Source organism: Streptomyces sp. URMC 124, from assembly GCF_051386455.1.
In the GTDB taxonomy this organism is placed as follows: Bacteria; Actinomycetota; Actinomycetes; order Streptomycetales; family Streptomycetaceae; genus Streptomyces.
Genome location: NZ_JBPQTS010000035.1, coordinates 1 through 50193, shown reverse-complemented (window position 1 = coordinate 50193; position 50193 = coordinate 1). Strand labels below are relative to the sequence as shown.

The 50193-nt window shown below is 72.8% G+C and carries 48 protein-coding genes, 1 tRNA gene and 1 pseudogene; 12 read left to right on the top strand and 38 right to left on the bottom strand.

What is annotated here, in order from left to right; all coding sequences use genetic code 11:
* Positions 1 to 370: 370 nt before the first annotated feature.
* From cbiE to ACSNOG_RS10425, 5 genes are all read right to left on the bottom strand, one after another.
* On the bottom strand, positions 371 to 1618 hold the full coding sequence (gene cbiE / locus ACSNOG_RS10445) for a precorrin-6y C5,15-methyltransferase (decarboxylating) subunit CbiE (RefSeq protein WP_436752293.1): 1248 nt from the start codon (positions 1616 to 1618) through the stop codon (positions 371 to 373).
* Positions 1619 to 1771: 153 nt separating this feature from the next.
* Positions 1772 to 2413, bottom strand: coding sequence for a GNAT family N-acetyltransferase (locus tag ACSNOG_RS10440; protein WP_436752292.1), 642 nt, complete (start codon positions 2411 to 2413; stop codon positions 1772 to 1774).
* Positions 2414 to 2588: 175 nt separating this feature from the next.
* Positions 2589 to 3458 (bottom strand): MetQ/NlpA family ABC transporter substrate-binding protein, encoded by an 870-nt coding sequence (locus ACSNOG_RS10435; RefSeq protein WP_436752291.1) that lies wholly within the window; start codon positions 3456 to 3458, stop codon positions 2589 to 2591.
* 139 nt (positions 3459 to 3597) lie between these two features.
* Complete coding sequence (locus ACSNOG_RS10430; RefSeq protein WP_436752290.1) at positions 3598 to 4374, bottom strand: methionine ABC transporter permease; 777 nt, start codon at positions 4372 to 4374, stop codon at positions 3598 to 3600.
* The gene (locus tag ACSNOG_RS10425) at positions 4371 to 5486 is read right to left on the bottom strand and encodes a methionine ABC transporter ATP-binding protein (RefSeq protein ID WP_436752289.1); all 1116 of its coding nucleotides are present in this window, start codon (positions 5484 to 5486) and stop codon (positions 4371 to 4373) included. The genes ACSNOG_RS10430 and ACSNOG_RS10425 overlap by 4 nt, the downstream gene beginning before the upstream one ends.
* 578 nt (positions 5487 to 6064) lie before the next feature.
* On the opposite strand from ACSNOG_RS10425, the gene ACSNOG_RS10420 reads away from it, so the two are divergent.
* Both ACSNOG_RS10420 and ACSNOG_RS10415 read left to right on the top strand, forming a co-directional pair.
* Positions 6065 to 6424, top strand: coding sequence for a hypothetical protein (locus tag ACSNOG_RS10420; protein WP_436752299.1), 360 nt, complete (start codon positions 6065 to 6067; stop codon positions 6422 to 6424).
* A complete protein-coding gene (locus tag ACSNOG_RS10415) occupies positions 6421 to 6855 on the top strand; it encodes a hypothetical protein (protein WP_436752298.1) in 435 nt (144 codons plus the stop codon). The genes ACSNOG_RS10420 and ACSNOG_RS10415 overlap by 4 nt, the downstream gene beginning before the upstream one ends.
* Here the strand turns inward: ACSNOG_RS10415 and ACSNOG_RS10410 are convergent.
* From ACSNOG_RS10410 to ACSNOG_RS10400, 3 genes are all read right to left on the bottom strand, one after another.
* Positions 6852 to 7400, bottom strand: coding sequence for a GNAT family N-acetyltransferase (locus ACSNOG_RS10410; protein WP_436752288.1), 549 nt, complete (start codon positions 7398 to 7400; stop codon positions 6852 to 6854). The genes ACSNOG_RS10415 and ACSNOG_RS10410 overlap by 4 nt on opposite strands.
* Before the next feature lie 82 nt (positions 7401 to 7482).
* Complete coding sequence (locus ACSNOG_RS10405; RefSeq protein ID WP_436752287.1) at positions 7483 to 8001, bottom strand: sigma-70 family RNA polymerase sigma factor; 519 nt, start codon at positions 7999 to 8001, stop codon at positions 7483 to 7485.
* Positions 8002 to 8086: 85 nt separating this feature from the next.
* Positions 8087 to 9268, bottom strand: a complete 1182-nt coding sequence (locus ACSNOG_RS10400) for a glycerophosphodiester phosphodiesterase (RefSeq protein ID WP_436752286.1) — start codon at positions 9266 to 9268, stop codon at positions 8087 to 8089.
* Between the two features lie 233 nt (positions 9269 to 9501).
* Between ACSNOG_RS10400 and ACSNOG_RS10395 the strand changes: the two genes are divergently transcribed.
* On the top strand, positions 9502 to 10179 hold the full coding sequence (locus tag ACSNOG_RS10395) for a lysophospholipid acyltransferase family protein (RefSeq protein WP_436752285.1): 678 nt from the start codon (positions 9502 to 9504) through the stop codon (positions 10177 to 10179).
* A 21-nt stretch (positions 10180 to 10200) separates the two neighbouring features.
* On the opposite strand, the gene ACSNOG_RS10390 is transcribed toward ACSNOG_RS10395, so the two are convergent.
* From ACSNOG_RS10390 to ACSNOG_RS10370, 5 genes are all read right to left on the bottom strand, one after another.
* The gene (locus ACSNOG_RS10390) at positions 10201 to 11031 is read right to left on the bottom strand and encodes an alpha/beta fold hydrolase (protein ID WP_436752284.1); all 831 of its coding nucleotides are present in this window, start codon (positions 11029 to 11031) and stop codon (positions 10201 to 10203) included.
* Positions 11032 to 11305: 274 nt separating this feature from the next.
* Positions 11306 to 12829 (bottom strand): MFS transporter, encoded by a 1524-nt coding sequence (locus tag ACSNOG_RS10385; protein ID WP_436752297.1) that lies wholly within the window; start codon positions 12827 to 12829, stop codon positions 11306 to 11308.
* 23 nt (positions 12830 to 12852) lie between these two features.
* Complete coding sequence (locus tag ACSNOG_RS10380) at positions 12853 to 13419, bottom strand: TetR/AcrR family transcriptional regulator (RefSeq protein ID WP_168094556.1); 567 nt, start codon at positions 13417 to 13419, stop codon at positions 12853 to 12855.
* A gap of 100 nt (positions 13420 to 13519) precedes the next feature.
* Complete coding sequence (gene argH, locus ACSNOG_RS10375; protein ID WP_436752283.1) at positions 13520 to 14953, bottom strand: argininosuccinate lyase; 1434 nt, start codon at positions 14951 to 14953, stop codon at positions 13520 to 13522.
* Positions 14954 to 15062: 109 nt separating this feature from the next.
* Positions 15063 to 16256 (bottom strand): argininosuccinate synthase, encoded by a 1194-nt coding sequence (locus ACSNOG_RS10370; RefSeq protein WP_436752282.1) that lies wholly within the window; start codon positions 16254 to 16256, stop codon positions 15063 to 15065.
* Positions 16257 to 16458: 202 nt separating this feature from the next.
* Between ACSNOG_RS10370 and ACSNOG_RS10365 the strand changes: the two genes are divergently transcribed.
* A tRNA-Pro gene (locus ACSNOG_RS10365) sits at positions 16459 to 16535 on the top strand.
* A gap of 64 nt (positions 16536 to 16599) precedes the next feature.
* Here the strand turns inward: ACSNOG_RS10365 and ACSNOG_RS10360 are convergent.
* The 6 genes from ACSNOG_RS10360 to argC form a co-directional block, all read right to left on the bottom strand.
* Positions 16600 to 17808, bottom strand: coding sequence for an amidohydrolase family protein (locus ACSNOG_RS10360; protein ID WP_436752281.1), 1209 nt, complete (start codon positions 17806 to 17808; stop codon positions 16600 to 16602).
* A gap of 188 nt (positions 17809 to 17996) precedes the next feature.
* Entirely contained in the window at positions 17997 to 18539 is a 543-nt protein-coding gene (locus ACSNOG_RS10355; RefSeq protein WP_058045220.1) for an arginine repressor, read from the bottom strand.
* Positions 18540 to 18633: 94 nt separating this feature from the next.
* Positions 18634 to 19827 carry an acetylornithine transaminase gene (locus tag ACSNOG_RS10350; protein ID WP_436752280.1) on the bottom strand — a complete coding sequence of 398 codons (1194 nt, stop codon included), beginning with the start codon at positions 19825 to 19827 and terminating at the stop codon, positions 18634 to 18636.
* Entirely contained in the window at positions 19824 to 20810 is a 987-nt protein-coding gene (gene argB, locus ACSNOG_RS10345; protein ID WP_436752279.1) for an acetylglutamate kinase, read from the bottom strand. The genes ACSNOG_RS10350 and argB overlap by 4 nt, the downstream gene beginning before the upstream one ends.
* On the bottom strand, positions 20807 to 21958 hold the full coding sequence (gene argJ / locus ACSNOG_RS10340; RefSeq protein ID WP_436752278.1) for a bifunctional glutamate N-acetyltransferase/amino-acid acetyltransferase ArgJ: 1152 nt from the start codon (positions 21956 to 21958) through the stop codon (positions 20807 to 20809). Before argJ ends, argB begins: the two co-directional genes overlap by 4 nt.
* A 94-nt stretch (positions 21959 to 22052) precedes the next feature.
* Positions 22053 to 23081 (bottom strand): N-acetyl-gamma-glutamyl-phosphate reductase, encoded by a 1029-nt coding sequence (argC, locus tag ACSNOG_RS10335; RefSeq protein ID WP_436752277.1) that lies wholly within the window; start codon positions 23079 to 23081, stop codon positions 22053 to 22055.
* Positions 23082 to 23350: 269 nt separating this feature from the next.
* On the opposite strand from argC, the gene ACSNOG_RS10330 reads away from it, so the two are divergent.
* The gene (locus ACSNOG_RS10330; protein ID WP_436752276.1) at positions 23351 to 23878 is read left to right on the top strand and encodes a hypothetical protein; all 528 of its coding nucleotides are present in this window, start codon (positions 23351 to 23353) and stop codon (positions 23876 to 23878) included.
* A gap of 92 nt (positions 23879 to 23970) precedes the next feature.
* On the opposite strand, the gene ACSNOG_RS10325 is transcribed toward ACSNOG_RS10330, so the two are convergent.
* Together ACSNOG_RS10325 and ACSNOG_RS10320 are read right to left on the bottom strand one after the other, a co-directional pair.
* Entirely contained in the window at positions 23971 to 26190 is a 2220-nt protein-coding gene (locus ACSNOG_RS10325; protein ID WP_436752275.1) for an NADP-dependent isocitrate dehydrogenase, read from the bottom strand.
* A gap of 145 nt (positions 26191 to 26335) precedes the next feature.
* Complete coding sequence (locus ACSNOG_RS10320; protein ID WP_436752274.1) at positions 26336 to 26833, bottom strand: MarR family winged helix-turn-helix transcriptional regulator; 498 nt, start codon at positions 26831 to 26833, stop codon at positions 26336 to 26338.
* 109 nt (positions 26834 to 26942) lie between these two features.
* On the opposite strand from ACSNOG_RS10320, the gene ACSNOG_RS10315 reads away from it, so the two are divergent.
* Both ACSNOG_RS10315 and ACSNOG_RS10310 read left to right on the top strand, forming a co-directional pair.
* Positions 26943 to 27866: an EamA family transporter gene (locus tag ACSNOG_RS10315; protein WP_436752273.1), complete on the top strand. Its 924-nt coding sequence runs from the start codon at positions 26943 to 26945 to the stop codon at positions 27864 to 27866.
* Between the two features lie 59 nt (positions 27867 to 27925).
* Entirely contained in the window at positions 27926 to 28564 is a 639-nt protein-coding gene (locus tag ACSNOG_RS10310) for an NAD(P)-dependent oxidoreductase (RefSeq protein ID WP_436752272.1), read from the top strand.
* 301 nt (positions 28565 to 28865) lie between these two features.
* Here ACSNOG_RS10310 and ACSNOG_RS10305 read toward each other — a convergent pair whose 3' ends face one another.
* Positions 28866 to 29258, bottom strand: a complete 393-nt coding sequence (locus ACSNOG_RS10305; protein WP_436752271.1) for an RNA-binding S4 domain-containing protein — start codon at positions 29256 to 29258, stop codon at positions 28866 to 28868.
* 41 nt (positions 29259 to 29299) lie between these two features.
* Positions 29300 to 30745, bottom strand: coding sequence for a PLP-dependent aminotransferase family protein (locus ACSNOG_RS10300; RefSeq protein WP_436752270.1), 1446 nt, complete (start codon positions 30743 to 30745; stop codon positions 29300 to 29302).
* Between ACSNOG_RS10300 and ACSNOG_RS10295 the strand changes: the two genes are divergently transcribed.
* A complete protein-coding gene (locus ACSNOG_RS10295) occupies positions 30744 to 31712 on the top strand; it encodes a DMT family transporter (RefSeq protein ID WP_436752269.1) in 969 nt (322 codons plus the stop codon). The two genes, ACSNOG_RS10300 and ACSNOG_RS10295, sit on opposite strands and share 2 nt — an antisense overlap.
* 123 nt (positions 31713 to 31835) lie before the next feature.
* Positions 31836 to 32036 (top strand): DUF1918 domain-containing protein, encoded by a 201-nt coding sequence (locus ACSNOG_RS10290; RefSeq protein ID WP_436752268.1) that lies wholly within the window; start codon positions 31836 to 31838, stop codon positions 32034 to 32036.
* A gap of 85 nt (positions 32037 to 32121) precedes the next feature.
* Here the strand turns inward: ACSNOG_RS10290 and ACSNOG_RS10285 are convergent, their stop codons facing one another.
* Positions 32122 to 33399, bottom strand: a complete 1278-nt coding sequence (locus ACSNOG_RS10285; RefSeq protein ID WP_436752267.1) for a glycoside hydrolase family 10 protein — start codon at positions 33397 to 33399, stop codon at positions 32122 to 32124.
* Positions 33400 to 33582: 183 nt separating this feature from the next.
* Here ACSNOG_RS10285 and ACSNOG_RS10280 point away from each other — a divergent pair, with 183 nt between their 5' ends.
* Together ACSNOG_RS10280 and ACSNOG_RS10275 are read left to right on the top strand one after the other, a co-directional pair.
* Positions 33583 to 34440 carry a 3-hydroxybutyryl-CoA dehydrogenase gene (locus ACSNOG_RS10280; RefSeq protein WP_436752266.1) on the top strand — a complete coding sequence of 286 codons (858 nt, stop codon included), beginning with the start codon at positions 33583 to 33585 and terminating at the stop codon, positions 34438 to 34440.
* A 190-nt stretch (positions 34441 to 34630) separates the two neighbouring features.
* Positions 34631 to 34882, top strand: coding sequence for a hypothetical protein (locus tag ACSNOG_RS10275; RefSeq protein ID WP_436752296.1), 252 nt, complete (start codon positions 34631 to 34633; stop codon positions 34880 to 34882).
* A 37-nt stretch (positions 34883 to 34919) separates the two neighbouring features.
* On the opposite strand, the gene ACSNOG_RS10270 is transcribed toward ACSNOG_RS10275, so the two are convergent.
* The 10 genes from ACSNOG_RS10270 to infC form a co-directional block, all read right to left on the bottom strand.
* Positions 34920 to 35450, bottom strand: coding sequence for an NUDIX hydrolase (locus ACSNOG_RS10270; protein WP_436752265.1), 531 nt, complete (start codon positions 35448 to 35450; stop codon positions 34920 to 34922).
* A 46-nt stretch (positions 35451 to 35496) separates the two neighbouring features.
* On the bottom strand, positions 35497 to 36834 hold the full coding sequence (locus ACSNOG_RS10265) for a tetratricopeptide repeat protein (protein ID WP_436752264.1): 1338 nt from the start codon (positions 36832 to 36834) through the stop codon (positions 35497 to 35499).
* Positions 36835 to 36914: 80 nt separating this feature from the next.
* A complete protein-coding gene (locus ACSNOG_RS10260; RefSeq protein ID WP_436752263.1) occupies positions 36915 to 37973 on the bottom strand; it encodes a PP2C family protein-serine/threonine phosphatase in 1059 nt (352 codons plus the stop codon).
* A gap of 268 nt (positions 37974 to 38241) precedes the next feature.
* Complete coding sequence (pheT, locus tag ACSNOG_RS10255; protein ID WP_436752262.1) at positions 38242 to 40752, bottom strand: phenylalanine--tRNA ligase subunit beta; 2511 nt, start codon at positions 40750 to 40752, stop codon at positions 38242 to 38244.
* Complete coding sequence (gene pheS / locus ACSNOG_RS10250) at positions 40752 to 41882, bottom strand: phenylalanine--tRNA ligase subunit alpha (RefSeq protein ID WP_436752261.1); 1131 nt, start codon at positions 41880 to 41882, stop codon at positions 40752 to 40754. Before pheS ends, pheT begins: the two co-directional genes overlap by 1 nt.
* Before the next feature lie 167 nt (positions 41883 to 42049).
* Positions 42050 to 43222 carry an ATP-binding protein gene (locus ACSNOG_RS10245; RefSeq protein ID WP_436752295.1) on the bottom strand — a complete coding sequence of 391 codons (1173 nt, stop codon included), beginning with the start codon at positions 43220 to 43222 and terminating at the stop codon, positions 42050 to 42052.
* 41 nt (positions 43223 to 43263) lie between these two features.
* Complete coding sequence (locus ACSNOG_RS10240; protein ID WP_436752260.1) at positions 43264 to 44097, bottom strand: TrmH family RNA methyltransferase; 834 nt, start codon at positions 44095 to 44097, stop codon at positions 43264 to 43266.
* Between the two features lie 149 nt (positions 44098 to 44246).
* Positions 44247 to 44633 carry a 50S ribosomal protein L20 gene (gene rplT / locus ACSNOG_RS10235; RefSeq protein ID WP_030369869.1) on the bottom strand — a complete coding sequence of 129 codons (387 nt, stop codon included), beginning with the start codon at positions 44631 to 44633 and terminating at the stop codon, positions 44247 to 44249.
* Positions 44634 to 44725: 92 nt separating this feature from the next.
* Positions 44726 to 44920, bottom strand: a complete 195-nt coding sequence (gene rpmI, locus ACSNOG_RS10230; protein ID WP_030369870.1) for a 50S ribosomal protein L35 — start codon at positions 44918 to 44920, stop codon at positions 44726 to 44728.
* A gap of 126 nt (positions 44921 to 45046) precedes the next feature.
* Complete coding sequence (gene infC, locus ACSNOG_RS10225; protein WP_106675931.1) at positions 45047 to 45706, bottom strand: translation initiation factor IF-3; 660 nt, start codon at positions 45704 to 45706, stop codon at positions 45047 to 45049.
* 320 nt (positions 45707 to 46026) lie between these two features.
* Here infC and ACSNOG_RS10220 point away from each other — a divergent pair, with 320 nt between their 5' ends.
* Complete coding sequence (locus tag ACSNOG_RS10220; protein WP_436752259.1) at positions 46027 to 46389, top strand: DUF1844 domain-containing protein; 363 nt, start codon at positions 46027 to 46029, stop codon at positions 46387 to 46389.
* Between the two features lie 46 nt (positions 46390 to 46435).
* On the opposite strand, the gene ACSNOG_RS10215 is transcribed toward ACSNOG_RS10220, so the two are convergent.
* From ACSNOG_RS10215 to ACSNOG_RS10200, 4 genes and pseudogenes are all read right to left on the bottom strand, one after another.
* Positions 46436 to 47278, bottom strand: a complete 843-nt coding sequence (locus ACSNOG_RS10215) for an MIP family channel protein (RefSeq protein WP_436752294.1) — start codon at positions 47276 to 47278, stop codon at positions 46436 to 46438.
* Between the two features lie 116 nt (positions 47279 to 47394).
* Positions 47395 to 48129 carry an SseB family protein gene (locus ACSNOG_RS10210; RefSeq protein WP_436752258.1) on the bottom strand — a complete coding sequence of 245 codons (735 nt, stop codon included), beginning with the start codon at positions 48127 to 48129 and terminating at the stop codon, positions 47395 to 47397.
* A 106-nt stretch (positions 48130 to 48235) separates the two neighbouring features.
* Positions 48236 to 49426: a type VII secretion-associated serine protease mycosin gene (mycP, locus tag ACSNOG_RS10205; protein ID WP_436752257.1), complete on the bottom strand. Its 1191-nt coding sequence runs from the start codon at positions 49424 to 49426 to the stop codon at positions 48236 to 48238.
* Positions 49423 to 50193: pseudogene (locus tag ACSNOG_RS10200) on the bottom strand (hypothetical protein); the annotation flags it as partial. The pseudogene ACSNOG_RS10200 and the gene mycP, both read right to left, overlap by 4 nt.

Below are 50193 nucleotides of genomic sequence, written 5' to 3'. Positions count from 1 at the left end.
CTGCTGTCCGACGTCGCCGGGGAACTGGCCGGATACGCCTCCGACCTCGACGCCGACCCGCTGCGGCTGGCGTCCGTGGGGAACGGGTGGCCGGGCAGCGCGCCTGCGTTCTCCGGCTGTCCCTCGCCCGGGAACTGGCCGGTGTCGGTCATGCGTACCCCTCGCCCATCGGTAGTGCTCCTTCCAACCGCTCACGCCCATAGTCAAGAACGAGCGTCCGTGCCTCGCGGCACGTTGTACGTCGCCCGCCCCTACCTTGCCGTGCCCCCGCCAAAAGGAGGGTGCGTTCGGGACATTGACGACTGTGGTGTCGGACACCGAGGGGCGGTACAACGATCCGCCAGCCTACCCTCCGCCCGGCGGGCCGGGGTCACAGGTGGGTACGGCGTCCGCTCAGCAGGAAGGCGACGGACCGTTCGCGCTCGGCCCAGGCGGCGGGGTCCAGCTCCACGGCCTGGAGCAGGGCGCATTCGACGGCGTACCCGCCCTCGGCGAGGGCGCGGCCGACGGCCTCGGCCTCGTCGCGGGTGGCGGCGTGGGCGACGATGCGCTCGGGGCGGCGGGCGGCGCAGGCGGCGACGACGGGGGCGCCGCCGCCGCCGACGCGGACGACGTCGGGTTCGGGGAGGTCCTCCAGGACGTGGGGGGCGGCGCCGTGGACGACCTGGAGCTGGACGCCGTAGCGGCGGGCGACGGCCATGGTGCGGGCGCAGGCGTCGGCGTCGCGGTCGACGGCGATGACGGCGGCGCCGAAGCGGGCGGCCTCGACGGCGGCGGCGCCGCTGCCGGAGCCGATGTCCCAGACGAGGTCGCCGACGCGGGGGCCGAGGCGGGCGAGTTGGGCGGCGCGCAGTTCGGTGGCCTCGCCCTCGCCGAGGTCGCTGCCGTAGGCGTCGGCGGGCAGGGCCCAGCCGCGGACGGCCGGGGGGTAGCCGGGGTCGCGGCCCGCGATCCAGCCGCCGCCGGCGCGGGGGCGGGTGGCTCCCCAGCCGGGGACGGTGGCGGGCGCGGCGCCGGCTCCGCCGATGACGATGACGACGTTGGGGTCGCGCCAGTGGTGGTCGGGGGCCTTGTCGGAGGTGATGACGGTGACCTGTTCGCGCTCGCTGCCGAGCTCCTCGCAGATGACGAAGGTGCGGTGGACGTCGCCGAGGAGGAGGGCGAGTTCGGCGGGTCCGGCGCCGGGCGAGGTGAGGACGGCGACCTTGGTGTGGGCGCGGCAGACGTTGACGGCGCGGCGCAGGTCGCGGCTGTGGGCGACGACGATCTGGGCGTCGTCCCAGGGCATGCCGGCGCGGGCGAAGGCGGTGGCGACGGAGGAGACGGCGGGCACGACTTCGACCTCGAGGCCGTGCTGGGGGGCGCGCAGGGTGCGGACGACGCCGAAGAAGCCGGGGTCGCCGTCGGCGAGGACGACGGCGGAGCCGCGGTGGCCGGCGATGCGGCGGGCGGCGAGGTCGACGCTGCCGAGGCGGATGCGTTCGGCTGCGGGCGGGACTTCGGGCAGGTCCAGGTGGTGGGCGGCGCCGGCCACGAGGGTGGCGGCGGCCAGGGCGGAGCGGGCCGCGTCCGTGAGTGGTGAGCCGTCCCACCCGATCACCGTGACCCGGTCGGCCATCGTCGTCATTCTCCTGGGCTCGTCCGCGCGTCTGTCCGCGCGTGTGTCGGCGGGTCCGCCGGCGGCAGTGTCGTGGCTGGGGGCGGGGCAGGGTGAGCGTACCCCCTCATGGTCCGGACCTTCCCGGGTCCGGGGCCGGGAACCGGCGGGTGTTCAGGACCAGTCGCGGAAGGCCGCAGCGTAGCCGGGATCCCCCACGGGCTGCTCGCGCATTTCGTCGAGGTCTTCGGGGAGGAGGCTCCAGATGATCAGGTCGGTGCGCAGCTCGGTCCAGCCGCCGTCCGCGGTGCGGCCGCGTCCTATCCAGGCGTTGCGCAGCACGCCCTCGCTGATGCAGCCGATCTTCTGGGCGACCTGCTGGGAGGCGGTGTTGTCGGCGGCGGTGCGCAGCTCCAGGCGCTCGAACTTCTGGTCGCGGAAGAGCCACTCGGCGACGGCGAGCACCGATTCGCAGGCGTAGCCCTCGCCGCGGGCCCAGGGGGCGACGACGTAGCCGACCTCGGCGGACAGGGCCCGCCAGTCGGTGTGGTGGAGGTGGACGCAGCCGACGAGGCGGTGGGTGAGGAACTCGGTGACCGCAAAGACGATTCCGCGCCCCTCGGTGCGCTCGGCAGGGGCCTCGCGCAGCGCCCAGTCACGGGCGTGGGCGGTGGTGTAGGGGTGGGGCACCGTGGTCCATGCGGTGACGAGTTCGTCGCTCATCATCTCCGCGAGCGCGGGCACGTCCTCGGCTTCGAAGGGGCGCAGCACGAGCCGGTCCGTACTGATGGAGATGTCCGGGAAGGTGGATGTCATGTGCTGCTCCAACGCCGGGGAAGTGGGCTCGGGACGGGGGCGCTCCGGGCCTGAGTGCACCAGCATGCAGCATCGATGCGTGCGTGCGCCAAGCGCGTCGGCCCCGCGCACGCCGAGGGGTGCGCGGGGCCTGGGGCCACAGGGGCGGCTGTGGTTACGGAAGCGACAGCTGGGGTCAGCCCTTCGCCGCGCCGAAGGCGGGGAGGACGGCACCGTTGCTGAACTTCTGCTCGATGAACTTCTTCACCTCGTCGGAGTTGAGGAGCTTCGCGAGCTTCTGGACGCGCGGGTCGTCCTCGTTGCCCTTCTTCACGGCGAGGAAGTTGGCGTAGGGGTTGCCGTCGGCCTTCTCCAGGGCGATGGCGTCCTTGGCCGGGTTGAGCTTGTGCCCGATGGCGAAGTTGCCGTTGATGACGGCGGCGTCGACGTCGGCGAGGCGCGTGGGGATCTGGGCGGCCTCGAGCTCGGTGAACTTGATGCCCTTGTCGTCCTTGATGTCCGAGAGTTTGGCCTCGGCGCCGACGCCGTCCTTGAGGACGATGACGCCGTTGTCGGCCAGCAGCTTCAGGGCGCGGCCCTCGTTGGTGGCGTCGTTGGGCACCGCGATGGTGGCGCCGCTGCCGAGGTCGCCGGCCTTCTTTACCTTTTCGGAGTACAGGCCGAGCGGCTCGATCTCGACGTTGACGACCGGGACGATGTCGGTCTTCTGCTTCTTGTTGAAGTCGTCGAGGTACGGCTTGTGCTGGAAGAAGTTGGCGTCGACCTCGCCGTTCTGCGTGGCGGTGTTCGGGAGGACGTAGTCGTTGAACTCCTTCACCTCCAGCTTCAGGCCGGCCTTCTCCGCGAGGTTGTCGCGGACGAAGTTGAGGATGTCGCCGTGCGGGGTCGGGCTGGCGGCGACGACGAGCTTGGCGGCCGGGTCGGCGTCCTTGCCCTTCTTCGAGCTGCTGGTGGAGGTGTCGGACGGAGCGCTGCACGCACTCAGGCCGAGGGTGAGTGCGGCGGCTGCCGCGACGGCGGCGGTGAGCTTGACGGTGGTACGCACGAAGAGTGCCCCTCTTTCTGGTTTTCCTGGGTTCACGAGGTGTTGCGCCCGGCAAAGGGTCCGGGCTCGTGGATCTGCGGTGAGGGGCGAAATGCCCCTCGTGCCAGGCCTGATCAGCTCCGATCAGGAAGTCTTGCGGTCAGGAGGCCTTGGCGGACTCCGGTGCCTCGGCCTGCGCCGGGACGGTCGCCACGGGCTTGGGCGCCACGCGCGCGGGGGCCCACAGGCGGCGCAGCCCCACGGGGGCCGCCTGCCGTCCGCCGCGCCGGGCGAGGGCCCGTACGGCGAGGTCTCCGGCGAGCTGGACGACGGTGACGATGACGATGAGCAGCACGATGGTGATGTTCATCAGGCCGGTCTCGGAGCGCTGGTAGCCGTAGACGATGGCCAGGTTGCCGAGGCCGCCGCCGCCGACCGCGCCGGCCATCGCGGAGTAGCCGATGAGGGCGATGACGGTCGTGGTCAGGCCCGCGATGACCGAGGGCAGGGCCTGCGGGAGCAGCACCTTGAAGATCACGGTCCAGGTGCCGCCGCCCATGGACTGGACGGCCTCGACGAGGCCGTGGTCGACCTCGCGGAGCGCGGTCTCCACCAGCCGGGCGAAGAACGGGATCGCGCCGATGGCCAGGGCCACCACGGCCGCGCTGGGCCCGATGGAGGTGCCGACCACGAAGCGGCTGAAGGGGATCAGCCACACCATGAGAACGATGAAGGGCAGCGAGCGGCCGAGGTTGACGACCACGCCGACGGCCTTGTTGACCACGACGTTCTGCAGGAGGCCGCCGCGGTCGGTCAGGACGAGCAGGATGCCGAGCGGCAGTCCGCCGAGGACCGTGTAGACGGTGGACCACCACACCATGAAGAGGGTGTCCAGACAGGCGTTGTGCAGCAGGGGCTGCATCTCGGTCCAGGTCACTTGGCACCATCCTTCAGGAGCGCACCGGCGGGGACGGCACTTTCATCGGTCCGCACGTCGGCCACGTCCACCTGGAGCCCCTGCTCGCGCAGGAAGCCGATCGGGACGACGTTCTCCTCGAAGCGGCCGGGCAGCTCGATGCGCATCCGGCCGACCTGCTTGCCGCAGACGGTGTCCATCGCGGCGCCCAGGATCGAGATGTCGATGTTGTACGTACGGGAGAGCTGGGAGATGACCGGCTGGGTCGCGGCGTCGCCGTGGAAGGTGACGTCCACGACGGTGGTGTCCGGGCCGGACGGCTCGCCGCCGACCGGGAACAGCTCGGCCGCGAGCTCGGAGCCGGGGGTGGCGAGGAGTTCGGAGACGGTGCCGGACTCCACGACGCGGCCGCCCTTCATCAGGGCCGCGGAGTCGCAGATGGTCTTGACGACCTCCATCTCGTGGGTGATGAGGAGGACGGTCAGGCCGAGCTGCTGGTTGAGGTCGCGCAGCAGCTGCAGGATGGAGCGGGTGGTCTCGGGGTCGAGCGCGGACGTCGACTCGTCGGAGAGCAGCACCTTGGGGTCGCCGGCCAGGGCGCGGGCGATGCCGACGCGCTGCTTCTGGCCGCCGGAGAGCTGGCCGGGGTAGGCCTTGGCCTTGTCGGCGAGGCCGACGAGGTCGAGGAGTTCGAGGGCCTTGCGCTCGCGCTCCTTGCCGGAGACGCCGAGGATCTCCAGCGGCAGCTCGATGTTGGACTGCACGGTCCGCGAGGACAGCAGGTTGAAGTGCTGGAAGACCATGCCGATGCGGCTGCGCGCCTTGCGCAGCTCGGCCCCGGCGCGGTTGCCGCGCCCGGCGAGGGCGGTCAGGTCCTGGCCCGCCACCGTGACCGTGCCGGAGCTCGGGCGCTCCAGGAGGTTGACGCAGCGGATCAGGGTCGATTTGCCGGCGCCGCTCTGACCGACGACGCCGTACACCTCGCCCTCCCGCACGTGGAGGTCGACGCCGTCGAGGGCGGTGACCTCGCGGCCGCGTGAGCGGTAGACCTTTGTCAGGCCCTTGGTGGTGATCACAGGGGATTCCGTCACTGTCGAGTGCGCGGCGGTGAGGGCGCCGGCACGGGCATTCATTGCGGAGCGCGGCATAGGTGGCCCGGCGTGCGCGAAGGCGCGGCTTCGGGGTCCTGGTGACGCGGGGCGGAGGATCCGGTCCGGTCCCGGAAGGGGACGCGTGACGCGGGCTCTACGGGTCTCGCTTCGGGGCGCGAGGCACGGAACGGGGGCCCTCAGCGGTCACACATTCGACACATGCGACGAGCAGCGCCGGGCGTCGTCATCGCCTCGGTCGCAAAGCTGCGGCTGCTCGTCGTGGTCATGCGGGAAAGTAAAACAGACGCACGTGCGAGTCGGCCAAGCCTGTCCGAATAGCGGACATGGATGGCCGGTCCGTGGACATGGCCCGGCCCCTGCAAGTGATCTTCCAGGCCCTCGGAACCCGCCCACGACCTGCGCGGACACCGGCCGCGGCCCCCGTCCGCCCGCCGCTCGCCCAGGGCGCCCGGAGGCGCCGTGTGGTCAAGGCCACGGGCTGGTGGGGCCCGGCGCGGAGGCGCGCGCGGGGCCGGGCGCGGGGCATTTAGGGCAGACCATTAAAGTCGTCCCATGCTTGTCCAGCCCCCTCCGCACGCGCCCGCAGCCCGGTGGCCACGGTGATCGGCGCGCTGACGCTCGCGGTCGGACTGACCGCCCTCGCGCTGGCCGCCTGGTGCGGCATCGCCTTCTCCCGCGACCAGTCCACCAAGGACTGGCACTTCATCGGCATGGCCGTGGTGAGCGTGCTCGCGGTCGCCCAGCTCGTGATCGGCGTCGTGAAGCTGGCCGGGGGCGGCGAGCCCGAGCAGGGCACCGCCATCTTCCTGGCCTACCTGATCGGATCGGCGGCGGCCGTCCCCGCCGCGGGCTTCATGTCGCTCGCGGAGCGGACCCGCTGGGGCTCGGCCACCGTGGCGGCGGGCGCCGTGATCCTGGCCGTGCTCGAAGTGCGGCTGTACGACATCTGGGGAGGCTGACCGTGACCGAACCGACCACCCCCGCCAAGGCGGGCTTCAACCTCGGCGAGGGCCCGGGACGGCTGCTGGTGTGGCTCTACGGCGTCTTCACCGTCGCCGCGGCCTCCCGCTCGATCGTCCAGATGATCCTGGACTTCGGCCGCGCCCCGCTCGCCTACGTGCTGTCGGCGATCGCCGCGGTCGTGTACGCCTTCATCACGTACTCGCTGGTCCGCGGCGGCCCCACGGCCCGCCGGGCGGCGCTCGTGTGCTGCGCCGCCGAGCTGGCCGGCGTCCTCGTCGTCGGCACGTGGACGCTCGCCGCGCCGTCGGCCTTCCCCGACGCCACGGTCTGGTCGGACTACGGCATGGGCTACCTCTTCATCCCGGTGATCCTGCCCGTCACCGCGATGGTGTGGCTGCGCCGGGCGGCGCGGCCGCAGGCCGGCTAGCGGCTCGTCGCGAGCGCCGCCCCGGCGGCGTCCTCGCGGTCGCCCGACGGCGCCGCCCGCTCCGGCTCCCTCTCCGACTCCTTCTCCAGCGTCACCAGCGTGAGCTTGCGCGTGACCTGCTCGGTGGCGACCTGCGCGTACCCCCACTTGCGGTACAGCCGCAGGTTCCCCTCGTTGCGGTGGCCGGTGGCCAGGCGGTAGCGGGTGGCCCCCTCCTCCGCCAGGCGGGCCTCGACCGCGGCGAGCAGCCGGCCGCCCAGACCGTGCCGCTGCATCCGGGGGTGGACGATCATCCCGGAGATCACCGCCGTGCCCCCGGGGCCGGCCGCGCCGCGCACCGAGCCCACGACCTCGTCCCCGAGCCGGGCCACCAGGACGCAGCCCGCTCCCAGTTCGGCGCGCAGCTCGGCGAGGGTCTGGGTGAGCGGCGCGATGGAGTAGTCGCCGTAGAGCTCGGCCTCGCCCTGGTAGCAGAGGTACTGCAGTTTCAGGATCTGTTCGGCGTCGAGATCGGTCGCCGCAGAGATGGTCACGCTCATGCCCATGTGCCCACGCCTCCCCTTTTCGGTTCGGTCCGCCCTGACAGGAGCCGTCGTGGGTGCACGTCGCCTCCGTGGCGCCGGTTGTCTATCGCTCCTTTCCCCAGGGTTCAGGAGCGGCAACCTCCGCCGTCAGCATTCTGCGCAGGCATCCCAGGCAACGGGAACGTACCGGCCCCAAAGATCCTTGTGACATTCCCAACTCGCCTGCGATTTCGCGGTAGGTCGGATCCTTCCGGGAGAGGAGGGCCGCCAGCAGCCGGGGGCACCGGCCGGGCAGCCGGCGCACCGCGGCGCGCAGCGCCCGGCCCTCCTCGGCGGCGAGCACCTGCTGTTCGACACCCGCGTCGTGGCCGCCCGGCGGCTCGCAGTGGGTGGGGTCGTAGAGCACCTCGCGCCGCGCGCGGCGGCGCGCGGCGCGGGCCTCGGCCCTGACGGTCGCCCGCAGCCGGGCGGCCGAGACGATGGTGCGGCTGTCACTGAGCAGCCGCACCCAGACGCCCTGTTCGAGGTCGGCGGCGTCGGTCCCGGCGACCGCGGCCGCCTCGGCGGCGCACTCCGCTTTGAGCAGGGGGCTCAGCCGAGTCAGGAGATCGCTCTGCGTCATGCGGTGCGGGACGTACGGCCGGCTCGCACCGGTTGCCCCCGCCAGGCGTTATCACCCGTCCGGGTGGCGGACGGGCCCCGGCGGGTCAGCCCTTCAAGAACGCCTTGCGAGCGAGGTCCGCGGTGTCGCAGTTGTCCGAGAAGATGCCGTCGATCCCGGTCGCGAAGTACGTCTTGAACGCCGCGAGCGCGTCGCCGTAGCCGTTGGGGTCGGTGCCCCGGCGGAAGTCCGCCGGCAGGAAGCTGTTCTCGTTGCGCATGGTGTACGGGTGCAGGATCAGCCCGGCGGCGTGCGCGTCGCGCACCAGCGTGGTGGGCTTGGTCAGCTTGTCGTTCTTGTCCCGCGGGATGATCAGGTTCAGCCACGGGCCGATGCCCTGGGCGAAGCCGGAGACCCACTTCAGGCCCTTGGGCGTGATCAGGTCGGCGACGGTCCGCGGGTCCTTGGCCTCGACGAAGTCCCACGGCTGCGTCGTGAGGTCGTCCAGCAGGAGCACCTTCGGGCAGTCGACGCCCAGCCGGTTCAGCCGCTGCAGGCTGCTCGGCTCGAAGGACTGCAGGAAGGTGTGCGCGTTGCGACCCGAGCGGTTGTAGCGGCGCAGCAGCTTGGCGAGCCGCTCCTCCAGGCCGAGGCCGGCCTTGCGGAAGTAGGTGGGGTGCTTGGTCTCGATGTGCAGCCATATGCGCTTGCCGCGCTTGCGGCCCTGCTCGTCGGCCCACTTCAGGACCTCTTCGAAGGTGGGCACCTGCCAGACGCCGTCGTAGAGGGTGTTGTGCTGCCGGGTGCCGGGGATGCGCTCCTTGGCGCGCAGCGTCTTGAGCTCCGCGAGCGTGAAGTCCTCGGTGAACCAGCCGGTGTGGGCCTCGCCGTCGACGGTCTTCGTCGTCTTGCGGGAGGCGAACTCCGGGCGGGAGGCGACGTCGGTGGTGCCGGTGATGTCGTTCTCGTGACGGCACACGAGGTGCCCGTCCTTGGTGGGGACGAGGTCCTGCTCGATGACGTCCGCGCCGTTGTCGAGGGCGAACTGGTAGGAGCCGAGGGTGTGCTCGGGCCGGTAGCCGCTGCCGCCGCGGTGGCCGATGACGGTCGGCTTCGGCAGGTCCTTGTACGAGCCGCCGGCGCCGCCTGCGTGGGCGCGCTCCGCGGTCTGCCCGCGCTGCGCGGCGAAGGCGGTGCCCGCTCCGCCGCCGAGGACGGCCGCTCCCGCGCCGAGGGCCGCCGCGGCCCCCAGAAGGGTGCGCCTGCCGGGCCGCTGCTCCTGATCCATGAACGCTCCTTGCTTTCGCGTCCCGGCGCCTCTGCGGCACCCGTCGGACGCGCCGATCGTAAACATGTACGACTTCCGTCTGTGAAGACGAAGGTCAAACGGCGTGCAAACTCCCGTCAACACTCCGTATCGCGTCCCCCTACCCGGGGTGCGCAAGGGCCATACCGGCGAGTATGGTCACTCCCCTGCGCAGGCGTGCGCCGCACCCGACCATCACGACCGGAGGCCCTCCGTTGTCCCGCATCTTGCTCAAGGCGTTCCTCGGATTGCTCATGCGCGTCCTGTACCGCCCCAAGGTGGAGGGCACGGAGCACATCCCCGGCAGCGGGCCGGTCATCCTGGCGGGCAGCCACGTGACGTTCGTCGACTCGCTGTTCCTCGCGCTGGTCGTCAAGCGGCAGGTCTTCTTCATCGGCAAGGACGAGTACGTCACGGGCAAGGGGATCAAGGGCCGGCTCATGGCCTGGTTCTTCCGCAGCTCCGGCATGATCCCGGTGGACCGCGACGGCGGCCGCGGCGGTGTCGCGGCGCTGATGACCGGCCGCCGCGTCCTCGACGAGGGCAAGGTCTTCGGCATCTACCCCGAGGGCACCCGCTCCCCCGACGGCCGCCTCTACCGCGGCCGCACCGGCATCGCCCGCCTCGCGCTGATGACGGGCGCGCCGGTGGTGCCGTTCGCGATGGTCGGCATGGACAAGGTCCAGCCGGGCGGCAAGGGCATGCTGCACCTCGCCCCGGTGACCGTGCGCTTCGGCGAGCCGCTGGACTTCTCCCGCTACGAGGGCATGGACCGCGACCGCTACATCCTGCGCGCCGTCACCGACGAGGTGATGAGCGAGGTCATGAGCCTGTCGGGCCAGGAGTACGTGGACGTCTACGCGACCAAGGCCCGGGAGACCAAGGCCGCCTGACGTCCCGTCACCTGGTGGCGGCTAGCCCAGGCCGATGCACTGGGGGTGGAAGGCCGGGTCGGCCGGACCCTTGCGCCCCAGCGCGTTGAGGACCCACTGGGCGACGACCGGGTCCTTGGTGGCCTGGTCGTGCATGAAGAAGTCGAGCTTGCACTTGTCCTGCAGCAGAACGTTGGTGACGCGCTCGGCCGGGCCGCTGAGCAGCGCGCTGGTGTAGGGGATGACGACCTCGTCGTAGCGCGTGGTGATGACGGTGTAGTCGGGGCCGGCGGGCGTCTCCTCGCCCTCGTTGAGCTTCTTCATGAAGTCCGAGCCCCAGCGCTGGTCGCTGCAGGACGGGCAGAACGTCCAGCCGGCGGGGATGGCCAGGGGGTTCTTCGTGCCGTGGTTGGACGGGACGATGCCCACGAGGTCGTCGACCTTGTCCGCGCCGCCCAGGAACTTCACGTAGTAGCGCGGCATCATGCCGCCCTGGCTGTGGCCGACGAGGTCGACCTTCTTCGCGCCCGTCGCGCCCCGCACGGCCTCCACGAAGTCCCGCAGCTCCTCGGCCGCCTGCGGGATGGCGACGGTCTCCATGTTCCCGTAGTTGAAGGCGAAGACGCAGTAGCCCGCCTCCTTCAGCTTCGGGGAGAGCGCGGACCAGTTCTCGCCCATGAGCTTGAAGGTGCCGTTGACCAGCACGACGGGCTCGGGGTGGGCCGAATCCGGCTTGCAGGACCAGTCGTTGGCGCCCTTCGGCGGGATGTCGAGGACGGAGGCGGAGGCCGGGGAGGCGGCGAGACCGGTGAGGCCGAGGGCCGCGGTGGCCGCGGCGGCGAGCAGCAGTCTGACCGTTCTGCGGAGGCGCATGAGGGGGGTTTCCTTTGGCAACGGGACGGCGAAGAACCGCCGTGGGAACCGAACCGCGTTCGACAATGTCGACCAGTGGTCGTGATCGTTGCCCGGGCGTAAGCGTTGCGTCAAGAGGATGTGTTTCCGGCATATGTCACACGGGCCGGGGCTTGCCGCCCCGGCCCGTGTGCGCTTTGCTCATGTGAGCCATGCCCGGCTCACTCCGGCGAGCAAGGCTCCGTTTGCCGTACCCGCCTTGCCGTACCCGGCCTTGTCGTACCCGCGCGACGGCTCAGCCGCCGTACCCCTCCTCCAGCTTCTGGCCGCGCAGCAGGAACCACGCGGCCACGGCCGTGGCCAGCAGCACCACCGCACCGACGCCCGAGGCGATCCGCAGCCCCTCGACGAAGGAGTCCTGCGCGGAGGCGAGCAGGCTCGTGGCCTGCCCGGACGGCAGCGCGGAGGACGCCTCCACGGCCCCGCCGAGGGATTCCTGCGCCTGTGCGGCGGTCGCCTCCGGCACGCCCGCGGGGACGGCGAAGTCACGGTAGACGCCGGTGACGATCGAGCCGAGCAGCGCGATGCCGAGGGCGGCGCCGAGCTCGTAGGCCGTCTCCGAGACCGCCGAGGCGGCACCCGCCTGCTCCTTGGGCACGCTGGAGAGGATCACGTCGGCGGTGACGGTGAAGGAGAAGCCCGCACCCACGCCCACGACCAGCAGCGTCGCGCCGAGCACCGGGTAGGACGTGTCGGACGAGAGCCCGACGAGGACCGCGAGGGCGACGCCGATGGCCGCGAGCCCGCCGGTCACCACCGACCGCACCGAGAACCGCCGCGCGGCCCGTCCCGCGAGCAGCCCTGCGGTGACCGCGCCGATCGCGGCCGGCAGCTCGGCCAGACCCGCCTCCAGGGGGCTGCGCCCCTGGACGAGCTGGAGGAACTGCGACAGGAAGAAGACCATGCCGGACAGGCCGAGGACGGTCAGCAGGTCGGCCAGCACCGCGCCCGAGAAGCCCCGGTGATGGAACAGGCGCATGTTCAGCAGCGGCGAGGACAGCGTGAGCTGCCGGCGCACGAACCACACCAGCGCGAGCGCGCCCACGGCGGCCGCCACGGCGACCTCCCAGCGCAGGCCGTGCGTCGCGCCCTCCTTGATCGCGTAGACGACGGCGATGACGCCGGTCATCGACAGCACCACGCTGAGCAGGTCCCACGGACCCGGCGAGGGGTCGCGCGACTCGGGCAGCAGCTTGGCACCGACGAGCACCAGCACGGCCATCACCGGCAGGTTGATCAGGAAGACCGAACCCCACCAGAAGTGCCCCAGCAGGAAGCCGCCCACCACCGGGCCGACGGCGGCACCGGCGGAGGCCATGGCACCCCAGATGCCGATGGCCAGGCTGCGCTCCTTGGGGTCGTGGAAGATGTTGCGGATGAGCGCGAGCGTGGACGGCATCAGCGTCGCGCCCGCGACGCCCAGCAGGGCCCGGGCGGCGATCATCATCTCGGGCGAGGTCGCGTAGGCGTTCAGCACCGACACCCCGCCGAACGCCACGGCGCCGCACAGCAGGAGCTTCTTGCGGCCGATGCGGTCGCCGAGGCTGCCCATGGAGACCAGGAGTCCGGCGATGACGAACGAGTAGACGTCGCCGATCCACAGCAGCTGGGTGCCCGACGGCTGCAGGTCCTCGCTGAGGAAGGGCGTGGCCAGGCCGAGGACGGTGGCGTCGACGGCCACGAGGAGCACGGCCAGGGCGAGGACGGCGAGGGCGAGCCAGCGCCCGGGACGGGGGGTCTCGGCGGGGGCCGCGAGCATCTGCGGGCCGCCGGCGGTTCCGGTCACCGTTTCATCCTCCGCTCCGTGCCGGTCCTTCGCTCGGCGCCGCCGAGCAGCAGCTCGGCGACCATCCGGGGCATGTCCTTGGCGGCCACGCGCCGGTCCTGCACGGCCCAGGCGCCGGTGCCGATCAGCCCGTAGAGGGCCTCGGTGAGCCAGGCGGGGGTGAGGTCGAGCCGGAAGGCGCCCTCTTCCTGCCCGCGGCGGAAGAGCTCCTGGACGCGGGCGTCGAGGCGGTTCCAGCCCTCGTTGGTGCCGTTCTCGTAGAGCTGGTTCTCGGTGAAGAGGAAGGCGAGCATCCCGGCGACGGGCTCGGCCTCGTCGATCAGGCGGCGCACGGCGCCGGCCGCGTCGCCCTCCTCGATCCGGGCGGCGTCCAGGGCCTGCCCGAACTGCTGGATGCCGAGGTCCTCCAGGGCGCGGACGAGCGCGTCGCGCCCCGCGAAGTGGCGGTGGAGGGTGGCGCGACCGATCCCGGCGGCCTTGGCGATCTCGTCCATGGAGGCGGTCGCCCTGCGGGTGAGCAGGGCGGCGGCCTCCCTCAGCACATGGTCTCGGTCAACACTCATGAGACGACGATAACCCGTATGAGACGCAAATGTCTCATACGGGTGGCCGTCGTCTCACTCGGACGCAATCTTCAGGAGTCCGGGGGGCCGTCCGGGGCGGTCAGGGGCGCTTGGCGTCCGCCCACTCCCGCTGGACCGCCAGGTCCGCCTTGACCTCGCCGAGCTGGACCGCGACCGCGGACGGCGCGGTGCCGCCCCGCCCGCTGCGCGAGGCGAGCGCGCCCGGCACGTTCAGGACCGAGCGGACCTCGGGCGTCAGGTGCGGCGAGATGGCGGCGAACTGCTCGTCGGTCAGGCCGTCCAGCTCGATGCCCCGCGCCTCGCACTCCTTGACGCACTCCCCCGCCACCTCGTGCGCCACACGGAACGGCACGCCCTGCTTGACGAGCCACTCGGCGATGTCGGTGGCCAGGGAGAAACCGGCGGGGGCCAGCTCCTCCATCCGGGCGCGGTTGACCGTGAGGGTCGCCATCATCCCGGTGAAGGCCGGCAGGAGGACCTCCAGCTGGTCGCAGGAGTCGAAGACGGGCTCCTTGTCCTCCTGCAGGTCCCGGTTGTAGGCCAGCGGCAGGGCCTTGAGGGTGGCGAGCAGGCCGGTGAGGTTGCCGATCAGCCGCCCGGACTTGCCCCGCGCGAGCTCGGCGATGTCCGGGTTCTTCTTCTGCGGCATGATCGACGAGCCGGTGGAGAAGGCGTCGTGCAGGGTCACGAAGGAGAACTCCTTCGTGTTCCAGATGATGACCTCCTCGGCGATCCGCGACAGGTCGACGCCGATCATCGCCGTGATGAAGGCGAACTCGGCGACGAAGTCCCGCGAGGCCGTGCCGTCGATGGAATTGCCCGCCGAGCCGCGCTCGAAGCCCAGGTCGGCCGCGACCGCCTCGGGGTCGAGCCCGAGGGAGGACCCGGCCAGGGCCCCCGACCCGTAGGGCGAGACGGCCGTGCGCTCGTCCCACTGCCGCAGCCGCTCGGCGTCCCGCGAGAGCGCCTGGACGTGCGCGAGCACGTGGTGGGCGAAGAGCACCGGCTGGGCGTGCTGCAGGTGCGTCCGCCCCGGCATGGCGACGTCGGCGTGGGCCTCGGCAAGCCCCACGAGCGCCTCCTGCAGATCGGCGATCAGCCCGCCGATGATCCGGGCGTGGTCGCGCAGGTACATCCGGAAGAGCGTGGCGACCTGGTCGTTGCGGGACCGCCCGGCGCGCAGCTTCCCGCCGAGGTCCGGGCCGAGCCGCTCCAGCAGGCCGCGCTCCAGCGCGGTGTGCACGTCCTCGTCGGCGACGGTGCCGGTGAACGTGCCCGCGGCGACATCCTGCTCCAGCCGGTCGAGGCCGTCGAGCATCCGCTCCAGCTCGTCGGCCGTCAGCAGGCCGGCCGTGTGGAGCACGCGGGCGTGGGCGCGGGAACCGGCGATGTCGTAGGGGGCCAGCCGCCAGTCGAAGTGGACCGAAGCGGACAGCTTGGCCAGCGCCTCGGCGGGGCCGTCGGCGAAACGGCCGCCCCAGAGCCGGACGTCGTCGGTGGTGCCGTTGCTCACTTGCGTGCTCCTCGTGCGTGGATGGAAGGCGGCCGGCCGCCGCGGGCGGGGCCGCCGCGGGCGCCCGTGCCGCCCTCGCGGCACGACCGCCCACGGCGGCAGCTGTCGGTCAGGCCAGGTCGCGCTTCGCGGCGATCTTCGAGGACAGGCCGAAGATCTCGATGAAGCCCTTCGACATGGACTGGTCGAACGTGTCGCCCGTGTCGTACGTGGCGAGGTTGAAGTCGTAGAGCGACTTCTGGGACCGCCGGCCGTTGACGACGGCCCGGCCGCCGTGCAGCGTCATCCGGATGTCGCCCGAGACGTGCTCGTTGGCCTCGGCGATGAAGCCGTCCAGGGCCCGCTTGAGCGGGGAGAACCACAGGCCGTCGTAGACGAGCTCGGCCCACCGCTGCTCGACCTGCCGCTTGTACCGGGCGAGCTCGCGCTCGACCGTGACGGCCTCCAGCTCCTGGTGCGCGGTGATCAGCGCGATGGCGCCGGGCGCCTCGTAGATCTCCCGGGACTTGATGCCCACGAGCCGGTCCTCGACCATGTCGAGCCGGCCGACGCCCTGTGCGCCGGCCCGCTCGTTGAGCTGCTGGATCGCCTGCAGCACCGAGACGGGCTTGCCGTCGATCGCGACCGGGACGCCCTGCTCGAAGGTGATGATCACCTCGTCGGCCTCGCGGGGGGTGGCCGGATTGGCGGTGTAGTCGTAGACGTCCTCGATCGGGGCGTTCCAGATGTCCTCCAGGAAGCCCGTCTCGACCGCCCGCCCGAAGACGTTCTGGTCGATGGAGTACGGGGACTTCTTGGTGGTGGCGATCGGCAGGCCCTTGGCCTCGCAGAAGGCGATGGCCTTGTCCCGCGTCATCGTGTAGTCCCGGACGGGGGCGATGCACTTGAGCTCCGGGGCCAGCGAGGAGATGCCGGCCTCGAACCGCACCTGGTCGTTGCCCTTGCCGGTGCAGCCGTGGGCGACGGTGGTCGCGCCGTGCTTCTTCGCCGCGGCGACGAGGTGCTTGACGATCGTGGGCCGGGAGAGGGCGGAGACCAGCGGGTACCGGTCCATGTAGAGGGCGTTGGCCTTGATCGCCGGGAGGCAGTACTCCTCGGCGAACTCGTCCTTGGCGTCGGCGACCTCCGCCTCCACCGCACCGCAGGCGAGCGCGCGCTTGCGGATGACGTCCAGGTCCTCGCCGCCCTGGCCGACGTCCACGGCAACGGCGATGACCTCGGCGCCCGTCTCCTCGGCGATCCAGCCGATGGCGACGGAGGTGTCCAGGCCGCCGGAGTAGGCGAGTACGACGCGCTCGGTCACGGGTTTCTCCTTACGATGCATACGCTGATGGGCATAAGTATGCACTCCACCGTATGGTTCGTCAATGAGCGCCACTCGATCGCAGTAAGTAGTCGGATCATGACACAGCGGGGGTCCCCGGCCCCGAATTTGGATCACGCCGCCAAACAGGATATTTTCTTGTTGCACGCCCGACCGGGGAGAAACCCGGGAGGACGAGCACCGGGACGTGGCGCAGCTTGGTAGCGCACTTGACTGGGGGTCAAGGGGTCGTGGGTTCAAATCCCGCCGTCCCGACCAGCGAACATCGCAGGTCGGAGGCCGTTTCCTCGTAAGAGGAAGCGGCCTTCTCCGTTTTCCGGGTTCAGCTCTGCAGGAGCTTTCCGGGGCCGACCCGCCGGCCCTCCCGCAGGACGGCCGTCACGGCGTGGACGGCCGTGATGTCGGCGAGGGGGTCCCCGGCCACCGCCACGACGTCCGCGTCGAAGCCGGGCGCGATGCACCCCTTGCGGCAGGCCACGCCGCACGCCCGGGCCGCGGCCGAGGTCGCGGCGCGGAGCGCCTCCAGCGCGCCGAAGCCCCGCTCCGCCATGGCCACGATGCTGTACGGATGGCTGCCGTGGGCCTTGAACGGGAAGATCCCCGAGTCGCTGCCGCACACCACGCTCACGCCGGCCTCCCGCATCGCGGCCATCCCGGCGGCCAGGCCGGGCAGGCGGCGGGCGACCGGGGGCGGGGGCGGCGGGCCGCCGGGCAGCGATCCCAGGGTGAGGGAGGCGACCACGCCGAGGCGGACCATGTCGTCGAGGATCCGCCGGTCGTAGTCCACGCCGGTGTCGCTCTCGTCGGCGATCTCGGTGACGAAGAAGCAGTGCTCCACCATGTCGAACCCGGCGGCCACGGCGTCGGCGATACCGGCCGCCGAGTGCGCGTGCGCGGTCACCGGCAGCCCGTGCCGGTGCGCCTCGCGCACGGCGGCCAGCAGCTCGGCGTGGCCGTACTGCACGTGGAACGGATCCGAGCCGGGGGTCAGATGACCGCCGGTCACCATCACCTTCACCACGTCGACGCCCCGCTCGGCGCGCTCGCGCACGGCCGCCCGGATCGCGTCGACGCCCTCGGCCTGCCCGCCGAGGAACCAGCAGTGGCCGCGCGCGGTGGTGATCGGCGGCCCGGAGGCGAGCACGGTGGGACCGGCCGTGGGGTCCGCGGCGGTCTCCTCGCGCAGCCGCAGCGCCAGATAGCCCCGGTCCCCCAGGTCCCGTACGGTCGTCACGCCCGCGGCGAGCGTGGCGCGGCCCGACTCCCGCATGCGCTCCAGCAGCTCCTCGTCGCCGGCGCGGCACAGGCGGCCCACGACGTCGTCGCTCGCGTCGAAGGCGAGGTGGACGTGGGTGTCCACGAAGCCCGGGAGCAGCGTCGCGTCCCCCAGGTCCAGCAGTTCGGCGCCCGCGGGCACGCTCCCGCCGGGGAGCACGGCGACGACCCGCCCGCCCTCGGCCAGCACCACGGGCCGCTCGACGAGCTCCGGCCCTATCCCGTCGAAGAGCTTCGCCGCGCGGATCGCGAGCATGTGTCCTCCCTCGCCCAATGCCTGCCGTTGGGCTGGTGTTTACGGCGCCGTCGCCCCGGGCCCCCCGTCATCCTGCCCATTCCGGCGCCGCGGACACGACCGATGGCGCCCCGCAAGTGCGGGACGCCATCGGCACGTTCGGTCGGGGTGCGGGGCGCGGCCGGGGTCTCCCGGGCCGCGCCCCGCCCTCATCGCTCCTTCTGGGCCAGTCTCAGCAGGTGGTCCGCGAGGGCCTGGCCGCCCTTCGGGTCGCGGCTGATGAGCATCACCGTGTCGTCACCGGCGATGGTGCCGATGATCTCGTGCACGCCCGCCTGGTCGATCGCCGAGGCGAAGAACTGCGCGGCGCCCGGCGGCGTGCGCAGCACGACCAGGTTGGCGGAGGCCTCCGCCGAGATCAGCAGCTCGCCCGCGAGGCGGCCCATGCGGGCCTCGGTCGCGGATTCGCCGAGCGGGGCCCGGGGGGTGCGGTCGCCGCCCTCCGACGGGACCGCGTAGATCAGCTCGCCTCCGGTGTTGCGGATCTTGACCGCGCCCAGTTCGTCGAGGTCGCGGGAGAGGGTCGCCTGGGTGACGGACAGGCCGTCGTCGGCGAGCAGCTTGGCGAGCTGGCTCTGCGACCGGACCGCCTGCCGGCCGAGGATGTCCACGATCCGGCGGTGGCGGGCGGTACGGGTCTGCGGTACGGCCTGTCCGCCGTGGAACGGCTCCGGCTCCTGCGCCTGGGTCATCGTCTCGTCAGTCTCCGCTTCGTCGTTCCCCGAGGGCCCCGAGCGGCCGCCCGGCCCCTCCGGCCCCGTCGGCCTCGTCGGCCGCTCCGGCCGCTCACGCCCCCTGGCCGACGGCGGCAGCAGCGGCGTCCAGGACACCCGGCAGCGCCCGGAGGAACGTTTCCACCTCATCTTCGGTGATGATCAGCGGCGGGGCCAGCCGCACCACGTCGGGTGCGACCGCGTTCACCAGGAGGCCGGCGTCCTGTGCTGCCTGCTGCACCTTCGGTGCAAGGGGCTCGGAAAGGACAATACCCAGCAGCAGGCCCGCGCCACGGACGCGGTCGACCAGCGGGTGGCCGAGCGCAGCGATCCCGTCACGCAGCCGTTGCCCCGTCACCGCCACGCGGGCGAGGATTCCTTCGTCCTCCAGCGTGTCGAGGACCGCCAGGGCGGCGGCGCACGCGACGGGGTTCCCGCCGAACGTGGAGCCGTGCTGACCGGGCGTCAGCAGATCGGCCGCGGCGCCGAAGGCGAGGGTCGCCCCGATCGGCAGGCCGCCGCCGAGGCCCTTGGCGAGCGTGACGACGTCGGCCTCGACGCCCTGTGCTTGATGCTCGAACCAGTGGCCGGTGCGGCCGATACCTGTCTGAATCTCGTCCAGTACGAGGAGGGTGCCGGTGGCGCGGGTGATCTCCCGGGCGGCGGCCAGGTAGCCGGGCGGCGGTACGACGACGCCGGCCTCGCCCTGGACGGGCTCCAGCACCACGAGCGCGGTGTCGGTGGTCACGGCGGCCCGCAGCGCGTCGGCGTCGCCGTAGGGGACGTGCGTGACGCCGGCGGGCAGCGGCAGGAACGGATCCTGCTTGGCGGGCTGGCCGGTGAGCGCGAGGGCTCCCATCGTGCGGCCGTGGAAGCCGCCAGTGGTGGCGACCATGTGCGTCCGGCCGGTCCGGCGTCCGATCTTGAACGCGGCCTCGACGGCCTCCGCCCCCGAGTTGGCGAAGTACACGCGGCCCGGCCGGCCCGCGAGGGCGAGCAGCCGCTCGGCGAGGGCGACCGTCGGCTCGGCGGTGAAGAGGTTGGAGACGTGGCCGATCGTGGCGATCTGGTCCGACACCGCCCGCACGACCGCCGGGTGGGCGTGCCCGAGGGCGTTGACGGCGATCCCGCCGACGAGGTCGAGGTACGGCGTGCCGTCCGCGTCCCAGACGGTGCTCCCCTCCCCGCGGACGAGGGGGATGCGCGGGGTGCCGTAGTTGTCCATCAGCGCGCCCTGCCAGCGCTGGGTGAGTCCGGCGTTGCTCACTGCTGCTTCCCCTCCGGCTCGCTCGCCGCTTCGTCGGGCACGACCATCGTGCCGATGCCCTCGTCCGTGAAGATCTCCAGGAGGATGGAGTGCTGGACCCGGCCGTCTATGACGCGGGCCGTGGTGACGCCGTTGCGCACGGCGTGCAGGCACCCCTCCATCTTGGGGACCATCCCGCTGGCCAGGTCGGGCAGCAGGGCCTCCAGCTCGCTCGCCGTGAGCCGGCTGATGACCTCGTCGCTGTGCGGCCAGTCCTCGTAGAGGCCCTCGACGTCGGTGAGGACCATCAGCGTCTCGGCGCCGAGTGCCGCGGCGAGCGCGGCCGCCGCGGTGTCGGCGTTGACGTTGTAGACGTGTCCGTCGTCGGCGCTGCGGGCGATGGAGGAGACGACGGGGATGCGCCCGTTGTCGAGCAGGGCCTGGACGGCGCCGGTGTCGATGGCGATGACCTCGCCGACGCGGCCGATGTCGACGCGCTCGCCGTCGATGTCGGCGTAGCGCTTGGTGGCGGTCATGGTGTGGGCGTCCTCGCCCGTCAGGCCCACGGCGAGCGGGCCGTGCTGGTTGAGCAGGCCGACGAGCTCGCGCTGCACCTGGCCCGCGAGCACCATGCGGACGACGTCCATGGCCTCCGGCGTGGTCACCCGCAGGCCGGCCTTGAACTCCGACTCCAGGCCCAGCCGGTCGAGCTGGGCGCTGATCTGCGGGCCGCCGCCGTGCACGACGACCGGGCGCAGCCCCGCGTGGTGGAGGAAGACGACGTCCTGGGCGAAGGCGGCCTTCAGCTCCTCGTCGACCATGGCGTTGCCGCCGAACTTGATGACGACGGTCTTGCCGTGATGCCGCGTCAGCCAGGGCAGCGCCTCAATGAGGATGCGCGCCTTGGGGAGGGCGGTGTGCTTGCGGGTCGTCGTGCCCGCGGTGTCGGCGGCTTCCGCGGTGTCTGTGCTGCCTGTGCTGTCCGTGCTGTCCGTGGTCGTCATGAGGAGTACGCGCTGTTCTCGTGAACGTAGTCGGCGGTGAGGTCATTGGCCCAGATCACGGCGGACTCGCCGCCCTCGGCCAGGTCGGCGGTGATGCGCACCTCGCGGTAGCGCATGTCGACGAGGTCGCGGTCGTCGCCGACCGAGCCGTTCCGGCACACCCACACGTCATTGATGGCCACGTTCAGCTTGTCCGGGTCGAAGGCAGCCGACGTGGTGCCGATCGCGGACAGCACCCGGCCCCAGTTCGGGTCCTCACCATGAAGGGCGCACTTGAGGAGGTTGTTCCGGGCGATGGAGCGCCCGACCTCGACGGCGTCGTCCTCGGTGGCGGCGTTGATGACCTCGATGCGGATGTCCTTGCTCGCCCCCTCGGCGTCACCGATCAGCTGACGCGCCAAGTCATCGCACACCGCCCGGACCGCCTCGGCGAACTCCTCCTGCGCGGGAGTGACCCCGGCGGCACCCGAGGCCAGCAGCAGCACCGTGTCGTTGGTCGACATGCAGCCGTCGGAATCCACCCGGTCGAAGGTCTTACGGGTCGCGGCGCGCAGCGCGTCATCCAGCCCGGCAGCGTCCACGTCGGCGTCGGTGGTCAGGACCACGAGCATGGTGGCCAGGCCCGGCGCGAGCATGCCCGCACCCTTGGCCATGCCGCCCACCGTCCAGCCCTCCCCCTGCACCACCGCGGTTTTGTGCACCGTATCCGTGGTCTTGATCGCGATGGCGGCCTTCTCACCACCGTGCGCGGAGAGCACGACGGCCGCCTTCTCGATGCCCGGCAGCAGCTTGTCCATCGGCAGCCGCACCCCGATCAGGCCCGTGGACGCCACGGCAACCTCACCCGCGCTGTGCCCCAGCACCTCGGCGGCCTTCTCAGCCGTGGCATGGGTGTCCTGGAAACCCCCCGGACCGGTGCAGGCATTGGCGCCACCGGAGTTGAGGACCACAGCGGAGACCCGGCCGCCCTTGAGAACCTGCTGCGACCACAGCACCGGCGCAGCCTTCACGCGGTTCGAGGTGAACACACCCGCAGCCGCCAGACGAGGCCCCTCATTGACCACCAGCGCCAGATCGGGACTGCCGCTCTCCTTGATCCCGGCAGCGATACCCGCCGCCGTGAACCCCTTCGCTGCCGTGACGCTCACTGCATCTCCTCGTCGGCCCGGTTGCTCGTCATGTTCTTGGTCGTGTCGCACGGCACCAGCCGCGCCAGGAGGGTCGCGATGACCCGGCGGACGCTCAAGGCGCCACCCCGGTGACCGGCAGGCCCAGCTCCTCAGGGAGACCGAGGGCGATGTTCATGCTCTGCACCGCACCGCCCGCGGTGCCCTTGGTCAGGTTGTCGATCGCGCTCACCACGACGATCCGCCCCGCCGCCTCGTCGAGCGCCACCTGCACCAGCGCGGTGTTGGAGCCGTAGACGGCGGCGGTGGCGGGCCACTGCCCCTCGGGCAGCAGGTGGACGAACGGCTCGTCCGCGAACGCCTTCTCGTACGCGGCCCGCAGGCTTGCGGCCGTCACACCGGGACGGGCCTTGGCGCTGCAGGTGGCGAGGATGCCCCGCGACATCGGCGCCAGGGTGGGCGTGAAGGAGACCGTGACGGGCTCTCCCGCGGCGGCGGAGAGGTTCTGGACGATCTCCGGGGTGTGCCGGTGTGAGCCGCCCACGCCGTAGGGGCTCATGGACCCCATGACCTCGGAGCCCAGCAGGTGCGGCTTGGCCGCCTTCCCCGCACCCGACGTCCCCGACGCGGCCACGACCACCGCCTCCGGGCCCGCCAGCCCCGCCGCGTACGCCGGGAACAGCGCCAGCGACACCGCCGTCGGATAGCAGCCGGGAACGGCAATACGCCGCGCACCCTTGAGCGCCTCCCGCCCGCCCGGCAGCTCCGGCAACCCGTACGGCCACGTCCCCGCATGCGCGGAGCCGTAGAACCGCTCCCACTCCCCCGCGTCCTTCAACCGGAAGTCCGCACCGCAGTCGATCACCAGGGCCGCGTCGCCGAGCTCCGCGGCGACGGCCGCCGACTGCCCGTGCGGCAGGGCGAGGAAGACGACGTCGTGTCCGGCGAGGACGCCGGCGGACGTCGGCTCCAGCACGCGCGCGGCCAGGGGCAGCAGGTGCGGCTGCACGGCGCCGAGCGGCTGGCCGGCGTTGGAGTTCGCGGTGAGGGCGCCGATCCGTACGCCGGGGTGTGCGAGGAGCAGGCGCAGCACTTCGCCGCCTGCGTATCCGCTCGCTCCTGCCACTGCCACACGTACTGCCATCGGGCCCCTCCTGGTTGATGGCATGACTATACGAATAAGCGAAGATTTATGCAATGCCGCCTGCCGGAGGTTCGCGGCACACGACTCTGACCTGCATCTTTACGGGACGCCGCCGGACTCCGAGCCTCGCGATGCCACCTATGGCGCCATGTCGGCTCGCAATGGCGCCATCGATGCGTCATGATGGCACTCGTGGGGGTAGCGCGCCCCACGGCCTCGCAAGGCCGGGGGCCCGCGTTTCGCGGGTGAGTCACCAAAAGGGGCGGGGCATGGAGACAGCAGAGAGCCGGCAGCAGGCAGCACCCGGCGCCTTCGGCGCCTTCTTCCGCTTCGTCCTCTTCGGCGGCGGGGTGGGGCTCGCCTCCGGCTTCGCCGTGGCCGGCCTCGGCGCCCGGGTTCCCTGGGTCCTGGCCAACGCCCTGGTCACCGTGGTCTCCACGCTCCTCGCCACCGAGCTGCACGCCCGCTTCACCTTCGGTGCGGGCGGGCGGGCGACCCTGCGCCAGCATGCGCAGTCGGCCGGGTCAGCGGCGGCCGCGTACGTGGTGACCTGCGTGGCGATGCTCGCGCTGCAGCAGCTGGTGGCGGCACCCGGTGCAGTGCTGGAGCAGGTCGTCTACCTGTCGGCGTCCGCACTCGCCGGTGTCGCGCGGTTCGCGGTGCTGCGCCTCGTGGTCTTCGCGCGGAACCGCTCGCAGGCCGCGGCCCCCGCCCGGGCCGCCCACCGCTCCCTGCCCGCGACCGTGGCCCGTACCTCGGCCCCGGTCGGCCCCGCGGCGCTCTGCCGCGCCGCCTGAACCGGCACGCGCGGCTGGGGCCGGGACAAACGGAACCGCCCCGGCCGGGCGCAGTGCCGGCCGGGGCGGAACGGTTTTCCGTCGCGGGCGCGTCAGCCCAGGATCGCCAGAGCCTGGTTGAGCGTCGCCGAGGGGCGCATGACGGCCGAGGCCTTCGTCACGTCGGGCTGGTAGTAGCCGCCGATCTCGGCCGGGGAGCCCTGCACCGCGATCAACTCGTCGACGATCGTCTGCTCCTGCTCGGTGAGCGTCTTGGCCAGGGGCGCGAACGCCTCCGCGAGCCGGGCGTCGTCGGTCTGCTTGGCGAGCTCCTGGGCCCAGTAGAGCGCCAGGTAGAAGTGGCTGCCGCGGTTGTCGATGCCGCCCAGGCGGCGGCTCGGCGACTTGTCCTCGTTGAGGAAGGTGCCGGTCGCGCGGTCGAGCGTGTCGGCGAGCACCTTGGCGCGGGCGTTGCCGGTGGTGGCCGCGAGGTGCTCGAAGCTGGCCGCGAGGGCGAAGAACTCGCCGAGGCTGTCCCAGCGGAGGTAGTTCTCCTTGACGAGCTGCTGCACGTGCTTGGGAGCGGAGCCGCCGGCGCCGGTCTCGAACAGGCCGCCGCCGTTCATCAGCGGGACGACCGACAGCATCTTCGCGCTCGTGCCGAGCTCGAGGATCGGGAACAGGTCGGTCAGGTAGTCGCGCAGGACGTTGCCGGTGACGGAGATCGTGTCCTCGCCGCGGCGGATGCGCTCCAGCGAGAACTTCGTCGCCTCGACGGGCGACATGATCTCGATCTGCAGGCCCTCGGTGTCGTGCTCCGGCAGGTACGCCTTGACCTTCTCGATGAGCTGCGCGTCGTGCGCGCGGTTCTCATCGAGCCAGAAGACGGCCGGGACGCCGGTCGCGCGGGCGCGGGTGACGGCGAGCTTGACCCAGTCGCGGATCGGCGCGTCCTTGGTCTGGCACATGCGGAAGATGTCGCCGGCGCCGACGACCTGCTCCAGCACGACGTTCCCGGCGGCGTCGACGACGCGCACGGTGCCCGTGGTGGCGATCTCGAAGGTCTTGTCGTGGCTGCCGTACTCCTCGGCCTTCTGCGCCATGAGGCCGACGTTGGGCACCGAGCCCATGGTCGACGGGTCGAAGGCGCCGTGGGCGCGGCAGTCGTCGAGGACGACCTGGTAGACGCCCGCGTAGCTGCTGTCCGGGAGGACGGCGAGGGTGTCGGCCTCCTGGCCGTCCGGGCCCCACATGTGGCCGGAGGTGCGGATCATGGCCGGCATGGAGGCGTCGACGATGACGTCGCTGGGGACGTGCAGGTTGGTGATGCCCTTGTCGGAGTCGACCATCGCCAGGGCCGGGCCCTCGGCGAGCTCGGCGTCGAAGGAGGCCTTGATCGCGGCGCCCTCGGGCAGGGCCTCCAGGCCCTTGAAGATGCCGCCGAGGCCGTCGTTCGGGGTCAGGCCCGCGGCGGCGAGCTGCTCGCCGTACTGCGCGAACGTCTTCGGGAAGAAGGCGCGGACCACGTGGCCGAAGATGATCGGGTCGGAGACCTTCATCATCGTGGCCTTCAGGTGCACGGAGAACAGCACGCCCTCGGCCTTGGCGCGGGCGACCTGCGCCGCGAGGAACTCGCGCAGCGCGGCGACGCGCATGACGGAGGCGTCGACGACCTCGCCGGCGAGCACGGGGACCGACTCGCGCAGGACCGTGGTGGAGCCGTCGTCACCCGAGAGCTCGATGCGGAGCGTGCCGTCCTCGGCGATGACCGCGGACTTCTCGGTGGAGCGGAAGTCGTCGACGCCCATGGTGGCGACGTTCGTCTTCGAGTCGGCCGTCCAGGCGCCCATGCGGTGCGGGTGCGTCTTGGCGTAGTTCTTGACCGACGCGGGGGCGCGGCGGTCGGAGTTGCCCTCGCGCAGGACGGGGTTGACCGCGCTGCCCTTGACCTTGTCGTAGCGGGCGCGGACGTCGCGCTCCTCGTCGGTCTTCGGGTCGTCCGGGTAGTCCGGCAGCGCGTAGCCCTGCGCCTGCAGCTCGGCGACCGCGGCCTTCAGCTGCGGGATCGAGGCCGAGATGTTGGGCAGCTTGATGATGTTGGCACCCGGCGTCTTGGCCAGCCGGCCGAGCTCGGCGAGGGCGTCGTCGATGCGCTGGCCCTCTTCGAGGTACTCGGGGAACTGCGAGATGATCCGGCCGGCCAGCGAGATGTCGCGGGTCTCCACAGTGACCCCGGCCGTCGAGGCGTAGGCCTGGACCACGGGCAGGAACGAGTGCGTGGCCAGGGCCGGCGCCTCGTCGGTGTGCGTGTAAATGATGGTCGAGTCAGTCACCGGGTGCTCCGCTCCACGTCTGTAACATTGCTCGACATCAAGATATCTCGTACCGGACCCCCTCTCGACAGGACCCTGGCCACATCTGCGGAACGGGCCCGCGCCCGCGTTCCGGCCAGGGGTCCGGGGCTGCGGGGCTCCCGGGTCAGCCCGTTCCGCCGCCCAGGGACTCCAGCAGCTTCCTGAGGCCCGTCGCGAGCGCGTCGCGCTCCTCCTTCGACAGGGCGGCGAGCAGGCCCTCCGAGGTGGCGAGGTGGTCGGGCAGGGTCTCGTCCACGAGGGCGCGGCCCTCGTCGGTGAGCTCGACGACGACGCTGCGGCCGTCCGAGGCACTGGGCCTGCGGCTCACCAGACCGCGGGTCTCCAGCCGGTCGAGCCGCTGGGTGATCGCCCCTGACGTGACCATCGAGGACCGCATCAGTTCGGCGGGGGTCAGCCGGTGCGGCGCGGCGCTGCGGCGCAGCGTGGCGAGGACGTCGAAGGACGCGTGGTCGAGGCCGTGGGCGTTGAAGGTGCGGCCCGTCTCGACGTCGACGAGCCGGGCCAGCCGCTTGAGCCGCCCGAGCACCGCCATCGGGGACACATCCAGGTCAGGGCGTTGCACAGCCCACTGTTCGAGTACGCGGTCGACGTGATCTGCCATCGGGCCAGGGTAGTGGGTCGAAGGCAACTGTCTTAGCAGTGAGGTACCTCACGACGCTTCCTTCACCTCTCGACCCCCACATAGCTTAGCGCTGAGATACATTGCTTTAGTGCTAAGCAATCGAGTCGGAAACCTGCTGCTGACCGCCCTCGCGCCTGCCGTCTGGGGCACCACCTACCTCGTGACCACCGAGCTCCTCCCGCCGGGCCGCCCGCTCCTCGCGGCGGTCGTCCGGGCCCTGCCCGCCGGGCTGGTGCTCGTGGCCGTGACGCGGCGCCTGCCGCAGGGCGTGTGGTGGTGGCGGGCGCTCGTGCTCGGCGCCCTGAACATCGGCGGGTTCTTCGCTCTGCTGTTCGTCGCCGCGTACCGCCTGCCCGGCGGGGTCGCAGCCACCGTCGGCGCGATACAGCCGCTGCTGGTCGCCCTGCTCTCCGCCGGCCTGCTGGGCGAACGGCTCTCCCCTCGTACGCTGATCACCGCCGTCGCGGGAGTCGCCGGAGTCAGCCTGCTCGTGCTCCGGGCCGAGGCGCGGCTCGACGCCCTCGGGGTCGCCGCCGCGGTCGGCGGAGCGGTCGTCATGGCCACCGGCATCGTTCTCAGCAAGCGCTGGGTCTCGCCCGCGCCCCTCCTCGCGACCACCGGCTGGCAGCTCGTCGCGGGCGGCCTGCTGCTGCTCCCCGTCGCCCTCTTCGCCGAAGGCCTGCCGCCCGCCGCGCCCACCGCCGCGAACCTGGCCGGATACGCCTACCTCGCCGTCATCGGGTCCGCCCTCTCCTACAGCCTGTGGTTCCGCGGAATCCGGCTGCTCTCCCCCACCGACGCGACCTTCCTCGGCCTGCTCAGCCCGCTCGTCGCCACCGCGCTGGGATGGCTGATACTCAATCAGGAACTCAGCGCCGTCCAGGGCTTCGGCGCGCTCGTCGTCCTGGCCTCGCTCGTGGTGGCCCAGCGCAAGCGCGGCGGCGCGGCGGGCCCGGCGCGCACGGAGCGCCCGGCGCCGGCGGCGCCGGACGCCGAGCCCGCCACCCGGTGACGTCACCGCTCGTCCAGTCAAGACCCCGCGATCCCTTCCGACCAAGGAGCCGAACAGCAATGCGCATCACCGTCTTCGGAGCAGCAGGCAACGTGGGCAGCCGCGTCGTGACCGAGGCCCTGTCCCGCGGCCACGAAGTCACCGCCGTCGTAAGGAACTCCGCCCGCTTCGGCGAGCTGCCGGAGGGCGCCGTCGCCCGCACCGGCGACGCCTCCGACCCGGCCGACGTCGAACGGCTCAGCGCCGGGCAGGACCTCGTGATCGGCGCCACCCGCCCGCCGGCCGGCAGCGAGCACCAGCTCCTCGCCGCCACCCAGGGCCTGCTGGCCGGGCTCGCCCGGACCGGCGTCCGGCTGCTGCTCGTGGGCGGCGCCGGCAGCCTGACCCTCCCCGGCACCGAGGGCCTCACCGTCATCGACGGGCCCGGCTTCCCCGCCGACTGGCGGCCCATCGCCCTGGCCTGCAACGACCAGCTGGCCGCCTGCCGCGCCGTGCAGGACGTGGACTGGGCCTACCTGAGCCCGGCCGCCGTACTGGAGCCGGGCGTGCGCACCGGCACCTACCGCCTGGGCAAGGACGAGCTCATCGTGGACGCCGAGGGCAACTCGGCGATATCCATGGAGGACCTGGCCGTGGCCCTCCTCGACGAGGCCGAGAAGCCGGTCCACCACCGGGCGCGGTTCACGGTCGGCTACTGAGCGGACAACGGGGCGCCGACCGCGAACGGTCGGCGCCCCGGGCGTCGTGCGGCCCGCCTCGACCGTCCGGCATCCCGCGTGCGGGCGGCCCGCCGTCCCCGTCCCGCCGCGGCGCGCTACCGCCACGGCGGAGACCGGCGGCGCCGGACCGGCCGACGCGACCTGGCCCGGCACCGCCGGTACGGCCCGTCGCGGCTGATCACCGCTGCGGCGGAAGGGTGTCGCGCGGTCGGCAGCTCGCAGTGGGCGTCGCGCCCACACCGCCGCAGCGCGGCGCGCTACCGCCGCGGCGAGGGGGAGGTCATCGGCCCCGTTGTGTGCCCTGCAGGCGTTCCAACTCTCGGCGGTCGCGTTTGGTGGGGCGGCCCGTGCCGCGGTCGCGGACCGCTGCCGCGGCCACGTGTTCGCGCGGCGGCTCGGGCGGGGTGTTGTCGACGTAGCACTCGGCGGCGACGGGCGCGCCGACGCGCTTGCTGATGAGCCGCGACACCACCACGACCCGCTCCCGCCCCGCGAGACGCACCCGTACCTCGTCGCCGGTGCGCACCGGCTGGGACGGCTTGGCGCGCTCGCCGTTGACGCGGACGTGGCCCGCGCGGCAGGCGGTGCCCGCCGCGGAGCGGGTCTTCGTGAGCCGTACGGACCAGATCCAGCTGTCGACCCGGACCGGGCCGCTCCCCTCGTCTGAAGCCATGCTCCGACTCTAGCGGGGCGGCCCGGGAACCCCCGCGCTCCTCAGCCCGCGACTTCGCCGAACGCCGCCCGCAGCCTGCTGACGCCCTCCGCCAGCTCGGCCGTCCCCGCGACCGCCGCGAAGCTCAGCCGCAGGTGCGGGGCCACGGACTCCGCGGGGTGGTACGGGCCGCCCGAGGCCACGGCGACACCGGCCCGCAGCGCGGCCGCGGACAGCGCGGCGTCGTCGGTGCCGTCCGGCAGCCGCGCCCACACGTGGAAGCCGCCGGGCGGGACGAAGTCCACGCAGACGGCGGGCAGTTCGCGGTGCAGGGCGGTGAGCAGCGCCTCGCGGCGCACGCGCAGCTCGGCGGCGGTCGTGCGCCGGTGCCGGGTCCAGGCGGGCGAGCCGACGAGTTCGAGGGCGGCCTCCTGCAACGGGCGGGGCACGAAGAAGCTGTCCACGACCTGGATGGCCCGCAGGCGTTCGAGGACCGGCCCGCGCGCGGCGAGGGCCCCCACGCGCAGGCTCGGCGAGGTGGCCTTGGTGAGGGAGCAGACGTGGACGACGATGCCGTCGGGGTCGTCCGCGGCGAGCGTGGGCGGCAGCGGCGGGGCGTCCTCGTGGGCGAGGCGCCGGGCGAAGTCGTCCTCGATGACGAAGGCCCCGGCCTCGCGGGCCACGCGGATCACCTCGGGCCGCCGGTCGTCGGCCAGGACGGCGCCGGTCGGGTTCTGGAACAGCGGCTGGCAGACGAAGACGCGGGCGCCGCTCGTGCGGAAGGCTTCCGCGAGCAGGTCGGTGCGCACGCCGCGGGCGTCGGCCGGGACGGGTACGGGCCGCAGTCCGGAGGCGCGCGCGGCGGCGAGCATGCCGGGGTAGGTCGGGGATTCGACGAGGACGGGCGCGCCGGGCGGGGCCAGCGCGCGCAGGGCCGCGGTCAGGGCGCTCTGACCGCCGGCGGTGATCAGCACCTCGGAGGCGGCGACGGTGCCCGCCGGGCCGCCGATCTCGCGCGCGAACCAGGCGCGCAGCTCCGTCACGCCCTCGATGGGCGGGCGGCCCCAGGCGCCGGGGCGCCGCCCGGCCCGGCCGAGGGCGGCGGCGAGGGCGCGCTCGGGCTGCAGGGCCGGGTGGAGGTAGCCGCCGCTGAGCTCGATGACGCCGGGCGGGGGTTCGGCGAGCGTGGTGAGCACGCCGGAGGCGTCGACGGAGCGGGGAACGGCCTCCGCGGTGCTCTCCACGCTGAGGGCGACCTGCTGCCACGAGGTGTCGCCGAGGTGGACGGGCGCGCTGTGCGGGGCCGCGCGGAAGGCGCCGGCGCCGGGCCGGGTGGTCACGAGGCCCTCCGCGGCGAGGGCGGCGATGGCCCGCGAGACGGTGACCGGGCTGACGCGGAAGCGCTCGACGAGGGCCCTGCTCGACGGCAGCTTCTCACCCACAGAGTAGCGGTTGAGCTCTCCCTTGAGGGCTCGTACCAGTTCAGCGACGCTGCTACGCTCATGCATGAGAGTGAAAGATAGCGCTATCGGCCCGACAGCGGTAGCAGTGCAGAGCCCCGGGCGGCCCGCCGCGGCGGACGGCGCAGGGGCCGGCGGGGCAGGAGCCGACGCCGCCCGTACGGGAAGCGGCGTCCTCTTGGCCGCCCTCGGCGTGGCGGCCTTCTCGCTGACGTTCCCCGGCACGGCCTGGGCCCTGGAAGGGCTCGGCCCCTGGTCCGTGACCTCCTGCCGGATGCTGCTGGCGGGCCTGATCGCGGCCGGCTGCCTGCTGGCGCTGCGGATACGGGTGCCCGCCCGCCGGCACTGGCCGGCGCTGTGCGCGGTGGCCGGCGGCACGGTGGTCGGCTTCCCCCTGCTGACCACGCTCGCGCTGCGGACCTCCTCGACCTCGCACGCCGCGGTCGTCGTGGGCCTGCTGCCACTGACGACCGCCGCCTACTCGGCCGTGCGCAACCGGACCCGGCACTCGCGCACGTTCTGGGGCGCGGCGGTCACGGGTGCGGCCGTGGTCATCGCCTTCGCCCTGCAGCAGAGCGGCGGCAGCCCCACCACCGGCGACCTGTACCTGTTCGCCGCGCTCCTGGTCTGCGCGGCGGGCTACGCGGAGGGCGGGCGGCTGGCGCGCGAGATGCCCGGCTGGCAGGTCATCGGCTGGGCGCTGGTGATGTGCCTGCCGGTGGCGGCCGTGGGCGCCGCGCTGGCGCTGCCGGCCGAGCCCGTACGGCTGACGGGCCACACGATCGCCGGGCTGCTGTGGCTCGCCGCAGGGTCGCAGTTCCTGGGCATGTGGGTGTGGTACCGCGGCATGAGTGCGATCGGGGTCGCCCGGGCGAGCCAGCTGCAGCTGGCGCAGCCGCTGCTCACGCTCGTCTGGTCGGTGCTGCTGCTCGGCGAGCACCTGACGCCCGCGGCGCCGGTGGCCGCCGTGGCCGTGCTGGTGTGCATCGGGGTGACGCAGCGGGCGCGCGGCTGACCGGGCGCGCGTTGCTCCACTTGGCCGAGGGGCGGGCCATATACCGCCGGTCACCGTAGACTTGGGAGCATCCCAGCACACACTCGAATCTCGAACGGAACTCGAACAGAAGGGGCACCGTCGATGCATGCGAGCAAGGGTGACCGCCTGGTGGTGCACGGCCGGACCGTCGGCAAGGAGGACCACGTCGTGGAGATCGTGGAGGTGCTGGGGCCCGACGGCACGCCGCCGTACCGGGTCCGCGCCGAGAACGGCCACGAGACGATCATGTCGCCGGGCCCCGACTCCGTGGTCGACCACCGCAAGGCCTCCGGCCAGGGTTAGCGGACGCCTTCGACCCCGCCGCGGCGGAAGCCGGCCCGCGGCGGGGTCCGTGGGTGCCGCGCGCACCGCACGACGGAGCCCGCGGTCAGCGAGGCGGGCGCACCCGCGCCGGATAGTGGTCCTTGACCACCCGCGCCATCGCCCCTATCGGGTCCGCCACCACCTGCTTGGCGGAGAAGTACACGTTCCCCAGCACCTCCGGGTACTCGCGGCACAGCGTGAGGTGGCGCGAGAGCTCGGCCGGGTCCTGCCAGGGCGCGGGCTGTGCGGGGTCGCCCGCCCGGTACAGCGCCTCGCCGATGTACAGCTGCACGTCCGTGTCCCGGACGGTCTCCGCCCACCACGGCACGAGCTTGGCGTAGTCGGCGGCGGCGAAGCCGATGTGCCAGTACACCTGCGGCACGATGTAGTCGATCCACTCCTCGCGGACCCACTTGCGCGTGTCCGCGCCGAGGTCGTCGTACGTCTGCACGCCCGCGCGGGTATCGGAGCCGAGCGGGTCGGCGGAGCGGTTGCGCCACACCGCGAACGGGCTGATCCCGAACTGCACGTGCCGCTTGCGCCGTTTGACGCGCTGCCCCATCTCCCGCACCAGCGAGTCGATGTTGTCGCGCCGCCAGGCGGCCCGGTCCGGGAAGCCGGAACCGTAGCGGGCGTAGGCGGCGTCGTCGTCGAAGCGCTGGCCGGCCACCGGGTACGGGTAGAAGTAGTCGTCGAAGTGCACGCCGTCCAGGTCGTAGCGGGAGACGGCGTCGAGCATGGCGTCCTGGACGAAGCGGCGCACCTCGGGCAGGCCGGGGTTGTAGTAGAGCTTGCCGCCGTAGGGCACGACCCACTCGGGGTGGATGCGCGCGGGGTGGGTGGCGACGAGCCGGCCGGGGTCGGTGTGGTTGGCGATGCGGTAGGGGTTGAACCAGCCGTGCAGTTCGATCCTGCGCCGGTGGGCCTCGCGCACGGCGAACGCCAGCGGATCCCAGCCCGGGTAGCGTCCTTGAGTTCCCGTCAGGTACTCCGACCACGGCTCGAACGGGGAGGGCCAGAAGGCGTCCGCGGTCGGCCGGATCTGCAGCATGACGGCGTTGAGCCGGCGTTCGACGGCCGCGTCGAGGAGGGTGATCAGCTCCTCGCGCTGCCGCTCGGGGGGCAGGCCCGGCTTGGACGGCCAGTCGACGTTGACGACGGTGGCGATCCACATCCCCCGGAACTCGCGCTTGCGCCGGCGCTCGGCCGGGCCGCCGGCCCCCGCCGTCCGCGCGGCCGCCGACGACCGCCCCACCGCGGCTCCCGCCTCGCCGGTCGCCAGCATGGCGGACATCATCCCTGCGGCGGCCACGGTGAACCCTCTTCGGGTCATACGCCCCATATGCGGGACCTCTCTTCGCCGTCTCGTCGGATCGGTCACACCGTTCGAGGCCAGCATGCCCGCCCCAGCACCATCGGGACCGCACGGCGCGGAGTAACGTCTGGAACGAGGCGGGCACCGCGGCGAGGACGCGGCGGCCGCCGGACGACCGAGATCAGCGAAAGGCACGATGTGACGGACACTGTGGCAGACGTAGCGCGGGTCGGGGTGGTGGGCTGCGGCCAGATGGGCGCGGGGATCGCGGAGGTGTGTGCCCGGGCCGGCCTGGACGTCATGGTCGCCGAGACCACCGGGGAGGCCCTGGAGATCGGCCGCACCCGCCTGACCAACTCCCTCGGCAAGGCCGCCGAGCGCGGCAAGATCTCCGAGGAGGAGCGCGACGCGACGCTCGCCCGGCTGAGCTTCACCACCGATCTCGGCGAGTTCGCCGACCGCGACCTGGTCATCGAGGCCGTCGTCGAGAACGAGCAGGTCAAGACCGAGATCTTCCAGGTCCTCGACCAGGTGGTCACCCGCCCCGACGCGATCCTGGCCTCCAACACCTCCTCGATCCCGCTGGTGAAGCTGGCCGTGGCCACCTCCCGGCCGGACCGTGTCATCGGCATCCACTTCTTCAACCCGGCCCCGGTGCAGAAGCTCGTCGAGCTCATCCCGGCGCTCACCACCAGCGAGGAAACGATCAAGCGCGCCGATGCGCTGGTCGCCAACGTGCTGGGCAAGCACGCCATCCGGGCCCAGGACCGCTCCGGCTTCGTCGTCAACGCCCTGCTGATCCCGTACCTGCTCTCGGCCATCCGGATGTTCGAGTCCGGCATCGCCAGCCGCGAGGACATCGACAACGGCATGGAGCTCGGCTGCGCCCACCCCATGGGCCCGCTCAAGCTCTCCGACCTGATCGGCCTGGACACGGTCGCCTCGGTCGCCGACAGCATGTACCAGGAGTACAAGGAGCCGCTGTACGCCGCTCCGCCGCTGCTGCAGCGCATGGTCGACGCCGGCCGGCTCGGCCGCAAGACCGGCTCGGGCTTCTACTCGTACTGACCTTTCGTACGGAAGCCCGTGGCCCTACGGACGTCACGCACCGTCACCGCCGCACACCCGTGTTCGCACGGGGTGTGCGGCGGTGACTCGCATATACCCCCCGCACACGCTCCCGTTCCGCGCCGCCACGCGATTGACTCGGCTCGTCGGACACACAGGAGTCATTCCGGAAGGGGTACGGACCGTGACCATGCATCCCGAGCAGGCCACCAGAACGGCTGAGCTCGCGGAGCTCCGTCGTAGCCTCGACGTCGGCGTCGTCCGCATCGACGGCCACCTCGCCCTCCTCACCCAGCGCAGCGACCAGTCGGAACGCGATCTCACGGAGATGGCGGACCGGGTGCGGGCCCTTGAGCACGGCAGGTGGCCCCTGCCTTCGCTGGCCGCGCTCACCGGGGTCGCCGCCCTGGCACTCGCCGTCTGGCAGGCGACCGGCCGGTGAACGCGGGACGTGCCGCGGCCGGGTGCGCGGCCGCGCGCTAGCCGAGCCTGATGTGGTGGAGCAGGAGCAGCGCCGCCGCCATGTTGGCGGCCGGCACCTCACCACGGCCGATCATGTCGGGCACCAGCTTCAGCGGCACCCACTCGCGCCGGTCGGACTCGAAGTCGTCCTCCGGGTCGCCGATGTACTCGGCCTCGTCCGACCAGTAGATGTGGTGCCGGGCGTCGGTGAGGCCGTTGGACGGCTCGACGGACATCAGGTGCCGCAGCGGGCCGGGCCGCCACCCGGTCTCCTCCTCCATTTCCCGGGCCGCCGCGCCGGCGAGGTCCTCGCCGTCCTCGACGACGCCGGCGGCCAGTTCCCAGCCCCAGTTGTCGGTGATGAAGCGGTGCCGCCACAGCAGCAGGACCTCATTGGCCTCGTTGACCACCGTGGCCACGGCGACGGGCCGCAGCCGGATGACGAAGTGGTCGAGGTGGCGGCCGTCGGGGAGTTGAACGTCTGCGAGATTGACCCGGAACCAGCGGTTCGCATAGACCGTCCGCTCCCTGAGATTCTTCCAACGCACGTGTTGCCACCTTCCGCCGAGGTGGCCACCTCCCCGGGCGCTGTCCTCACAGGGGCACGCGCAGCGCCCCGTCGATCATCTCGGCGGCCTCGGCAGTGGCCGCACACCCGCTTTCGATCAGATGCTCGCGCACCGCCCGGAGTCTGTCCCGTAAGCGCTGCGATTCCATGCCTCTCGCCTGCTCGGTCATCTCCCGTGCGGTGGCCACCGCCTTGTCCGCGTCTCCTTGACGCAGCTCGATGTGCGTGAGCATGGCGAGCCGGTGGACACGTCCCCGGTCGTGGGCGGGGGTGTCGACGGCCCGGTCCGCGTGCTCACGGGCGGGTCCGAGGTCACCGAGGCTGAGCAGCGCCTCGGCCACCTGCACGTTCACCAGACCGGGCTGGACGTAGCCGGTCTCGGCGGGCTCCTGGCCGCGGCGGATGCGGTCGGCGGCGGTCTCGGCGCGGCGGATGCAGGCGAGCGCGCCGGCACCGTCGCCGAGCCGCGCGTACGCCTTGGCCTGCATGGCGTAGAGATCGGCGGCGAGGGCCGGGGTCAGCTCCGTCCCCGCGGCCCGCAGCGCGGACTCGGCGAACGCCACGGCCTGCCGGTACTCGCGCATGAACAGCGACTGGTTGACGAGCAGCGCGATGACGTAGCCGCCGAGGCCGCGGTCGCCGCTGGCCTTGGCCAGCCGCAGCGCCTGGTGGAAGTAGCGCTGCGCCAGGCCGTGGGCGTCGGAGTCGTAGGCGCAGATGCCGGCGACGGCGACCAGCCCGCCGGTGGCCCGGTGCAGCTGACGGCCCGTCTCGTCGGTGTAGCTGCCGCGCAGCAGGGGGGCCGCCTCGGCGTTGAGGAAGCCGACGACGCGGGCGCGCGTCGCGATCCCGCCCGCCTTGCGGTACATCTGCTCGTAGTGGGTGCGGGCCGCGCGCAGCATCTCGATGTCGTCCATGGAGACGCGGGTGAGGCCGCGCCGGGAGACGTCGGCGTCCTCGGGAGGGTTCTCCCACTCCCAGACCGGGATGACGGCGGGGGTCCCGGTGACGGCGGGGGCGGTGACGACGTGCTCGCGCTGCTGCTCGTCGGAGCGCCAGAGGGCGGTGGCCCGTTCGACGAAGCCGGACAGCGGGGTGTTGGGCAGGCGGGGACTGCCCGGGGTGCCGAGGCCGATGTCGTCCAGGGTCAGCGCGCGGTGCAGCCGCTCGCCGAGCACCTCGCAGATCAGATCCGGCACCTGGCCGCGGGGCCGCTGGCCCTTCAGCCAGCGGGCGACCGCCGTGTGCTCGTAACGCAGCGCCAGACCCCGGACCCGGCCCGCCGCGTTGACGTGGGCGGCCAGGCCGGCGTGGGATATGCCTGCTTCGTCGAGGATGGCGTCAAGGAGAGTGTTGGGCTCCATCCTGCCCTCCGCATACGCTCGGTGGAGCCAGCGTAAGGGAGATCGCTTCGCACGGGGTGTGAACCGGCCGTGGCTGTGCGTCAGCGGCGGGGGCGTCCGGAACGGGCCAGACAGGGGCGGGGGGCGCGCTCCTGCGCCCGGCAGCGGTCGTTGCTCAGCACCAGCAGGGCGATGTCGTCGGAGAGGCGGCCTCCGGTGTGGCGCAGCAGCGCCGACTGGACGTGCTCGATGACCGCGGCGGGGACGACAGGCGTGCGGTCGGCGACGGCGTCGAGGACTGCCGCGAGCGGGAAGAAGGATCCGGCCGCATCGCGCGCGTCCTCCGCGCCGTCCGTGTGGAGGACCAGGGCGTCTCCCGGCAGGAGCCGGGTCAGGGGGGCGACGGGCAGCTCGGGCGGCAGCGGGAAGAGGCCGAGCGGCGGCAGCGGATCGCCCCGCCCCACGGAAGCGACGCGGGCGCCCTCACCGGCGGTGCGGGAGAGGCGGTACGGCCAGGGGTGGCCGCAGTTGACCGCGGTGACCAGGCCGTCGGGACGGATCTCCAGCAGCAGGACGGTCACGAACTCCTCGCCCAGCCCGCGCTCCTGCTCCGCCCCGGGCCTGGACTGGGCCTCGGCGCGGGCGCGCTCGCACGACAGATGGCGCTGCAGGGCGCGGTCCAGGCGGCGCAGCACACCGGCCAGGGCGGGCTCGTCGTGGGCGGCCTCGCGGAAGCTGCCGAGGACGGCGGCGACGGTGCCGATGGCGGTCAGGCCATGGCCGCGGACGTCTCCCATGACGATCCGCACCCCGTACGGCGTGGCCAGCGCTTCGTAGAGATCGCCGCCGACCAGGGCGCCCTCGCTGACCGACAGGTGGCCGCCGGCGAGGGTGATGCCGTCGAGCCGGGGCGGCAGGGGGCGGAGCAGCACGCGCTGGGCGGTGACGGCGACCTCCCGGGCGCGCTCCAGCTCGCGCAGGAGCCGGCGCCGGCGGCCGGCGACGGCGCATCCCGCGGCGGCGACGGCAATGATCGCGAGCAGCTGCACGGCCTCGCCGCGGGGGCCCACGAGCTCCCACGCGACCACTCCGAGTGCCCACAGGCCGGGGAGAGCGAACACCACCCCCCGCCGCCAGCGCACCGCTCTTGTCCGAATCATGCCGTTGGCCCCCCTAGCAGCAATGACGTCCTCGATTCTCGCGAGCGATCAGCGCTAAGTAACGACCTGACCCTTCGACTCCACCCTATTGAGTGATATTCGGACACTCCTGAGTGAGGAAACGCGAGAGGGGCGCATCCGGTGAACCGGATGCGCCCCTCCTTCAGGCCACCATGACCTGCACTTTCCTCGGCTTACGTCAGCTGCTTCCAGCTGTTTTCAGCCGCCGTCCGCCGCCGGGCAGGCGATCAGACGGCATCACACAGCGTCACGCGCCGCGCAGCACCGCGCTCGTGCGCTCGACGGCCGCGGCCACGGCGGCGTCGCGCGCGGCGGTGGCCTCCTCGGCCGTCAGCGTGCGGTCGGTCGCGCGGAAGCGCAGAGCGTACGCGAGCGACTTCCTGCCCGCGCCGATCTGCTCGCCGGTGAAGACGTCGAACAGGCGCAGCGACTCCAGCAGCTCGCCCGCGCCGGAGCGCAGCGCGCCCTCGACGTCGGCCGCCGGGACCGAGGCGTCCACGACGAGCGCGACGTCCTGCGTGGCCACCGGGAAGGAGGACACGTGCGGGGCCTCGACGGCACCGGTGCCGGCCTGCTGCAGGACATCGAGGTCGATCTCCATGGCGCAGGTGCGCTCCGGCAGGCCGAAGGCCTTGACGACGCGCGGGTGCAGCTCGCCGGCGGAGCCGGCGAACACCTCGGCGCCGTCGACCACGGCGAAGAGCGCGGCGCAGCGGCCGGGGTGGAACGGCGCCCGCTGGTCCTGACGGACGATCAGTTCGACGCCCGCCTCGCGCGCGACGGCACGGCCGGCCTCGACGGCGTCCGCCCAGCCGGACGGACGGCCCTTGCCCCAGTAGCCGGCGAGCTCGCGGGCCCCGGCGAGGACGACGGCGGCACGGCGCGGCTGCCGGGGCAGCGCGGCGTTCAGGCCGGCGATCTCCTCGTCGGTGGGACGGCGGTCGACGGGCAGCCGGACCGGGGTGGTCTCCTCGCCGGTGGGCAGGAAGACCAGACCGGTCTCGAAGAGGGCCAGGTCGTGCTCGCCGCGGCTGTCGTTGCGGCGCAGGGCCGTGAACAGGCCCGGCAGCAGCGTGGTGCGCAGCGCCGGCTCGGCCTCGGAGAGCGGGTTGACCAGGCGCACCGTGGTGCGGCGCGGGTCGTCGGCCTCCAGGCCCAGGTGGTCGAGCGCCCAGTCACCGACGAAGGGGTAGTTGAGCACCTCGACGTAGCCCGCGCCGGCCAGCGCCCGGCCGACGCGGCGGTGCAGCCGCTGGCGGTGGGTCAGGCCGCGGCCGGCGGGGGGCGCCGGCAGGGTGGCGGGCAGGTTCTCGTAGCCCTCGAGCCGGATGACCTCTTCGGCGAGGTCGTTCGGGTCGGTGAGGTCGGGGCGCCAGCTCGGGACGGTGACGATGAGCTCGTCCTGCCCGTAGACGTCGCAGCCGACCTCCTGGAGGTGGCGGACGACGGTCTCGCGGCCGTACTCCACACCGGCCACGCCGTCCGGGTGGTCGGCGCGCATGGTGATCGTGCGCGGACCGCTCGGGGCGGCGAACTCCGTCACGCCGGCCTCGGCGGTGCCGCCCGCGAGCAGCACCAGCAGGTCGACGGTGCGCTGGGCGGCCGCGGAGGCCGCCTGCGGGTCGACGCCGCGCTCGAAGCGCTTGGACGCCTCGGAGGGCAGCTTGTGGCGCCGGACGGCGCGGGCGATGGCGACGGGGTCGAAGTGCGCCGCCTCGATGACGACCTCGGTGGTGCCCTCGCCGGCGGCGTGGTCGGCGATCTCGGTCTCGGCGCCGCCCATGACGCCCGCGAGCCCGATCGGGCCGCGGTTGTCGGTGATGACCAGGTCCTCGGCGTCCAGGACGCGCTTGGTGCCGTCGAGGGTGGTCAGCTTCTCGCCGCCCTCGGCACGGCGGACGCCGATCGGGCCGTCGAGGCGCGAGCGGTCGTAGGCGTGCAGCGGCTGGCCGAGCTCCAGCATCACGTAGTTGGTGATGTCGACGGCCAGGGAGATCGCGCGCATGCCGGCCTTCTGCAGACGGCGCTGCAGCCAGATCGGGGAGCGGGCCTCGGGGTCGAGACCGGTGACCGTGCGGGCCGTGAAGCGGTCGCAGCCGGCCGGGTCGGCGACCTTGACGGGGTAGCCGAAGGCGTTGGGCGCGGGCACGTCCAGCAGGGCCGGGTCGCGCAGCGGCAGGCCGTAGGCGGTGGCGGCCTCGCGGGCGATGCCGCGCATCGACAGGCAGTAGCCGCGGTCGGGGGTGACGGCGATGTCCAGCACCTCGTCGACCAGCTCGAGCAGCTCGATGGCGTCGGTGCCGGGCTCGTACTCCTGCGGGAGCACGATGATGCCGTGCGTGCCGTCGTCGCCCATGCCCAGCTCCTCGCCGGAGCAGATCATGCCGTGCGAGACCTTGCCGTAGGTCTTGCGGGAGGCGATGGCGAAGTCGCCGGGCAGGACGGCGCCGGGCAGCACGACGACGACCTTGTCGCCGACGGAGAAGTTACGGGCGCCGCAGACGATCTCCTGCGGCTCACCGGTGCCGTTGGCCGTGCCGACGTCGACGGTGCAGAAGCGGATCGGCTTGCGGAAGCCCTCGAGCTCCTCGATGGTCAGGACCTGGCCGACGACCAGGGGACCCTTCAGGCCGGCGCCGAGGCTCTCGACGCGCTCGACCTCCAGGCCCGCGGCGATCAGCTTGGCCTGCACGTCGCGACCGGTCTCACCGGCCGGCAGGTCGACGTATTCCCGCAGCCAGGAAAGCGGGGCGCGCATCAGATCTCCATCCCGAACGGCCGGGTGAAACGCACGTCACCCTCGACCATGTCTCGCATGTCCTCGACGTTGTGGCGGAACATCAGCAGTCGCTCGATGCCGAACCCGAAGGCGAAGCCGCTGTACTTCTCCGGGTCGATGCCCGCGGCCGTCAGCACGCGCGGGTTCACCATGCCGCAGCCGCCCAGCTCGATCCAGCCCTCGCTGGAGCAGGTGCGGCAGGGGCGGTCGGGGTTCCCGGCCGACTCGCCGCGGCAGACGTAGCACTGCATGTCCAGCTCGGCGGAGGGCTCGGTGAAGGGGAAGTAGTTGGGGCGCAGGCGCGTGGTCAGGCCCTCGCCGAACAGCGAGCGCACCATGTGCTCGATGGTGCCCTTGAGGTCGGCCATGGTCAGGCCCTCGTCGATGGCGAGGAGCTCGACCTGGGTGAAGACCGGCGTGTGCGTCGCGTCCAGCTCGTCCATGCGGTAGACGCGGCCGGGGCAGATCACGTAGACGGGCGGCTCGCGGTCGAGCATCGTGCGGACCTGCACCGGAGAGGTGTGGGTGCGCAGCACGACGCCCGACTCGGCCTCCTTGGCCTTCTTGCCCGGGGCCTGGACGAAGAGGGTGTCCTGCATGGCCCGGGCCGGGTGGTCCTGCGCGATGTTCAGCGCGTCGAAGTTGAACCACTCCGCCTCGACCTCGGGGCCCTCGGCGACCTCGTAGCCCATGGCCACGAAGACGTCCTCGATGCGCTCGCTGAGGGTCGTGATGGGGTGGCGCGCGCCGGCCGGAGTGCGGTCGTACGGCAGCGTGACGTCCACCGCCTCCTCGACCAGCACGCGGGCGTCGCGCTCCGCCTCCAGCTCGGCCTGGCGGGCGGCGAAAGCCTTGTTCACGGCACCGCGGGCCATGCCCATGCGCTTGCCGGCCTCGGCCTTGGCGTGCGGCGGCAGGGCGCCGATCTCGCGGTTGGCGAGGGCGAGGGGCGAGCGGTCACCGGCGTGCGCGGCCTTGACCTCGCGCAGGGCGTCGAGGTCGGCGGCAGCGGCGACGGCGGCGAGCGCCTCGTCCCGCATGCGCTCGATCTCTTCCGGTTTCAGGGCCTCGACCTCGACAGGGTCGTACGACTTATTGGGTGCGGACATCTCTTCCCGTGCTTCCGATTTGTCCCCCAGCTACCGCTGGGAGGTGCCCCCAGGCTTCACTTCGCTGGCGGCGCTTGCCCATCAGATGGGTGCCAAGGTCGTGCCAAAGGTGCCAAAGGTCGAGTCTAAGGGGCGCAAGAGGGTCGGTGAGCCCGCGGGCCGCCCGCTCAGGCCTGTGAGAGAAAGGCCGGGGCGCCCACGGGCAGGGTAAATCGGAACCGCGCGCCACCGCCGGCGGCCCGCTCCACGGTGATCGTCCCCCCGTGGGCCTCGACGATGCCCTTGACGATGTAGAGGCCGAGGCCGGTGCCGCCGCGCTTGCTGCCCCGCCAGAAGCGGGTGAAGACGCGGCCCATCGACTCCTCCGGAATCCCGGGGCCCTCATCGCTCACGGTGACCGCCGTACCCTCCGTGTCCTCCGCGCGTGCCTTCAGCAGCGCCGGCGCCACCTCTATGGTGACGCGCCCCTCGCCGTGGCGCACCGCATTTTCCAGGAGGTTGCCGAGGACCTGGTCGACCTTGTCGGGGTCGGCCCAGAGGTCGGGGAGCGGATCGGTGACCTTGACCTCGAAGCGGTCGGCCCGGTGGCCCGCCGTGGTGTACGCCTGGACGTGGCGGCGGACGGCGGCGACGACGTCGACGGGCTGGCGGCGCAGCTCCAGCCGGCCGGAGTCGATCCGGGAGATGTCGAGCAGCTCGGCGATCAGCCGGGTGACGCGGTCCGCATCGGCGTCGACGGTCTCCAGCATCAGCCGCTTCTGGTCGTCGGTGAACCGCTCCCACTTGGCCAGCAGCGTGGCCGTGAAGCCCTTGACGGAGGTCAGCGGCGAGCGCAGCTCGTGGGCGACGGTGGCGATCAGCTCGGCGTGACTGCGCTCGGTGCGGCGGCGGGCGTCGGTGCCGCGCAGCTGGACGACCAGGCGGCGGACGGGCCCGGTGGGCCGCTCGCGGACGTAGCGCGCGGAGACCAGGACCTCGCGGCCGCCGGGGAGCAGGAGATTCCGCTCGGGCTGGCCGAGCCGCGTGACCGGCCCGCCGTAGGGGTCGGTGAGGGGCCACCAGCGGCGGCCGTCCAGGTCCTCCAGCGGGAGGGCACTCTCCAGGGGACGGCCGATCGCCTCGTCCGGCAGGACCGCGGTGATGCGCGAGGCCGCGGCGTTGAAGCAGGTGACACGGCCGTTCTCATCGGCGACGACGAGGCCGTCCGGGAGGTCGTCGGGGTGCAGGCCGAGGCCGGTGAGCCCCTGCGTGAGGGGGTCCTCCGGCTCGTGGGCCCCGTGCGGCGCACGGGGTGCCGCCGGAGTGGCGTCGGCCACGCTTCCGGAAGCCCTGACGTTCATCATCCGCACCCCCTCCCGACTCCCCCCGGGGGGCAACCCTACTAGCTGAAGGTCACGGAGCGGCACCCTCCGGGTGCACGCTGCGCACGGGCGGAGGCGTAGAGGCACACCGCGGCGGCCGTCGCGAGGTTCAGGCTCTCGGCCTTTCCGTGGATCGGCACGCGCACCACGGCGTCCGCGAGCGCCCGCGTCTCCTCCGGCAGGCCCCAGGCCTCGTTGCCGAAGACCCAGGCCGTGGGGCCGCCCATGGTGCCCCGGTCCAGCTCGGCGTCCAGATCGCGGTCGCCCGCGCCGTCGGCGGCGAGGATGCGGGCGCCCACGCCCTGCAGGCCGCTGACCACCTGGTCGACGGGGACGCCCACGGCGACCGGCAGGTGGAAGAGGGAGCCGACGGATGCCCGGACGGCCTTGGGGTTGTAGAGGTCCACGGAGGCGTCGGTGAGCACGACGGCGTCCGCGCCGGCGGCGTCCGCGCAGCGCAGGACCGTGCCGGCGTTGCCGGGGTCGCGCACGTGGGCGAGGACCGCGACCAGCCGCGGGCGGCCGGCCAGGATCTCCTCGAAGGGCGTGTCCAGGAAGCGGCAGAGGCCGACGATGCCCTGCGGGGTGACGGTGTCGGACATCTCCGCGATGACCTCGTCCGTCGCGGTCAGCACGGGCACTCCGGCGGCGAGGGCCGCGGCGACGATGTCCGCGTGGCGCTCGGCGGCGTCCGGCGTCACGTAGACCTCGATCAGGTGATCCACGGCCTCGCGGACGGACTGCGGCCCCTCGGCCAGGAAGCGGCGCTCCTTGGCGCGGAAGCTGCGCTTGCTCAGTCGGCGGGCCGCGACGACACGGGGAGATCGCAGGGAGGTCAGCTCGGGGGCCGCCATGGGCTCACTTTCGGTTGCTGGTGTGCGCGGTGCTGCGGGTGCCGGGCCGGCCGGAGGCGCGGCGGCGGGTGGGGCCGGGGGCGGACACGAACGGACCCGCAGGCCGTGGGGCCTGCGGGTCCGCGTCGCTACAGCCTCGGGGCGCCGGTTCAGGCAGCGGCCTTCGGGGCGTTGACGTCGGCCGGCAGGGCCTTCTGGGCGACCTCGACGAGCGCGGCGAACGCGTTCATGTCGTTGACGGCCAGGTCGGCGAGGATCTTGCGGTCCACCTCGATGTTGGCGGCCTTCAGACCCTGGATCAGGCGGTTGTACGTCATGCCGTTCTGGCGGGCAGCGGCGTTGATGCGCTGGATCCACAGCTGACGGAAGTCGCCCTTGCGCTTCTTGCGGTCGTTGTAGTTGTAGACCAGGGAGTGGGTGACCTGCTCCTTGGCCTTGCGGTACAGACGCGACCGCTGGCCGCGGTAACCGCTGGCCGCCTCGAGGATCGCCCGGCGCTTCTTGTGCGCGTTGACTGCGCGCTTGACGCGTGCCACTTGTTAACTCCTTGTAGCGGGGCCGTGGTGGATTCTCACACGACCCGAAATCGATTGGGTCCCGGTGTGGACGTGCGGCCGAAGCCGGAACGTCACTTGCCGAGAAGCTTCTTGATCTTCTTGGCGTCGGCCGGGGCCATCTCGGCGTTGCCGGTGAGGCGACGCGTCAGGCGGGACGACTTGTGCTCGAGCAGGTGGCGCTTGCCGGCGCGCTCGCGCAGGACCTTGCCGGAGCCGGTGACCTTGAAGCGCTTCTTGGCACCGCTGTGCGTCTTGTTCTTCGGCATAGCGCCGTTCTCTCCTCGTCGTGGCACTCCCCGGCCGTAGCAGGGCGTACGGGAGTGTCATCTGTTTCGGTTGGTGTCCGGGGCGGATGCCCCGGGGGGTCATCCGGGGCGCGGGGCGCCCCCGGATCACGCCTCTGCGGGCTCCTCGGCGGCGTCCGCGGACGAGGCGCCGGAGCGCTCCGCCTTACGGGCGGCCTGCGCCTCGCGGGCTTCGGCCATCGCCTCGGTCTTCTTCTTGTGCGGACCGAGGACCATGATCATGTTGCGGCCGTCCTGCTTCGGGTTCGACTCGACGAAACCGAGGTCCTGGACGTCCTCCGCCAGACGCTGCAGCAGTCGGTAGCCGAGCTCCGGCCGGGACTGCTCGCGACCACGGAACATGATCGTGATCTTGACCTTGTCGCCCTGCTTGAGGAACCGGACGACGTGACCCTTCTTGGTGTCATAGTCGTGCGGGTCGATCTTCGGCCGGAGCTTCATCTCCTTGATGACCGTGTGCGCCTGGTTCTTGCGCGCCTCACGGGCCTTCATGGCCGACTCGTACTTGAACTTCCCGTAGTCCATGAGCTTGCAGACCGGCGGACGGGCGTTCGCCGCCACCTCGACGAGGTCGAGGTCGTACTCCTGCGCAAGCTCCAGTGCCTTGGCAAGCGGCACGATGCCGACCTGCTCGCCACTGGGACCGACAAGTCGCACCTCGGGGACTCGAATCCGGTCGTTGATGCGGGGCTCGGCGCTGATGGATCCTCCTCGGTAGCACCACGCGGCGGCCTGGCGGGCAGCCACGTAACGTCTTTTCGTAAGACCAACCGCGCCGGTGCAACAAAAATGCCCCGACGGGACACAGGCGGGGCTCCATGAAACCGGAACACCGCCACGGCGTGCCGCGGGGCGCATATCGGGCAGCTCCATCGTCCGTACGGAACGATGGGCGCCGCCTGACCGGAGACCTGCCGACCTGTGATCGGCGAGGTGGGAGAACGGAGCTCCACTTGTGGGCCGGGCACGGAAGTGTCCAGCCGGTCGATCCACAACTCTAGCAGCTGCGGAGCAGGCGTGCTAACCCGTGGCGAACCGATTCGTCACCGGCACGTATCGTGTCCGGCATGAGCGACGCGACCCCCGCCGGCGAGACGCCGGACTTTGACACCATGACCCGCGACATCGCGGACGTCCCCGCCGTCGAGGTGATCACCACGGTCGCGGTGCACCTGATGAGCTCCGCGGCGGTCAACCTCGGCCTGGCCGAGGAGGGCGAGCAGCACAAGGACCTCGACGAGGCCCGCAAGCTGATCACCGCGCTCGCCGGGCTGGTCACGGCCAGTGCGACCGAGATCAGCAACTTCCACGCCGGCCCGCTGCGCGACGGCCTGAAGTCCCTCCAGCTCGCCTTCCGCGAGGCGTCCGTCGTACCGGACGAGCCCGGCCAGGGGCCCGGCGAGAAGTACACGGGCCCCGTCTTCGGCTGAGCCACCCCCGCCGGCCCGCCCGCGGGGCGGGCCGCAGACGCCCCGGTCAGGCCGTGCCCGGCCCGCCGGGGCGCTCCCCGCCTTCCCCGCCCTCGTCCCCGTCGTCGCGGTCCGTCCGCGGCTCGGGGCGCTCCTCCGTCGGGTGCGCCGCCGTCGTCGGCCCCTTCGGGTAGTGCGGCAGCGCCAGGTCGTCCGCCAGATTGGCCGGGCCCATCGGCGGATGGGTCAGCCGGTGCGCGCAGGCCGCCAGCACGCCGCCGATCAGCGGCGCGACGATGAACAGCCACAGCTGCGAGAGCGCGCCCCCGCCCGCGAACAGCGCCGGGCCCAGGCTCCGCGCCGGGTTGACCGAGGTGCCCGTCAGCGGGATGCCCACCAGGTGGATCACCGCCAGCGCGAGGCCGATGGGCAGGCCGTCGAAGCCCACCAGCGCGATCTTGTGGGTCACCGCGAGCACGACGAAGACCAGCAGGAAGGTCAGGACGACCTCCGCGAGGAACGCGCCGCCGGTGTTCAGGTGCACCGCCGAGCGGCTGCCCCAGCCGTTGCTGCCGAACGCGCCGTGCGTCTTCAGCCCCGGAACCTGCTTGGCCAGCAGGAACAGCAGCGCCGCACCCACGATGCCGCCGAGCAGCTGCGCCACCCAGTACTCGATCGCCGTGCGCGGGGCGATCCGGCGCTCCAGCAGCATGCCCAGCGTCACCGCCGGATTGACGTGGCAGCCCGAGATCGGGCCCAGTGCGTAGCACAGGGCCAGCAGCACGAAGCCGAACGCCAGGGCGATGCCGAGGACGCCGATGTAGTCGGCCGCGAGGACCGCGGAGCCGACGGCGAAGAAGACCAGCAGCAGAGTGCCGAGGAACTCGGCGGCGACGGTTCTCGTCTCCACGGAGTCGAGACTTGCGGCCCCCAGCTTCACGTCCATGGCGTCCTCCAGGGATCTCGTGGACCTTCTTCGCATTGTCGGTCGATCCACGACGGGGCGCCTGTCGGCCGCGGGTCTCGCTAGCGGGTGAAGAGGGGCTCCCCCGGGACGGAGGCGCCGGCGGGCAGCAGGGCCAGGTCGAGGCCGCGGACCAGGCGGGCCCGCAGGACCTCGTCGGAGGCCAGCGCCTGCGCCACGCGCTGCACGGCGGCGGAGACCTCGGCGCCGTCCGCCAGGGCCAGCGCCAGCGTGCCGTCCGCGTCCCGCGAGGGGGCCAGATGAGCGCGGAGCACCGCCTGCTCGGCCGCGAGGACGGCGCGGAGCGCCTCCGCGACCGCCGGGTCGGCCAGGGGGTCGGTGCTCTCGCGGCCCTCCGCCAGGGCCAGCAGCGCCGGGCCCGTCAGCTGGTACGGCACCGGGCCCGCCATGTCCAGGACGATCGTGTCGGCCTTCTCGTGCGCGGCCGCCTGCAGCGCCTGGTGCAGGGGTACGGCCACGGGGCGGGCGTCCGCGCGCCAGCGCGCCAGCGACTCGGTGGACGTGAACGCCGGCAGCGCCTTGCGGCCGTCCGGCGCCTGCAGCGTCGGCACGGCCATGTCGCTGGTCTTCTCCCGCTTCAGCCCGTCCGGGCCGGTCTCCACCTCGCCGAGCACGGCCACGACCGGCACGAGCAGGCGCGCCCCGCGCAGCGCGGCGAGCACGCGCGGCTCGGCGCCGCGGTCACCGGCCCACGCGGCCAGCGCGGCGGTCAGCTCCGCGTCGGCGGAACCGTCGTCATCGGAAAACCCGGGATCAGGAATGTTCTTGAGCGCCACCCCCAGAGTCTATGGGGGTGCCTCATTCCGGGGCGGGGCGCCCCATGAGCACCGTCGCGGCGGAAGGAGTGCGCCTGCCACCGGCGTGGTGCGCGACCGCCGTCGTTCAGGCCGGGCGGCGGCGGGTTCGCCAGAGGGTGGCGGCGGTGGCCAGGAGGGCCGTGCCCAGGCCGGCCGCGGCCGGGGCCGTGTAGTCCGGGGAGGGGCGCGCGGGCGTGCGCGGGCCGCCCGCGGCGTTCGCCGTGCCGAAGTACGGGCTGCGGTACTCGCGGGTGACGCGCGGGCCCGGGCCCTCCGGGGTCAGGGACGCGCCGCGGGCGATGGCGGCGGCCGGGTCGACGACCCCGGCGCCGAGCGCGTCGCTGCGCCCGCCCGGCGGGGTGTCGCGCGCGGTGTCCACGAGCAGCTTGCGGATCTGGGCGGGGCTCAGGCCGGGGTGCGCGGAGCGGACGAGGGCGACGGCGCCGGAGACGAAGGCGGCGGCCGCGCTCGTGCCCCAGCCCTCGTAGTAGCGCCGGTCGGGGTCGGCGATGACGACGTCGACGCCGGGCGCGCTGACCGTCGCGTACCACCGGCGCGTGGAGAACGCGGCGCGGCTGCCGTAGCGGTCGACGGCCGTCACGGCGATCACGCCGGGGTAGGCGGCGGGGTAGGAGACGTGGTCGCCCTGCTCGCCGCCGTTGCCGGCGGAGGCGACGACGACGGCGCCCTTGCCGAGGGCGTACTGGACGGCGGCGTCCTCCTGCGGCTCGGGGTGGGCGGTGTCGCTGTCGTCGCCGAGGGAGAGGTTGATGACGTCGGCGCCGTGGTCGGCGGCCCAGCGGATGCCGTCGGCGAGGGCGCTGCCGCGGCCGCTGCGGGCCTTGGCGCGGGAGGGGTCGCCGTCCTCCAGGATCACCCGCACGGGAAGGATCTTGGCTTCGGGGGCGACGCCGAGGACCCCGTCCGCGCCGTCCGCGCCGTGCCCCCGCCCGGCGATGATGCCGGCCATGGCGGTGCCGTGCCGGGCCCAGGCGCGGTCGCCGGGGCCGGCGCCGAAGCCGATGAGGTCCTTGCCGGGCAGGACCTGTCCGGCGAGGTCGGGGTGGCCGTCGTCCACGCCGGTGTCGAGGACGGCGACGGTGATGCCGCCGCCCTTGGTGGTCTGCCAGGCCTCTTCGGTGTGGAGCGCGTCGAGGGCCCATTCCTGGACGCGTATGGAGTCGGCGTGCGCGGCCCCGGCGGCGGGCAGCACGGCGAGCGCGGCGGCGAGGACGGCCGTGAGCAGGGGCCGGCGGATCCGGGGGGCGGCGGTCACCGGGAGCCCTCCTGGGCGGTGGCGCGCACGGCCCGTCTGAAGCCGCTCTCCACGCGCCCGGCGAGCGCGGCGGCGTCGTGGCCGAGCCCGGCCTGGGCGGGGGCGGTGGTGGCGCCGGGCCGGGTGGCCAGGGCGGCCGGCTGCGGGGGCGTGCCGGTGCGGCCGTCGGCGAAGCCGGTCACGGCGTAGACGACGGCGGGGGCGTCGGTGAGGACGCTGACGGCCCAGCTGGCGCGCTGCGCCGTGCCGAAGCGCTCGGCGACGGTGCCGCGGGGCGCGTACGGGCGGGGCATCAGGTCGGTGCGCTCGTCGAGCCGTTCGTCGGCGAAGCGGCGGCGCAGGTCGCGCATGCCCCGGCTGTCGGTGGCGGTGACGAGCAGTCCGACGGTGGTGACGGCGCTGGAGGTGGCGTCGGTGTAGGTGGCGCGCAGCAGCCGCGTGCAGCCGACGGGGGCGAGCGCCTTCTCCAGGAGGGGGTCGAAGGCCCCTTCGCACCCGCTGTCGGGGGCGACGCCGATCCGGGTCCAGGCGCGCCCGGCGCCGCCGGGGCCGGCGGCGTCGCCGCGCAGCACGGGCGGGAAGAGCTCGTCGACGGGGACGGTCCGCCAGAGCGTGCCGCCGCGGGCGAAGGCGCGTTCGGCCGCGGTGCCGCCGCCGGTGCCGTCGGCGAGCCAACTCCCGGCGGCGGCGCCGCCGATGAGTCCCAGTCCGAGGACGAGGCAGAGGGCGGCGGTGAGGGTGCGGGCGCCGTTCCCCCGGTCGGCGCC

Coding starts and splice junctions, on each gene's coding strand:
- ACSNOG_RS10355 (WP_058045220.1), bottom strand. CDS start 18,539: ATGACCCAGGCGCAGGAGCCGGAGCCGTTCCACGGCGGACAGGCCGTA.
- ACSNOG_RS10400 (WP_436752286.1), bottom strand. CDS start 9,268: ATGGATCAGGAGCAGCGGCCCGGCAGGCGCACCCTTCTGGGGGCCGCG.
- ACSNOG_RS10380 (WP_168094556.1), bottom strand. CDS start 13,419: ATGAGTGTTGACCGAGACCATGTGCTGAGGGAGGCCGCCGCCCTGCTC.
- ACSNOG_RS10290 (WP_436752268.1), top strand. CDS start 31,836: ATGCATGCGAGCAAGGGTGACCGCCTGGTGGTGCACGGCCGGACCGTC.
- ACSNOG_RS10260 (WP_436752263.1), bottom strand. CDS start 37,973: ATGATTCGGACAAGAGCGGTGCGCTGGCGGCGGGGGGTGGTGTTCGCT.
- ACSNOG_RS10410 (WP_436752288.1), bottom strand. CDS start 7,400: ATGGGCATGAGCGTGACCATCTCTGCGGCGACCGATCTCGACGCCGAA.
- ACSNOG_RS10220 (WP_436752259.1), top strand. CDS start 46,027: ATGAGCGACGCGACCCCCGCCGGCGAGACGCCGGACTTTGACACCATG.
- ACSNOG_RS10265 (WP_436752264.1), bottom strand. CDS start 36,834: ATGGAGCCCAACACTCTCCTTGACGCCATCCTCGACGAAGCAGGCATA.
- cbiE (WP_436752293.1), bottom strand. CDS start 1,618: ATGGCCGACCGGGTCACGGTGATCGGGTGGGACGGCTCACCACTCACG.
- ACSNOG_RS10360 (WP_436752281.1), bottom strand. CDS start 17,808: ATGCTCGCGATCCGCGCGGCGAAGCTCTTCGACGGGATAGGGCCGGAG.
- ACSNOG_RS10300 (WP_436752270.1), bottom strand. CDS start 30,745: ATGCATGAGCGTAGCAGCGTCGCTGAACTGGTACGAGCCCTCAAGGGA.
- ACSNOG_RS10440 (WP_436752292.1), bottom strand. CDS start 2,413: ATGACATCCACCTTCCCGGACATCTCCATCAGTACGGACCGGCTCGTG.
- ACSNOG_RS10305 (WP_436752271.1), bottom strand. CDS start 29,258: ATGGCTTCAGACGAGGGGAGCGGCCCGGTCCGGGTCGACAGCTGGATC.
- argB (WP_436752279.1), bottom strand. CDS start 20,810: ATGACGACCACGGACAGCACGGACAGCACAGGCAGCACAGACACCGCG.
- ACSNOG_RS10275 (WP_436752296.1), top strand. CDS start 34,631: ATGCATCCCGAGCAGGCCACCAGAACGGCTGAGCTCGCGGAGCTCCGT.
- pheT (WP_436752262.1), bottom strand. CDS start 40,752: ATGCGCGCCCCGCTTTCCTGGCTGCGGGAATACGTCGACCTGCCGGCC.
- ACSNOG_RS10320 (WP_436752274.1), bottom strand. CDS start 26,833: ATGGCAGATCACGTCGACCGCGTACTCGAACAGTGGGCTGTGCAACGC.
- ACSNOG_RS10330 (WP_436752276.1), top strand. CDS start 23,351: ATGGAGACAGCAGAGAGCCGGCAGCAGGCAGCACCCGGCGCCTTCGGC.
- ACSNOG_RS10390 (WP_436752284.1), bottom strand. CDS start 11,031: ATGCGCCTCCGCAGAACGGTCAGACTGCTGCTCGCCGCCGCGGCCACC.
- ACSNOG_RS10425 (WP_436752289.1), bottom strand. CDS start 5,486: ATGAATGCCCGTGCCGGCGCCCTCACCGCCGCGCACTCGACAGTGACG.
- argC (WP_436752277.1), bottom strand. CDS start 23,081: ATGGCAGTACGTGTGGCAGTGGCAGGAGCGAGCGGATACGCAGGCGGC.
- rpmI (WP_030369870.1), bottom strand. CDS start 44,920: ATGCCGAAGAACAAGACGCACAGCGGTGCCAAGAAGCGCTTCAAGGTC.
- ACSNOG_RS10245 (WP_436752295.1), bottom strand. CDS start 43,222: ATGAACGTCAGGGCTTCCGGAAGCGTGGCCGACGCCACTCCGGCGGCA.
- pheS (WP_436752261.1), bottom strand. CDS start 41,882: ATGTCCGCACCCAATAAGTCGTACGACCCTGTCGAGGTCGAGGCCCTG.
- ACSNOG_RS10285 (WP_436752267.1), bottom strand. CDS start 33,399: ATGGGGCGTATGACCCGAAGAGGGTTCACCGTGGCCGCCGCAGGGATG.
- ACSNOG_RS10240 (WP_436752260.1), bottom strand. CDS start 44,097: ATGGCGGCCCCCGAGCTGACCTCCCTGCGATCTCCCCGTGTCGTCGCG.
- ACSNOG_RS10295 (WP_436752269.1), top strand. CDS start 30,744: ATGAGAGTGAAAGATAGCGCTATCGGCCCGACAGCGGTAGCAGTGCAG.
- ACSNOG_RS10405 (WP_436752287.1), bottom strand. CDS start 8,001: ATGACGCAGAGCGATCTCCTGACTCGGCTGAGCCCCCTGCTCAAAGCG.
- ACSNOG_RS10385 (WP_436752297.1), bottom strand. CDS start 12,829: ATGCTCGCGGCCCCCGCCGAGACCCCCCGTCCCGGGCGCTGGCTCGCC.
- ACSNOG_RS10310 (WP_436752272.1), top strand. CDS start 27,926: ATGCGCATCACCGTCTTCGGAGCAGCAGGCAACGTGGGCAGCCGCGTC.